Annotated in this window: 62 protein-coding genes (2 of these 62 only partly in view); 12 read left to right on the top strand and 50 right to left on the bottom strand. The window is 43.3% G+C overall.

Features of this window, described 5'->3' with window-relative positions; all coding sequences use genetic code 11:
* The 19 genes from ftsZ to SC79_RS03275 form a co-directional block, all read right to left on the bottom strand.
* A protein-coding gene (gene ftsZ, locus SC79_RS03365; protein WP_039073880.1) for a cell division protein FtsZ crosses the window boundary here: on the bottom strand, positions 1 to 727 show its 5' portion. The gene continues 422 nt to the left of window position 1, outside the view; 727 of the gene's 1149 nt are visible here — the first part of the coding sequence; it begins with the start codon at positions 725 to 727; its stop codon lies off the left edge, out of view.
* 35 nt (positions 728 to 762) lie between these two features.
* A complete protein-coding gene (gene ftsA / locus SC79_RS03360; protein WP_039073879.1) occupies positions 763 to 2085 on the bottom strand; it encodes a cell division protein FtsA in 1323 nt (440 codons plus the stop codon).
* Positions 2086 to 2259: 174 nt separating this feature from the next.
* Entirely contained in the window at positions 2260 to 2625 is a 366-nt protein-coding gene (locus tag SC79_RS03355; protein ID WP_039073878.1) for a small basic family protein, read from the bottom strand.
* A gap of 17 nt (positions 2626 to 2642) precedes the next feature.
* Entirely contained in the window at positions 2643 to 3350 is a 708-nt protein-coding gene (locus SC79_RS03350; protein ID WP_039073877.1) for a DUF881 domain-containing protein, read from the bottom strand.
* 23 nt (positions 3351 to 3373) lie between these two features.
* A complete protein-coding gene (locus SC79_RS03345) occupies positions 3374 to 4069 on the bottom strand; it encodes a DUF881 domain-containing protein (protein WP_039073876.1) in 696 nt (231 codons plus the stop codon).
* Complete coding sequence (gene divIB / locus SC79_RS03340; protein ID WP_039073875.1) at positions 4066 to 4857, bottom strand: cell division protein DivIB; 792 nt, start codon at positions 4855 to 4857, stop codon at positions 4066 to 4068. The genes SC79_RS03345 and divIB overlap by 4 nt, the downstream gene beginning before the upstream one ends.
* Positions 4858 to 4985: 128 nt before the next feature.
* On the bottom strand, positions 4986 to 5897 hold the full coding sequence (gene murB / locus SC79_RS03335; RefSeq protein ID WP_039073874.1) for a UDP-N-acetylmuramate dehydrogenase: 912 nt from the start codon (positions 5895 to 5897) through the stop codon (positions 4986 to 4988).
* A gap of 30 nt (positions 5898 to 5927) precedes the next feature.
* Complete coding sequence (gene murG / locus SC79_RS03330; protein WP_039073873.1) at positions 5928 to 7019, bottom strand: undecaprenyldiphospho-muramoylpentapeptide beta-N-acetylglucosaminyltransferase; 1092 nt, start codon at positions 7017 to 7019, stop codon at positions 5928 to 5930.
* A gap of 120 nt (positions 7020 to 7139) precedes the next feature.
* Complete coding sequence (gene spoVE, locus SC79_RS03325; RefSeq protein ID WP_039073872.1) at positions 7140 to 8240, bottom strand: stage V sporulation protein E; 1101 nt, start codon at positions 8238 to 8240, stop codon at positions 7140 to 7142.
* 60 nt (positions 8241 to 8300) lie between these two features.
* Complete coding sequence (gene murD / locus SC79_RS03320) at positions 8301 to 9656, bottom strand: UDP-N-acetylmuramoyl-L-alanine--D-glutamate ligase (RefSeq protein ID WP_039073871.1); 1356 nt, start codon at positions 9654 to 9656, stop codon at positions 8301 to 8303.
* Complete coding sequence (gene mraY / locus SC79_RS03315) at positions 9657 to 10631, bottom strand: phospho-N-acetylmuramoyl-pentapeptide-transferase (protein ID WP_010328060.1); 975 nt, start codon at positions 10629 to 10631, stop codon at positions 9657 to 9659.
* A 111-nt stretch (positions 10632 to 10742) separates the two neighbouring features.
* Entirely contained in the window at positions 10743 to 12227 is a 1485-nt protein-coding gene (locus SC79_RS03310) for a UDP-N-acetylmuramoyl-L-alanyl-D-glutamate--2,6-diaminopimelate ligase (RefSeq protein WP_039073870.1), read from the bottom strand.
* A 174-nt stretch (positions 12228 to 12401) separates the two neighbouring features.
* A complete protein-coding gene (locus tag SC79_RS03305) occupies positions 12402 to 14342 on the bottom strand; it encodes a stage V sporulation protein D (RefSeq protein WP_039073869.1) in 1941 nt (646 codons plus the stop codon).
* Positions 14343 to 14475: 133 nt separating this feature from the next.
* On the bottom strand, positions 14476 to 16617 hold the full coding sequence (gene pbpB, locus SC79_RS03300) for a penicillin-binding protein 2B (RefSeq protein ID WP_039073868.1): 2142 nt from the start codon (positions 16615 to 16617) through the stop codon (positions 14476 to 14478).
* Between the two features lie 5 nt (positions 16618 to 16622).
* On the bottom strand, positions 16623 to 16976 hold the full coding sequence (ftsL, locus tag SC79_RS03295) for a cell division protein FtsL (RefSeq protein ID WP_039073867.1): 354 nt from the start codon (positions 16974 to 16976) through the stop codon (positions 16623 to 16625).
* 39 nt (positions 16977 to 17015) lie between these two features.
* Entirely contained in the window at positions 17016 to 17951 is a 936-nt protein-coding gene (gene rsmH, locus SC79_RS03290) for a 16S rRNA (cytosine(1402)-N(4))-methyltransferase RsmH (protein ID WP_039073866.1), read from the bottom strand.
* A 69-nt stretch (positions 17952 to 18020) separates the two neighbouring features.
* Positions 18021 to 18452, bottom strand: coding sequence for a division/cell wall cluster transcriptional repressor MraZ (gene mraZ / locus SC79_RS03285; RefSeq protein ID WP_010328053.1), 432 nt, complete (start codon positions 18450 to 18452; stop codon positions 18021 to 18023).
* Between the two features lie 124 nt (positions 18453 to 18576).
* On the bottom strand, positions 18577 to 20196 hold the full coding sequence (gene bshC / locus SC79_RS03280; RefSeq protein ID WP_039073865.1) for a bacillithiol biosynthesis cysteine-adding enzyme BshC: 1620 nt from the start codon (positions 20194 to 20196) through the stop codon (positions 18577 to 18579).
* A 70-nt stretch (positions 20197 to 20266) separates the two neighbouring features.
* Complete coding sequence (locus tag SC79_RS03275; RefSeq protein ID WP_039073864.1) at positions 20267 to 21163, bottom strand: 2-dehydropantoate 2-reductase; 897 nt, start codon at positions 21161 to 21163, stop codon at positions 20267 to 20269.
* A gap of 159 nt (positions 21164 to 21322) precedes the next feature.
* On the opposite strand from SC79_RS03275, the gene SC79_RS03270 reads away from it, so the two are divergent.
* Complete coding sequence (locus SC79_RS03270; protein ID WP_010328050.1) at positions 21323 to 21805, top strand: N-acetyltransferase; 483 nt, start codon at positions 21323 to 21325, stop codon at positions 21803 to 21805.
* A 53-nt stretch (positions 21806 to 21858) separates the two neighbouring features.
* On the opposite strand, the gene gerR is transcribed toward SC79_RS03270, so the two are convergent.
* From gerR to SC79_RS03260, 3 genes are all read right to left on the bottom strand, one after another.
* Positions 21859 to 22443, bottom strand: a complete 585-nt coding sequence (gene gerR, locus SC79_RS03265) for a sporulation specific transcriptional regulator GerR (RefSeq protein ID WP_039073863.1) — start codon at positions 22441 to 22443, stop codon at positions 21859 to 21861.
* Between the two features lie 145 nt (positions 22444 to 22588).
* Positions 22589 to 22768, bottom strand: coding sequence for a 50S ribosomal protein L32 (gene rpmF, locus SC79_RS19785; RefSeq protein WP_003154457.1), 180 nt, complete (start codon positions 22766 to 22768; stop codon positions 22589 to 22591).
* A gap of 21 nt (positions 22769 to 22789) precedes the next feature.
* On the bottom strand, positions 22790 to 23308 hold the full coding sequence (locus SC79_RS03260) for a YceD family protein (protein WP_039073862.1): 519 nt from the start codon (positions 23306 to 23308) through the stop codon (positions 22790 to 22792).
* A gap of 27 nt (positions 23309 to 23335) precedes the next feature.
* On the opposite strand from SC79_RS03260, the gene SC79_RS19780 reads away from it, so the two are divergent.
* Positions 23336 to 23491 (top strand): hypothetical protein, encoded by a 156-nt coding sequence (locus tag SC79_RS19780; protein WP_052245560.1) that lies wholly within the window; start codon positions 23336 to 23338, stop codon positions 23489 to 23491.
* A gap of 26 nt (positions 23492 to 23517) precedes the next feature.
* Positions 23518 to 24765, top strand: coding sequence for a nucleotidyltransferase (locus SC79_RS03255; protein ID WP_039073861.1), 1248 nt, complete (start codon positions 23518 to 23520; stop codon positions 24763 to 24765).
* 17 nt (positions 24766 to 24782) lie between these two features.
* Here SC79_RS03255 and ddcP read toward each other — a convergent pair whose 3' ends face one another.
* Entirely contained in the window at positions 24783 to 25808 is a 1026-nt protein-coding gene (gene ddcP / locus SC79_RS03250; protein WP_039073860.1) for a protease DdcP, read from the bottom strand.
* Between the two features lies 1 nt (position 25809).
* Positions 25810 to 26592, bottom strand: a complete 783-nt coding sequence (locus tag SC79_RS03245) for a patatin-like phospholipase family protein (RefSeq protein WP_039073859.1) — start codon at positions 26590 to 26592, stop codon at positions 25810 to 25812.
* Positions 26593 to 26771: 179 nt separating this feature from the next.
* On the opposite strand from SC79_RS03245, the gene spoVV reads away from it, so the two are divergent.
* On the top strand, positions 26772 to 27998 hold the full coding sequence (spoVV, locus tag SC79_RS03240; RefSeq protein WP_039073858.1) for a dipicolinic acid transporter SpoVV: 1227 nt from the start codon (positions 26772 to 26774) through the stop codon (positions 27996 to 27998).
* Positions 27999 to 28009: 11 nt separating this feature from the next.
* Here spoVV and coaD read toward each other — a convergent pair whose 3' ends face one another.
* The 8 genes from coaD to SC79_RS03200 all read right to left on the bottom strand — a co-directional run bounded on the left by coaD (position 28010) and on the right by SC79_RS03200 (position 32700).
* Positions 28010 to 28495 carry a pantetheine-phosphate adenylyltransferase gene (gene coaD / locus SC79_RS03235; RefSeq protein WP_039073857.1) on the bottom strand — a complete coding sequence of 162 codons (486 nt, stop codon included), beginning with the start codon at positions 28493 to 28495 and terminating at the stop codon, positions 28010 to 28012.
* Between the two features lie 5 nt (positions 28496 to 28500).
* Positions 28501 to 29055, bottom strand: a complete 555-nt coding sequence (gene rsmD / locus SC79_RS03230; protein ID WP_039073856.1) for a 16S rRNA (guanine(966)-N(2))-methyltransferase RsmD — start codon at positions 29053 to 29055, stop codon at positions 28501 to 28503.
* A gap of 323 nt (positions 29056 to 29378) precedes the next feature.
* Positions 29379 to 29651, bottom strand: a complete 273-nt coding sequence (locus SC79_RS03225) for a YlbG family protein (protein WP_010328041.1) — start codon at positions 29649 to 29651, stop codon at positions 29379 to 29381.
* Positions 29652 to 29704: 53 nt separating this feature from the next.
* On the bottom strand, positions 29705 to 30154 hold the full coding sequence (gene ricF, locus SC79_RS03220) for a regulatory iron-sulfur-containing complex subunit RicF (RefSeq protein WP_003221370.1): 450 nt from the start codon (positions 30152 to 30154) through the stop codon (positions 29705 to 29707).
* A gap of 124 nt (positions 30155 to 30278) precedes the next feature.
* Complete coding sequence (locus SC79_RS03215) at positions 30279 to 30518, bottom strand: YlbE-like family protein (RefSeq protein ID WP_039073855.1); 240 nt, start codon at positions 30516 to 30518, stop codon at positions 30279 to 30281.
* A 15-nt stretch (positions 30519 to 30533) separates the two neighbouring features.
* The gene (locus tag SC79_RS03210) at positions 30534 to 30932 is read right to left on the bottom strand and encodes a YlbD family protein (protein WP_039073854.1); all 399 of its coding nucleotides are present in this window, start codon (positions 30930 to 30932) and stop codon (positions 30534 to 30536) included.
* A 199-nt stretch (positions 30933 to 31131) separates the two neighbouring features.
* Complete coding sequence (locus SC79_RS03205) at positions 31132 to 32172, bottom strand: CAP domain-containing protein (protein WP_039073853.1); 1041 nt, start codon at positions 32170 to 32172, stop codon at positions 31132 to 31134.
* 81 nt (positions 32173 to 32253) lie between these two features.
* Complete coding sequence (locus SC79_RS03200) at positions 32254 to 32700, bottom strand: CBS domain-containing protein (protein WP_039073852.1); 447 nt, start codon at positions 32698 to 32700, stop codon at positions 32254 to 32256.
* Between the two features lie 139 nt (positions 32701 to 32839).
* On the opposite strand from SC79_RS03200, the gene SC79_RS03195 reads away from it, so the two are divergent.
* Complete coding sequence (locus SC79_RS03195) at positions 32840 to 33202, top strand: YugN family protein (RefSeq protein WP_082022516.1); 363 nt, start codon at positions 32840 to 32842, stop codon at positions 33200 to 33202.
* A 31-nt stretch (positions 33203 to 33233) separates the two neighbouring features.
* On the opposite strand, the gene ctaG is transcribed toward SC79_RS03195, so the two are convergent.
* From ctaG to cyoE, 6 genes are all read right to left on the bottom strand, one after another.
* Positions 33234 to 34127: a cytochrome c oxidase assembly factor CtaG gene (ctaG, locus tag SC79_RS03190; RefSeq protein ID WP_039073851.1), complete on the bottom strand. Its 894-nt coding sequence runs from the start codon at positions 34125 to 34127 to the stop codon at positions 33234 to 33236.
* A 26-nt stretch (positions 34128 to 34153) separates the two neighbouring features.
* A complete protein-coding gene (ctaF, locus tag SC79_RS03185; protein ID WP_010328415.1) occupies positions 34154 to 34486 on the bottom strand; it encodes a cytochrome c oxidase subunit IVB in 333 nt (110 codons plus the stop codon).
* A 2-nt stretch (positions 34487 to 34488) separates the two neighbouring features.
* Positions 34489 to 35112, bottom strand: coding sequence for a cytochrome c oxidase subunit III (gene ctaE / locus SC79_RS03180; protein ID WP_039073850.1), 624 nt, complete (start codon positions 35110 to 35112; stop codon positions 34489 to 34491).
* Positions 35112 to 36980: a cytochrome c oxidase subunit I gene (gene ctaD, locus SC79_RS03175; RefSeq protein ID WP_039073849.1), complete on the bottom strand. Its 1869-nt coding sequence runs from the start codon at positions 36978 to 36980 to the stop codon at positions 35112 to 35114. Before ctaD ends, ctaE begins: the two co-directional genes overlap by 1 nt.
* 32 nt (positions 36981 to 37012) lie before the next feature.
* Positions 37013 to 38083, bottom strand: coding sequence for a cytochrome c oxidase subunit II (gene coxB, locus SC79_RS03170; protein WP_010328418.1), 1071 nt, complete (start codon positions 38081 to 38083; stop codon positions 37013 to 37015).
* A gap of 231 nt (positions 38084 to 38314) precedes the next feature.
* Positions 38315 to 39232, bottom strand: a complete 918-nt coding sequence (gene cyoE, locus SC79_RS03165; RefSeq protein WP_039073848.1) for a heme o synthase — start codon at positions 39230 to 39232, stop codon at positions 38315 to 38317.
* Between the two features lie 351 nt (positions 39233 to 39583).
* Here cyoE and ctaA point away from each other — a divergent pair, with 351 nt between their 5' ends.
* Positions 39584 to 40501, top strand: coding sequence for a heme A synthase CtaA (gene ctaA / locus SC79_RS03160; RefSeq protein WP_039073847.1), 918 nt, complete (start codon positions 39584 to 39586; stop codon positions 40499 to 40501).
* A 40-nt stretch (positions 40502 to 40541) separates the two neighbouring features.
* Here ctaA and SC79_RS20375 read toward each other — a convergent pair whose 3' ends face one another.
* From SC79_RS20375 to glsA, 5 genes are all read right to left on the bottom strand, one after another.
* A complete protein-coding gene (locus tag SC79_RS20375) occupies positions 40542 to 40841 on the bottom strand; it encodes an FAD-binding domain-containing protein (RefSeq protein ID WP_082022515.1) in 300 nt (99 codons plus the stop codon).
* A 78-nt stretch (positions 40842 to 40919) separates the two neighbouring features.
* On the bottom strand, positions 40920 to 44366 hold the full coding sequence (gene pyc, locus SC79_RS03150; RefSeq protein WP_039073845.1) for a pyruvate carboxylase: 3447 nt from the start codon (positions 44364 to 44366) through the stop codon (positions 40920 to 40922).
* Positions 44367 to 44440: 74 nt separating this feature from the next.
* Positions 44441 to 45652, bottom strand: coding sequence for an FtsW/RodA/SpoVE family cell cycle protein (locus SC79_RS03145; RefSeq protein ID WP_039073844.1), 1212 nt, complete (start codon positions 45650 to 45652; stop codon positions 44441 to 44443).
* A gap of 203 nt (positions 45653 to 45855) precedes the next feature.
* Positions 45856 to 46137 carry a YlaN family protein gene (locus SC79_RS03140; protein WP_003221339.1) on the bottom strand — a complete coding sequence of 94 codons (282 nt, stop codon included), beginning with the start codon at positions 46135 to 46137 and terminating at the stop codon, positions 45856 to 45858.
* Positions 46138 to 46234: 97 nt separating this feature from the next.
* Complete coding sequence (gene glsA / locus SC79_RS03135; RefSeq protein WP_039073843.1) at positions 46235 to 47164, bottom strand: glutaminase A; 930 nt, start codon at positions 47162 to 47164, stop codon at positions 46235 to 46237.
* A 102-nt stretch (positions 47165 to 47266) separates the two neighbouring features.
* Here glsA and SC79_RS03130 point away from each other — a divergent pair, with 102 nt between their 5' ends.
* Positions 47267 to 47752, top strand: a complete 486-nt coding sequence (locus SC79_RS03130; RefSeq protein ID WP_039073842.1) for a hypothetical protein — start codon at positions 47267 to 47269, stop codon at positions 47750 to 47752.
* Positions 47753 to 47754: 2 nt separating this feature from the next.
* Here SC79_RS03130 and SC79_RS03125 read toward each other — a convergent pair whose 3' ends face one another.
* Complete coding sequence (locus SC79_RS03125; protein WP_039073841.1) at positions 47755 to 49083, bottom strand: PhoH family protein; 1329 nt, start codon at positions 49081 to 49083, stop codon at positions 47755 to 47757.
* A 154-nt stretch (positions 49084 to 49237) separates the two neighbouring features.
* Here SC79_RS03125 and SC79_RS03120 point away from each other — a divergent pair, with 154 nt between their 5' ends.
* Positions 49238 to 49855 (top strand): YhcN/YlaJ family sporulation lipoprotein, encoded by a 618-nt coding sequence (locus SC79_RS03120; RefSeq protein ID WP_039073840.1) that lies wholly within the window; start codon positions 49238 to 49240, stop codon positions 49853 to 49855.
* A 92-nt stretch (positions 49856 to 49947) separates the two neighbouring features.
* Positions 49948 to 50157 carry a YlaI family protein gene (locus SC79_RS03115; RefSeq protein ID WP_082022514.1) on the top strand — a complete coding sequence of 70 codons (210 nt, stop codon included), beginning with the start codon at positions 49948 to 49950 and terminating at the stop codon, positions 50155 to 50157.
* 54 nt (positions 50158 to 50211) lie between these two features.
* Here SC79_RS03115 and SC79_RS03110 read toward each other — a convergent pair whose 3' ends face one another.
* Positions 50212 to 50529 carry a YlaH-like family protein gene (locus SC79_RS03110; RefSeq protein WP_039073838.1) on the bottom strand — a complete coding sequence of 106 codons (318 nt, stop codon included), beginning with the start codon at positions 50527 to 50529 and terminating at the stop codon, positions 50212 to 50214.
* A gap of 56 nt (positions 50530 to 50585) precedes the next feature.
* Positions 50586 to 52424 carry a translational GTPase TypA gene (typA, locus tag SC79_RS03105; RefSeq protein WP_039073837.1) on the bottom strand — a complete coding sequence of 613 codons (1839 nt, stop codon included), beginning with the start codon at positions 52422 to 52424 and terminating at the stop codon, positions 50586 to 50588.
* Positions 52425 to 52536: 112 nt separating this feature from the next.
* Here typA and SC79_RS03100 point away from each other — a divergent pair, with 112 nt between their 5' ends.
* Positions 52537 to 52725 carry a YlaF family protein gene (locus SC79_RS03100; RefSeq protein WP_039073836.1) on the top strand — a complete coding sequence of 63 codons (189 nt, stop codon included), beginning with the start codon at positions 52537 to 52539 and terminating at the stop codon, positions 52723 to 52725.
* Positions 52726 to 53258: 533 nt separating this feature from the next.
* Positions 53259 to 53870 carry a hypothetical protein gene (locus SC79_RS03095; protein ID WP_039073835.1) on the top strand — a complete coding sequence of 204 codons (612 nt, stop codon included), beginning with the start codon at positions 53259 to 53261 and terminating at the stop codon, positions 53868 to 53870.
* A 76-nt stretch (positions 53871 to 53946) separates the two neighbouring features.
* On the opposite strand, the gene SC79_RS03090 is transcribed toward SC79_RS03095, so the two are convergent.
* Genes SC79_RS03090 through SC79_RS03075 form a run of 4 tightly spaced genes read right to left on the bottom strand, consistent with a single transcriptional unit; the run spans position 53947 to position 56951 of the window.
* The gene (locus SC79_RS03090) at positions 53947 to 54240 is read right to left on the bottom strand and encodes an anti-sigma factor family protein (RefSeq protein ID WP_039073834.1); all 294 of its coding nucleotides are present in this window, start codon (positions 54238 to 54240) and stop codon (positions 53947 to 53949) included.
* A complete protein-coding gene (locus tag SC79_RS03085) occupies positions 54237 to 54758 on the bottom strand; it encodes a sigma-70 family RNA polymerase sigma factor (RefSeq protein ID WP_039073894.1) in 522 nt (173 codons plus the stop codon). Before SC79_RS03085 ends, SC79_RS03090 begins: the two co-directional genes overlap by 4 nt.
* Positions 54758 to 55027 carry a hypothetical protein gene (locus SC79_RS03080; RefSeq protein ID WP_039073833.1) on the bottom strand — a complete coding sequence of 90 codons (270 nt, stop codon included), beginning with the start codon at positions 55025 to 55027 and terminating at the stop codon, positions 54758 to 54760. The genes SC79_RS03085 and SC79_RS03080 overlap by 1 nt, the downstream gene beginning before the upstream one ends.
* On the bottom strand, positions 55017 to 56951 hold the full coding sequence (locus SC79_RS03075; RefSeq protein ID WP_082022513.1) for a hypothetical protein: 1935 nt from the start codon (positions 56949 to 56951) through the stop codon (positions 55017 to 55019). Before SC79_RS03075 ends, SC79_RS03080 begins: the two co-directional genes overlap by 11 nt.
* 287 nt (positions 56952 to 57238) lie before the next feature.
* Between SC79_RS03075 and nprE the strand changes: the two genes are divergently transcribed.
* Positions 57239 to 57671: the beginning of a neutral metalloprotease NprE gene (nprE, locus tag SC79_RS03070; RefSeq protein WP_039073832.1), read on the top strand. 1133 nt of this gene lie beyond the right edge of the window; the window shows 433 of its 1566 coding nt (coding positions 1–433); it begins with the start codon at positions 57239 to 57241; its stop codon lies off the right edge, out of view.

Raw genomic sequence — 57671 nt, 5'->3', positions numbered from 1 at the left:
TCTTCGCTGCCTCTGCCGCGCGGTTTTCTCCAGTCGCAATCCCGATACCCATCAAAGCAGATCCTTTGTTTGACATGATTGTTTTCACGTCAGCAAAATCAAGGTTGATGAGACCAGGTGTAGCAATCAAGTCTGAAATACCTTGAACCCCTTGACGGAGGACGTTATCCGCTTCACGGAATGCTTCAAGCATCGGCGTGTTTTTATCAACAATTTCAAGAATTCGGTCGTTCGGGATCACGATTAGTGTATCCACCGCTTCTTTCATTGCTGTAATTCCGCCTGCAGCTTGAAGCTGTCTTTTGCGTCCTTCAAATGTGAACGGTCTTGTGACGACTCCGACTGTTAAAGCGCCTAAATCTTTCGCGATTTGTGCGATTACCGGTGCGGCACCTGTTCCTGTTCCGCCCCCCATACCAGCTGTCACGAATACCATGTCAGCGCCTTTTAACGCTTCTTCAATCTGCTCTTTGCTTTCTTCAGCAGCTTTTTTTCCGACTTCCGGATTCGCACCTGCTCCTAATCCTCTAGTCAGCTTTGCGCCGATTTGCATTTTCACTTCTGCTTTTGACAGGTTAAGAGCTTGAGCATCGGTATTCACCGCGATATACTCTACTCCTTGCACTTCATTTTCAATCATTCGGTTAACGGCGTTGTTACCGCCGCCTCCTACTCCGATTACTTTAATTGATGCTAAGCCGTCTATGTTTGTTTCGAACTCCAACATGCTAAATCCTCCTAATCTGCCGAATGACTATCTATCTATTCCCAAAACATGCTTAATAGTTTTTTCATTTTGCTCTGTTTATTATGTTCGGCTTGTGTTTTTTGTTTTCCTTTTGGCCGCTGCTGCATCTCACTCTGGTGATGATGCTGCTCTTGTTCCTCAATTGAAGAGACTGCGATTTCCTGTATCGCTTCTTCAGGCATCTTGAAGCCTATTTTTCTGCCTTGGATTCTTGCATTTCGGCAGGCGAATTGAATCAGGCCCACTCCCGTCATGTATTGAGGGTCTCTTACACCGATATAATTCGGGCTTGCCACCCTGACATTGTTTTGCAAAACATCCTGTGCCAATGACATGACACCCGGCATTGCTGCTTGTCCCCCTGTCAGCACGAAGCCTCCCGGCAGATCGGTAATTCCCATACTGCGAAGCTCTTCTGAAACAATTTCAAGAATTTCTTCAACTCTTGCTTCAATGATATTCGCTGCTTCCTGCTGTGTAAATGTTTGTTTTTGATTGGTGCCGATAACGGTTACCTCAAATACTTCATCTTCCGAGGCTTCGTCATAGTAGGCATGTCCAAATTGCTTTTTCACGCGTTCTGCTTCTTCTGTTGACGTCCTCAGTCCGATGGAGATATCTTTGGTGATATTTTCGCCTCCGAGTGGAATGACACGGGTAGAAGTGAGATGTCCATTCTCGAATACGGCAATGGTTGTTGACCCTCCCCCTATATCAATGAGAGCCACACCAAGATTTTTCTCGTCCTTTGACAATGCAGCAGAACCGGCTGCCAGCGGCTGAAGGCAAATATCAGTGATTTCAACACCGGCTCTTTCAACACAGCGTAGCAAGTTATGTAAAATTGTTTTTGAACCGGTGATCAAGGTGCCCTCTACTTCTAAACGCACACCCAGCATTTTTTTCGGGTCGGTGATTTCATCTCTTCCATCTACAATAAACTGTTTAGGAATGACGTCCACAATCAGCTGTTCGTGCGGTACTGAAACAACCTGTGCCGCCTCCATCACTCGGCGCACATCTTCAACCTGAATTTCTTTATTTTCACTGGAAACTGCTACAACACCGTTTGTATCTTGAATATTGATATAATTTCCATTAACGCCGACAATAGCTTTTCTAAGCGGAAAACCTACCATTCTTTCAGCTTGGTCAAACGCTTTTCTAATAGAATGAACGGTTTCATCTATATCAACGATTGAGCCTTTTTTCAACCCTTCAGACGGCACATTTCCCACACCGATAATATTTAGGGAATCATCTGTCATTTCTCCGACGATCACTTTTGTATTGGACGTACCGATGTCAAGACTGACGTAAAGTTCATTGTTGTTCATTCTATGGCACCTCCTCACATTTCGATCATTTCTATTCTATTATTTGCGGAACAACAATACAATGAATGTGGCTTTACAAGTGTGTAACAAAAAATAACAACGGAATATTCCTTATGTGCTTTTCACATTTTATGTTTATTGAAAATATTCGTTATATCCTATGTATATCCTCTTTTATATCACATTTTTTTTATTTTTTTTAGAAAGAGTCCACTTTGTTAGTAGATTTCTTCTGATCACGGCAATATTCTGAAATAATCTGACACCAAATGCGAATATACCTGCTAAATACAAGTCTACACCAAGATGGACTCCCAGAAAAGCTAAACTTATTGCCAATATAATATTAAAAAAGAAACCGGAAACAAATACCATTTCATGATATGTACCTTGTAAATGCGCCCTGATTCCGCCGATTAATGTATCAAGTGCGGCAAGCACCGCAAGCGATAAATAGTTTGAGTATTCACTCGGGATCGTTAAGTTTGTCATCAGTCCAATCGCAATTCCGAGCACCAGCCCCAGCACGGGCAGCCACATGACGGTTCTCCTCCTTTTCAGTCTTTAAGCGGTGTTAGCTGTTGTACATCCAGTGGTCTGTCATATGCTTTTAATGTCAATTCGCTTTCAGATTTGCCGGCTTTTAATGCTAAATTTTCAGATGCAAAGAGATCCTCAAGACCTGATCCCTTCACTCTGCTGTACAGCATGTCCGGATCTTCGGCAAGCACATTTACTGTTAAAGGATAATCGTCAAGGCCGTATCCGTCTATTTTCGTTGTGCCGTTTATATCCCTAATGACCGTATGATTCACAACTCTTCGCTCATTAATCGAGATATGCTCTGCACCAAAGGAGTTAAGTTCATTGATCAGCTTTTTCAGCAAATCCGGAGGCGGATTTTCGATCGGCTCTCCTGTTAAGCTTTCAGAAAAAAGCGGGGATATGGTGATGACAATTCCGCTACCTGTTATATCGGTCATGCCGGCTGTTTTTTTTAAGGTTTGCAGTGTATTATTAAGCGCGGTTTCTTTTGCCATTTCTTTCGTTTGCGAATAGCTATTCAGTAATTTATCATATTTGTTTATTTCATCCAGCAGCTTTTCCTGCTTCTTCTGCTCTGATGTCAGTTCTTCCCTTATATCCCACATATCTCTCGTATCACGGACTTGAGGGCGTTTTAACGAGTTAAACTGAACAGATATCATGAGCCCGAAGATGACCATAAGCACACTGATGCTCATGAAGGAACGCTTTATTTTCAATCTGTTTCACCCGCTTTTTACAGTCATTCCTTCGTTTTCAGAATCGGTTTCATTTGTACGTTTTTCTTTTTTTCTGCGGAAACAGAAATATGATCCATTGACAGCTGATTGATCAAGCCGCCTGCTATATTTAATGAAGGCAACAGGACATCAGGATCTCCAATAGCGGATATCGTAAAGGGAGCGGGATGCTGCACTCCGTCTACCGTTACAACAGGACCGTTGCACTTGATATAGGAATCATGTGTCAAACGCTGGCCATTAACAGCAACGGCCGCCGCACCCGAAATATAGAGTTCGTTTACCACTTGAAAGATATGGCTTTCGTGAACGATGTAACTGTTCACATTCTCCCCTTCCGGTATGTAGGACGCATCTTCCAAGGTCACCTGAACACCCTCTCCCTGCACACCGACTTCGCCAATATACATTCTGTATTTTTCTGTATCTTCCAGGACGTTATAGTATTCCGTCTTTTCTTTCTTCAGCTTTTTCTCTTCCTCACGGACTTTGTTTTGCTTTTGATACAATTCTTTTTCAAGACTTTTATTTTCTTTCTCCTGTTTCAACAGTTCATCTCTAAGCGCATATTCTCTTTTCCACTCTTCCGGCCTAGCCGCGCCTGTCTCGTTTTCTTTGGTCGTTTGAAAAGAAAACGAAATCAAAAAGCCTGCGATCAGCATGATTAATGAAAGAAGGACTGCTGATTTGCCCCTCAATTTTCATCTTCCTTTTTAGCAGCTTTATCATTTTTTCCAAACTCTTCAAAATAGGTGGCAACTTCTAGATGAATAATTCCCTTTTTACTGCTGCTAAGCTGTGAAATGATAGAAGGGTACGTTTTCATTCGGTCTGCGAAGGTTTTTATAGACGCAGTGACAACATAACCGTCGTTCATGTACAATTTAATACGGTTTTCATCCATTTTTACAGGTGTATAGTAAATTTCTGAAATTGACTGACTTAAAGAATCTGACAAGGCATTAAGCTGCTTGGCCATTTGAGACCGTTTTTTCGCGTTAGTCCAATTCACCAAAATCGGCCCGGCATCATCCGGTGTTACTTCGGTTGGCAGAACAGAACCATTTTCAAGCACTTCATAGTACACATTGTTTTTTTGTAAATAAGCAATCGCCTTATATTCTTTGATTTCAATGTTAATTTTATTAGGAAGCGATTTGCTGATCACCGCTTTTTTCACTAATTTATTTTGCTGAATCTTCTCTTCTGTTTTTTTCTTGTCCAAACTCCAAAACTCAGTATCTCCGCTGTTAATATCGGAAAGGTCGATAATTTCCTTTTTGGATACATTCTCATTCCCTGTAACAGAGATTGTTGATACTTTACTGATTGGCGTCTGCAGGTACACGATGATCAACACCATCATAAAAAAGAGCATAATAAAAGAAATGAGACGGCGGTTTGCCTTCTGTTTCCGCTGCTCTTTAATTTTGGGAATCCGTTCTTCAATGTTTACAATTTTTTCTCGGTCATGCCCCGGGTTCATTCCCTGTTCACCTCATTCAAATGAAACAGCTGTTAAAGTCTGTCTATTCCAAAACAAACGGCATACTATGATGCCGTTTGTCGTTTGCTTACAGTATATCATATGAACAGCTTCAGTCAGAACTTGAATCAGCGATTTTCGCCGATGATTTCAACCTCTGTGTGCATATCAATCTCGTATTTTTCACGGATTGTCTTTTTCACATGGTCAATGAGATCAAGCACATCTTTTGCTGATGCGCCGCCCGCATTGACGATGAAGTTTCCGTGCATCTCCGATATCTTTGCACCGCCGATTTGATATCCTTTTAAGCCTGCTTTTTCTACAAGGTTTCCGGCATGATTCGGAAGCGGGTTTCTGAATATGCTTCCCGCACAAGGGCTTGAATACGGCTGTGTATTTTTTCTGTAGTCTTTATTGCTTTGCATTTGCTGAACGATTGATTCCTTATCCTTCTGCTCCAGCTGCAGAACAGCTTCTAGGCAAACGCCTGGGCGTTTCTTTTGCAATACAGAAGTTCTGTAGCTGAAATCCATCTGCTCATTGGTCAGCCACTCAATCGTACCGTCTTCAAATAAAATATGCGCTTTAACGAGGATTTCGCTCATATCAGAACCATGAGCGCCGGCATTCATATAAACCGCTCCGCCGACTGATCCTGGAATACCCGCAGCAAATTCCAAACCGGACAGGCCTTTTTTGCTCAATGATGTGGCAAGACGGACCACGGAATAACCGCCTCCGACCGTCACTCGTTCCCCTTCAAGCTCCAGATGGTCAAGACCGGCACCCAGTTTAATCACTACGCCTCTGATTCCCTCATCTAAAACAAGAAGATTCGATCCGCGGCCGATGACTGTCCACTTCACATCATATTTTTTAATAACGTCCATGATATCTTTGACAGCATCTACACTGCTTGGAATCACCAATACATCCGCAGGGCCGCCGATTTTCATCGTTGTATGATTCGCGAGCGGTTCATTTGCAAGAACCTTGCCGACTTCGCGTTCTTTTAATTCCTGTATCACTTTCTCCATCGTAAACCTCCGCATTCCATTGCTTTTCTATTATTTTTTCAATTCTTCGAGTACGTTGTATAAACGGGCAGCCGCGTCAGGAACGCCGAGTGACTTTGTCCGTTCGCTCATTTCCTTTAACGTTTGCTCATTCAGCACAATCCGGTCAAGCGCACCAATCAGCTTTTCCCCGGTAAGCTCTGTTTCTTTCAGAACAATCGCCGCATCTTGCTGGCCGAGAGACCTCGCATTGACCTCCTGGTGATTCGCTGTTACGTATGGGCTTGGAATCAGCACACTCGGGATTCCAAGCGCAGTAATTTCAGCAATCGTCGTCGCACCGGCTCTGGCCACAATGACATCAATGGCCTTTAAATACTCCGGCATTTGATGAAGAAACGGCTTTGTGACCATATGATCAGCGGCACCTTTGGTTTTCAGCTCACTCATCACTTTTTCATAGTGAACCTCACCGGTGATATACAGCACTTGATAGTTTCTTGTTTTCAGCGCGTCCTGCATATCAATGACAGCACGGTTAATCGGTGCGGCGCCTCGGCTTCCGCCGAAAATTAAGACCGTTTTTTTCTCTTCAGAAAGCCCAAATTCAGCCATTGAACGGCCCGTCTCTATTGAGACGACTTCAGAGGCTCTCGGGTTTCCCGTAAATACAACTTTCTCGTTAGGAAAATGTGATTTTGCTTCTTCAAAACAGATCGCTACTTTATTAACATATTTTGCAAGAAACTTATTCGTGATGCCTGGCAGGCTGTTTTGTTCATGGACAATAGTCGGAATTCCCATTTTCGCTGCAGCGTAGACAACCGGCCCGCATACGTAACCGCCCGTTCCAATGACAGCATCGGGCTTAAATTCTGCTAAATACGATTTGCTCTTTTTTACACCCTTCAAAAAACGCATCACAGTTTTGACGTTTTCAAATGACAGCTTTCTTTTAAAGCCTGTAATTTCAATTGAACGGAACGGTATATTCTCCCGCTCAACTATTTTTTTCTCCAGCCCGTTTTCTGTTCCGATATATAAAAATTCCACTTCAGGATGGCGGCGTTGCACTTCTTTAATAAAAGCAAGTGCAGGATAAATGTGTCCTCCTGTACCGCCTCCGCTTATTGCTATTCGCATATCTCTTCCCCCAGTCTATGTTCTCTATAACATAGCGATAACCCTGTTTTATTCGACAGGGTTATCGCATCAATTGTTTCCCAGCTTCCTGTTTCATAGGACGCTTAGCAATACATTCCACTAATACCTCGAGTATCGGCTCACGTTCAGCAGAACGCCGACAGCCATCAGCATCAAGGTCAATGAAGAACCTCCATAGCTCAAAAACGGCAGCGTGATGCCTGTTACCGGAATAAGGCCTGTTACTACACCTATATTAATCATGACTTGAATGGCAATCATTGAAATAATGCCGACTGCGACAAAACTTCCGTACAAATCAGGCGCACCGAGCGCAATTCTGATCCCTCTCCACAGCAGAACGCTGAAGAGAAGCAAAATAAGGGTCCCCCCGATAAACCCAAGTTCCTCTGACAGTATGGCGAAAATAAAGTCTGTTTGCGGCTCAGGCAAATAAAAGAACTTCTGTCGGCTTTGCCCAAGCCCCATTCCGAACAATCCGCCGGGCCCCACTGCATAAAGCGACTGAATGATTTGGAAACCGCTGCCGAGCGGATCTTCCCATGGATTTAAGTAGGAGGTAATCCGCTTTATTCGATATGGAGCTGATAGGACGAGCCCAACAAATCCACTGAGTCCGATGAGCCCGAGAAAGACGAAATGGGCGATGCGCGCGCCGGCCACAAAAATCATGACAATACAAGTTCCGACCATGACTGTCCCCGTTCCAAGGTCAGGCTGGCACATGATAATCAAAAACGCTGAAAACACGATGCCAAGTGCCGGGATAAACCCCCGTTTGAATGATGTTATGTTTTTTTGCTTTTCAGAGAGAAATTTAGCAAGGAATGCAATCATCGCAAGCTTCATAAACTCTGAAGGCTGTATGCTGAATGCCCCGACTCCGATCCAGCTTCTGGAGCCGTTCCGCACCATGCCGACGCCTGGTATCAAAACAAGCACCAGGAGGAAAAAGCAGATAACCATCAGTAATTTGGACCATGTCCTCCAAGTCCAATAATCAACATTCATGATAAAAAACATGGCAATGACGCCGATCCCCGCAAACAGCAGCTGCCGTTTCGCGAAAAAGAAAGAGTCGTCAAATTTATAATCCGCCCATACAGCACTCGCACTGTACACCATAATTAATCCGATTGTTAATAATAATAACGTAATGATGACCAATAACAAATCAGGCGATGTTTTTTTAGTAGTCAAAGCAACCGACACCCCAAGCTTAAAGTCATTAGGGCTGCCGATTTACTTCAAGACAAGCCCTTACTTAAGCATATGCACGGCATCTATAAACATGTCACCGCGTTCTTCAAATGTTTTGAATTGATCCCAGCTCGCACACGCAGGTGACAGCAGGATGACATCGCCTTCATTTGAGAGCGCAAACGCCGCAGATACTGCTTGTTCAACATTATCGACACGTTTGACATGTTGTATTCCCATCTCATTGCCGAGCTCCTCGAGTTTCGGTGCTGTCTGGCCAAATGTAAGCACCGCTTTGACATGCTTCATATACGGTTTTAAATCATCAAAACCATTTCCGCGATCCAGTCCGCCCGCAAGCAGAATGACCGGTTTGTCAAATGCTGAAAGCGCCTTGGTTGTCGCCAAAATGTTTGTTGCTTTACTGTCATTATAAAACTTGCGGTCTTTCACTGTTGTGACATATTGGAGACGGTGCTTCACGCCAGTAAAGCTTGTCAGCACCTTTTTGACAGCTTCGTTTGACACTCCTGCCGTTTTCACAACTGCGATGGCAGCTAGAATGTTCTCCATGTTATGAGCGCCGGGCAGCACAACCTCTTCAAGAGGAAGAATAGCTTCTCCGTTGAACATCAACATACCGTCTTTTGCGTAAGCGCCCTTTTCAAGCCTTTTGCTGACTGAAAAAGGAATGATGGCGGCTTTTCCGGCCTCAGCCAGTCGCACGACGGTTTCATCATCTTGGTTGACAACGGCTTTATCTGAAGCAGTCTGATGAAGGTACACTTTCTGTTTCGCTTTTTCATAGTTTTTTCGCGTATGGTGATAATCCAAATGAGCGTCAAATATGTTTAAAATCAAGCTGATTTCCGGTCTGAAAGCGTGTGTTCCCATCAGCTGAAACGATGACAGTTCAGTAACGATCCATTCATCCCCATCAGCATGATAGGCAACCTCACTTGCGACTGTGCCGATGTTTCCGGCAATCAGTACTTTTTTCGAGTCAGCTTTGAGCATTTCATAAATCAGCGTTGTCGTGGTCGTTTTTCCGTTTGATCCGGTAATCCCGATAAACTTGGCGTTTGTCAGGTAGTAAGCGAGCTCTATTTCCGTCCAAACCGGAATGCCTCTTTTTTCCGCTTCCTGTACCATAATATTTTCATAAGGAATGCCAGGATTTTTGATCAGAACCGTGATTTGATGCTGATCGAACAGAGAAACAGGATGCTCTCCGCAAACAACCTCAATTCCTTTTTCAGAAAGCTTTTGCGCTGGTTCGTTTTCTTCAAAAGGCTTTTGGTCATTGACTGCAACATAAATGCCTTTGTCATGAAGAATAGATGCCGCCGCATACCCGCTTTTCGCAAGTCCCAGGATTAAAAAATGCTGATTCTGTAAAAATTGATCGTTTTCCACTTATAACCACACCTCGATGTAAATTCCTAAAACGGCAAGCAAAAGTCCCGCAGCCCAAAACGTTACGACCACTCTCCATTCAGACCAGCCGACAAGCTCATAATGGTGATGTAATGGACTCATTTTAAAGATTCGTTTACCAGTCGTTTTAAAGCTGATGACCTGCAGAATAACCGATAATGTCTCGATAACGAATACACCGCCGATGATAACCAGCAGGATCTCTAATTTCGTTAAAATAGCAATGGTAACAATGGCTCCTCCCAATGCCAGCGATCCCGTATCTCCCATAAAAACTTTGGCTGGATGAGCATTAAATACGAGGAAGCCCAGCACCGCTCCGACGACGGCAACTGAGAAAATTGCTACGTCATATTGAGACTGATTCCATGCCAGGATGGCAAAGGCGCCAAAAGCAATCGCAGCTGTGCCGGATAATAAACCGTCAAGACCGTCAGTCAGGTTAACTGCATTTGATCCGCCGACAAGCATAAATAGCACCAGGATAAAGTAAGCCCAGCCAAGATCAAATGATAAGTCAGTTCCAGGCACGCGAATGTCCGTCGCAAAATTGTAGTAATGGTACACGGCATAAAATACAATCGCAATGATAATTTGTCCGATCAGTTTTTGCTTTGACGTCAATCCAAGGTTACGCTTCATGACGACCTTGATGTAATCATCTAAAAAGCCAAGCAAACCGTAGCCGAGTGTTACAAATAGAAGCAGCACCATTTCCGGGCTTATTTCTGAAAACTTCTGTGTCATCACAATTGTTGTGACAATAATAGAAAGTATGATCATGACCCCGCCCATTGTCGGCGTCCCTGATTTTTTCTGATGTGATTTCGGTCCTTCTTCTCTAATACTCTGGCCGAATTTTAATCTTCTTAAAAACGGAATAAGAATCGGAGAGAGCAGAACACTAATTAAAAACCCCATTAAAATTGTAAACAGAATGACTTGCTCAAGCATTGTCCTTTTCTCCTCCTGTTTCTTTCAAACGACATACGTAGTTATCATATTCATGTTTTTTTTCCATATGAGAAATCTTTTCAAGCTCCATTATTCAATAACATCTCTTTCCTATGAATTTGTCTTATTCTTATTGAGTTCGACAATCGCTCTCGCCGCCACTTCAGCATCGTCAAAATCGAAAGTTTTGTTTCCGATCTGCTGATAGGTTTCATGTCCTTTTCCTGCAATGAGGACTACGTCGCCTTTTTTGGCATTGGCAATCGCGAAAAAGATCGCCTGTTCGCGGTTTGCAATGCTATGGTAGTATGCGTTCTCTACTCCGGCTTCCATATCTCTTAAAATCGCGCGAGGATCTTCACTTCTCGGGTTATCTGAAGTGAAAATCGGCTCGTCAGACAGCTCCACAGCGATTTTAGCCATTTTCGGGCGTTTCGACTTATCTCTGTCTCCCCCGCAGCCGACAACGACAAAGAGCTTTCCTTCTGTCATGTCTTTGCATGTTTTCAGGACATTTTCAAGGCTGTCCGGCGTGTGCGCGTAATCAACAATAACCGGAAACTCCTGCTGCTGATCCACCAATTCAAATCGGCCTCTTACACCATGCAATTCTTGAACCGCTTCAGTGATCGTTTCAAACGGTATGCCTGCTGCAATACATGTTGTAACAGCTGCCAGCACGTTATACACGTTAAACTGTCCAACGAGCGACATGGTGATATGTGTAGTGCCTTTGTTGGTCACAAGATCAAAGCTTGTGCCCTGTGCCGTGATCGTGATGTTTTTCGCCATTACATCAGCGTCGTTTTTTATTCCGTATGTAGAAATATGCGCTGCGGTCACCTTTTCAAAATAAGCGCTCGCCTCATCGTCAGCGTTCAGTACGGCACACTTTGGACGTTCATGGTTGAAAGCCCCGCCCAGCTGAGAAAAGAGCAGGCTTTTTGCCTGTCGGTACTCATCCATCGTTTTATGATAGTCCAGATGGTCCTGCGTTAAATTCGTAAACACAGCAATGTCATAATCACAGCCATGAACACGTCCTAAAGACAATGCGTGAGAAGAAACTTCCATGATGGCAGTGTCAACTTGCTTGTCATTCATTTTCTTAAACGTTTTCTGCAGCGTGACGCTTTCAGGTGTCGTGTTTTTAACGGGAAGTGTTTCATCGCCGATTTTCATGTACATGGTGCCGATCAAGCCTGTGCGTTTTCCCGCTTTTTTCAGAATCTCATCAACCATGTGGGTCGTTGATGTTTTTCCGTTTGTGCCTGTTATCCCGATCAGCTGAAGCTTCTTCGTCGGCTGTCCGTAAAACGCATCAGACAGAACGCTGAGCGCCCGCAGTGACTGCCGGACAATAATGACAGGCACATCCACATCAAGCTCTCTTTCTGCCACAATAGCCGCTGCGCCGCTTTCTACTGCTTTTTGGGCAAAATCATGTCCATCCACCGTATACCCTTTTACACATACAAAAAGACTCCCTTTCTTTACTTCCCTGGAGTCCATCTCAATTGAAGTTATTTCAGGGTCTTGTGAGTCGTTTACAGAAGGTTCGGTTGTTAAGTATCGTAGCAGCTTTGTTAGTTTCATCGTATCAAACCTCTCAACATTCTAATTCGTTCTTTTTATCATTGAAGTCACGTCAAATGATGTGATAATGATTTTAAGCATACAGTTCATATTTTAGCGTAAATAAAAGGATACATCCAGCTAATCTTGAAAGATATCAGCATTTTTCTGCAATAAAATAATAGGCAGCCCGAATCAATCGGCTGCCTCCTTTTCATCCTCTTCAGTCAAATAAACACGTATCTTTGAGCCCTCTTTTACTTTCGTTCCGGCAGCCGGCGATTGTTTCACAATTTTGCTTCCTTTCCCGGAAGCATCCACATTGAGATTCACCAAAATCGACTCAAGATCTGAGACAGACATCCCTACAACATTCGGAACTTCTACTGTTTTTGTGTCGTTCCATTGGTACTTTTTCTCGATTTGATTTTTACGAGGCTTCACACCAAGCCCCGGCAGGCTGTCTCTCATCATATTCCCGACAATAGGCGCTGCAACCGTTCCGCCAAATTGAATCGTGCCTTTCGGGTTATCCACCGCGACATAGACGACAAGACTCGGATCATCAGCCGGAGCGAAACCGATAAATGATACAATGTGGTTGTTTTCAAGGTATTTTCCATCTTTAACCTTTTGTGCCGTTCCCGTTTTACCGCCAACACGATATCCTTCTACAAATGCGTTGCGGCCGGTGCCTTCTGCGACAACACTTTCTAAAGCATAGCGGATTTGTTTGGACGTTCCCTCAGAAATGACTTGTTTCTTTGAGATTGGCGATTGTTTTTTGACCGTTTTTTTCGTTACAGGGTCAATCCATTCCTTTGCAATATAAGGTGTATAAAGCGTTCCTCCGTTTACAGCGGCGGATACGGCTGCAACCTGTTGAATAGGCGTGACGGATACCCCCTGTCCGAAAGCTGTAGTCGCTTGCTCGACCGGGCCAACTCTGTCAAGCGGGAATAAGATTCCTGTTCCTTCACCTTGCAGGTCAATTCCTGTTTTTTGGCCGAAACCAAAGTCTTTAATATATTTAAAAAGCGTATCCTTGCCTAGGCGCTCGCCCAATTCAACAAACCCCGGGTTACAGGAATTCTGTACAACTTCTAGAAACGTCTGCAGTCCGTGCCCGCCTTTTTTCCAGCACCGCAGTCTCGCTCCGTCCACTTCCACATGCCCTTTATCATAAAATTGATCACGTTTCAAATTTACCTTTTGCTCTTCAAGAGCTGCTGCAAGTGTAATAATTTTAAAGGTAGATCCCGGTTCATACGTGCTCCATACCGGCAAATTCCGATTGTAGACGGACGGATCGACTGATTGATAAGCGGCCGGGTCAAAGTCAGGCCTGCTGGACATTCCCAATATTTCTCCGTTTTTCGGATTCATGGCCACTGCAATCATACCGTCTGGGTGATATTTAGCTTCAGCGTTATCAAGCTCTCTTTCCAGTATCGTCTGAACCTTTGAATCAACCGTCAGCTTCAGATCAAGCCCGTCCTTAGGCGGTGTATAATCGTCCGCTTCATCAGGCATTTTCTTCCCCTTGGCGTCTGTATAAAACTTAACAGAGCCCTTTTCCCCTTTTAAATCATCATCGTAATAAGCTTCCAGACCTAGGAGACCTTGATTGTCAATTCCAGCAAATCCGAGCACATGAGATAAAAAGCTGCCGAACGGGTAATGGCGGATACTGTCCTCCGCAACATACACTCCTTTTAAATCGAGCGCTTTGATTTCTTTCGCCTTTTCATTTGAAATCTTTCTCCCTTCAGGAGTTATCTTTTCGATTGATGCTTTTTTTGTCACATGCTTATATACTTTTTCTTCTGACATGTTTAAAACTGCCGCAAGCTGCTTGCTCGTTTTCATCGGGTTTTGGACTTGGCGCGGCACGACGAATACGGTCGGCGCACTTTTGTTTGTTGCGAGCTTCACACCGTTCCGATCCAGGATTTCGCCTCTCTCCGGCTCAAACGGCAAGTTCCTGCTCCAGGAATCTTTTGCTAGTGAAGTCAGTTTCTCCCCCATCACAAACTGAACATACCCCAGCCTTGTATCAATGATCAGAAACACGATCACGCCAAAAAGCAAAACAAATAATAAACGTTTTCTAACCGTTACATTCGAGACGCGCAAGAGACCGTTCACTCCTTATTTAAGCTTGTTTCATTTTATGCCTGAACTTGGACAGGTAGAACGATGCTCCTCTGAAGGTATAAAAAAAAGAAAGCCTGCATATAGGGAAATCCCCAGCAAGCTTTCTTTCTATTTAATCAGGGTTTTTAAACGTCACCTTGATGACGGTTTTGTCTTTTATTTCTTTGTCCTTCTTAACGCTTTGGCTGACAGCGTAGCCTTGTCCGCTTACTTCCATATGAATACCCGCCAGTTCGCCGTACTGAAGAACCTCTCTTCTCGACCAGCCAGTCATATCAGGCATTTTGATTTTGCCGCCCGTTTTCAGGAAGACCTTCTGATTGGTCAGAACCTCCTCATCCTCTTTCGGATACTGTTCTTTTACAGCGACATCACTGCCGATAACAACCGGTGTGAGATTCTCTTCCTTTGCTTTCTTTTGAGCACCAGCTACCGTTTGGTCTGTCAAATCAGGCATCGTTTGCGCTTTTGTTTCTTCTTTATCCGAGTCAGATTTTTCAGTTGGTTCGATGTTCAGGTAGTGCAGGCTGTTTTTCATTGTTGGGTTGAAGATTTCAGAAACAGGGTCTGAGCTGCTTTGTCCCGCTTTTAACTGCGGCTGCTGCACAGCAACATAAATTAAAAGCTCAGGATCATCTTTCGGAGCCATCCCCATAAACGAAAAGATATAGTTACCTGTTCCGTTCAGATATCCGCCTTTCCCTGCTATTTGGGCAGTACCTGTTTTTCCGGCAACATCAAATCCTTCGATTTTATAGGGCTTCCCTGTTCCAATTTTCGATGTTACAACTTCTCCCAAAATATCTCGCACTTCTTTCGCAGTGCTTGCAGAAATTGGAGTTCCAGCTGATTCCGGCTTATTTTGATAGACGGTTTTATCTGAATCTGGATCAATAATATGGTCAATGACATAAGGTTTCATCATTTTGCCATCATTTGCAATTGCTGTTGCGGCCTGAAGCTGCTGAATCGGTGTAACAGCAGATGCTTGGCCATATGCGGTTGATGCTTTATCGAATTCATACTTAAAGTTGATTTTACTTGAGACCTCATTCGGCAAATCTATACCTGTTTTTTGATCCAAATTGAATTTGTGTAAATACTGATTGAGGCGATCGTACCCCAGCTTTTCTTTCGCCAGTTTCGCAAATGCAACATTTGACGATCTTAGTACGCCGTCATGATACGTTGTCGGCCCCCAGCCTACACCCTGATTATGATCCTTCACAGGTTCCCCGCCAACTTCAAACGTACCGGATTTGTATTTTTCATTCGGATTAAACACATTTTCCTGCATCGCAGCAGCAAGTGTAAAAATCTTCATTGTTGAACCAGGCTCATACGCATATGAAATCAAATCATTATAGTAGTTTGTCACATCACGCGTGTTCGGATCAAAGCTTGGTCGCTGTCCCATGGCAAGCACTTTTCCTGTTTTCGGATCGACGACCGCGGCCATGATTTTTTTCGGTTTATACTTTTTCGCCACTTTTGTCATGCTGTCTTCCAAAAAAGTTTGAATTTTCTGGTCAATGGTTAAATAAACATTGTCTCCATTTTTTGGCGCTGTAATTTTATTTTTGCTGTTCGGGAGCTCCCAGCCGGATTTGTCGCTTTCATAAGTCACATATCCGTCCTGCTCTTTCAAATACTTATCCAGTACCTTTTCTAGTCCCATCGCGCCGGAAATTTCATTTGTATCTCGATCAACCTCGGCATAGCCGATTAAATTAGATGCAAAAACACCGTTTGGATAGAAACGTTTTGTATCTCGCAAAAATGAAATGCCGGGAAGTTTTAGCTTTTCAATTTTTTTCTTTTGAGAATACGTGATATCCCGACCCGCTGAACCGAACTCCACTTGTTTCGCATCCTTGTTTAAGATATCAAGGAGGTCAGCTTTGTCCATCTTTATCTCTTTAGACAGCGCTTCTGCCGTTTTTTCTTTGTTTTGAACATGCTGAGGGTGCTTTTTATCAGTGGTCATTTTTTTATCGAGAATAGCGATCAGCTTATACGTCGCTGTGTCCTCTGCAATCACTTTTCCAGTTCGGTCTAAAATCGAGCCGCGGCTTGCTTCGATGGTCCGTTTCTTTTCATGCTGTTCTGTCGCTTTTGTCGCAAGCACTTCACCGTTTGCTTTTCCGGTTATTTGAATGTATGCCATTCTCCCCAGGATGACAAAGAAAAAGAGAGCGAAACAAATACTTAGAATCGCCGCTCCTCTATTCATAAATTTATTCTTTTTTGGCATTTGGATCATTCCTGTATGTTTTTCACTTTTTTATCTTTTAAGTTCAAGCCGTTTTTTTTCGCAATGTCCATGATGCGCTGCGGTTTGCTTAAATCAGCAACGGTTTTTTCGAGGTCACCAATTTGCTTGTTTTCGGAGGAAATTTGCTCCTCAAGTTTTTGTACCTCAATATTGGTTTGATATGCTGCATACGCCTTCGATACGATCAAAAGCGATACGCAGAGCACCACCGAAGCAAAGAGGACAAGAAGCACTTTCTCTCCGAGAGTAATGGAAGCCCTTTTCTTGACAATCACTTTTTTCTCAGGTCTGATCGCATGCCGCTGCTGTTTCTCTTGTTGGTAAGCTAAATTGCTCATAGGCTGATGACCTCCTTTTCAATTTGCCTTCGCGTTTCGTTATTTTCTTTTTTCGGCAATCCGAAGCTTCGCAGAACGGGCCCGGTTGTTTTCTTCAAGCTCTTCTTGGGATGCCGTAATCGGTTTACGTGTGATGAGCTTCAACTCTGGTTCAAACTCTTCCGGTATGACAGGAAGACCCGGAGGAAGATCTGGAAGCGACGACTTTTCTTTAAAAGTGGTTTTGCAGATTCTATCTTCAAGCGAGTGGAAGGTAATGACTGATACCCTTCCCCCTGGTTTCAGAACCTCAATCGCCTGCTCCAATGCCTCTTCAAACACTTTCAGTTCATCGTTCACGGCAATTCTGATTGCCTGGAACACGCGTTTCGCGGGATGTCCTCCGCTCCTTCTCGCTGGAGCGGGAATCGCGTCTTTTATTAGATCGACCAGTTGGCCCGTAGTTTGAATAGGAGATTTGATTCTTGCCTCCTCAATTTTTCTGGCGATCTGTTTGCTGAACTTCTCTTCGCCGTATTTAAAGAAAATACGGACGAGATCCTCATAGCGCCACTCATTAACGACTTCTTTCGCCGTAAGCGTGGCCGACTGGTCCATCCTCATGTCCAACGGTGCGTCATGATGGTAACTGAATCCGCGTTCCGGTGTATCCAGCTGCGGCGAGGACACCCCTAAATCAAATAAAATACCGTCTACTTCTGTAATGCCTTGTTCATTCAAACATTCTTTTAAATACCTGAAATTGCTTTTGATCAGAATGAGCTGCCCTTTATAATCGGACAACGTTTCTTTCGCATGCTGTAACGCCGTATCGTCTTGGTCAAAAGCGATTAAACGCCCCTTCTCGGATAACTGCTGCAATAAGTATGTACTGTGCCCAGCTCCGCCGAGTGTGCAGTCTACATATGTACCGTCCGGTTGAATATTGAGCCCGTCTACGGTTTCACGAAGAAGTACTGTCTTGTGTTGAAACATATTGTGTTGGTCCCACCTTTTATCAGGATGAATTGAAATTATTTGTAGAGTGTTATACACGAAGAATCATTATATATCAAACCCAATCATGTTTTCAGCAATTTCAGCAAATGAATCTTCTTGCTCTTCTGTGTATTGTTCCCAAATTACTTTACTCCACAATTCAATTCGATTAGAAACCCCGATAACAACACATTCTTTTTCCAGTTTGGCGTAATTCAATAGAGATGATGCGATATTTACCCTGCCTTGCTTGTCCAGTTCGCATTCGGTCGCCCCTGAAAAGAAGAAACGGGTAAACGCGCGGGCATCTTTCTTAGTGAGAGGAAGAGCTTTTAGTTTTTCTTCAATTTGTTTCCATTCGTGCATAGGGTAGCCAAAGAGACATTGGTCAAGCCCTCTGGTCAGCACAAACTGCTCACCAAGGCCATCTCTGAATTTAGCGGGTACGATCATGCGGCCCTTCGCATCGATAGTATGCTGATATTCACCCATAAACATGATCTCTTGCCCCACTTTCTCTCCTTAACTCACCACTATCCACCACTTCTCTCCACTACTTCATTTTACACTGTTTACCCATAAAAAAAACCCTGAACTAGTCAAGGTTCTTTAAAACTTTATTTCAAAGTTTGACAACTTGATGTTGATTTTGAAAAGAAAATGGCAGATTCTTGAATGAAATGAAGAATTTTGGGCCGTACCTGTTTAAATAATACATGATATTCCAAATTCGCTCTTGCGGCGCAAGCATCGGCTTAATGCTATTTTGGATTCTCTCATAATCCTTTAGGACGCAGCCTTCTTTTTCTTCAATTCGCTTTGTCACTGTCCGCTCTATGAACTGTAGCTGATCCTGAATAAAAGCGGCATTCTTCAGGAGTAAAGGCTCCATGCTTTGGTCAACCTTTAACGCCTCCTGCCGGACTGTTTTGTGAATCGCTTCAATTTGGTTTTTTGCCTGATCTATGACCGCGGTAAACTCTTCTGGAACCTGGCGCTCAAAGTATGTCTCTCTTTGATCCTCCGTTCCGCGTTCAATCGCGTCTTGTAATGAGATATTCCGTTCAAGCAGTTTTTTCTCAATATGCCGTTCAAGTATCGTGATGTTCAGCCTCGGCACAACAGGAGGCATGTTGAAGCCCATCACCCGAAAGGCCTGTTTGAGCTCGCCCCAATAGTTGATTTCTCCGGGTCCTGCAATAAAGGCTAAAGTCGGAATGAGGTATTCCTGCATTAACGGTCTCGTTACAACATTATTGCTGAAGCGCTCAGGATGTTCTTCTATGTGTGTATAAAGTTCATCCATCGTCCATGCGAGATCAAGCTCATTGATGACAAAACGGCCGTTGTCTTTTTCAATTAAAAAACGCTCTTCTTCATATTCATAAAACAGATTCGCCTGCTCTTTTCCGGACTCAATAATGGGTTTGTAGCCAGCTTCACGCATGAAGGCCTGCTGATCTGAAACGGCAAGGGCTAGTTTATCATTTTCCTGAAGAATTTTTTGGAACATGGCCGTCTCCAGCTTTTTAATCCCCGGATCTCCAGAATTTAACAAAACCAATCCCTCCTCTTGGAACAGATCCGCGATCAGCAGTTCAAAGAAATCAGTGAATGTAACAGATTCCCTTAAACATCGTTTCACGTTGTCGAGAAGTGCATTCGTATGATCTGTTTCTTCAAAAGCGGCAAATACATCATCTATCCACGCGGCGCATTTTTCCTGATCAAGCGATGTGCTCGCTGCCGAAGATTTCTTCCAAAAAGACTGGGCCAGCTTTGTCTTCGCAGGACCATTCTCTTCAGATGTATGGACAAAATTAATCTCATCCAAATCGTGGTCTTCTCCGGCCACCCAAAAAATCGGTATGACAGGCACTTGCAGCTGCTTTTCTTGTTCCTTTGCTAACACAATGATTGAAATGATTTTATGTATCGTATAAAGCGGCCCTGTTAAAAGTCCGGCCTGCTGCCCGCCGACAACAGCGGCACTTGACGGATCCTTCAGCTTCTCAATAGCAGACTGCATGGCACTCGAACCGAATTTATGATGGTAGGAGGATAAGTACGCCGCCAATTCCTCTCTTGCGAAAAACCGGGAAGATAAGTCTTTCAGTCTGTCGCGCCACAAGTCCTTATGATGAATGCTGTAATCAAAAAAAGAAGACATTTCTTCTTTGCCATCTATATAGTGCTGTACAAACACGTTCTGATTTTTGATGGAAAGTTCAGTTAGCTGCATCTTCTAGAACTTCCTTTCTCCAATAAATAGTTAGTTATCCGAAATGAGTATAGCATGTTACCAAAAAAGCTCAAAAGACTTTGTTTGTATTTCGCTCCAAAGCTTTAATGCTCATATATAAAAACTCAAGGTGAACAGCATCAAGGCCTTGAAGGCTTGCTTCCTTCAATAAATATCCGATAATGGCGTCAGCTTCCGTCTGCCGGCCTTCGATAATATCAACCAGCATAGAAGAGCGATTTTCTTTTGTTTGCCCGCAAACGGCCAGAACCCGCTCCCAAGCCTCTTCTTCGTTTTCAAGCCTTAAAATGCGGGATGCCTCCTGAAAAACCAGCTTCATAAAAGCAAGATAAGCGGGCGTTGTCAGCAGCTCTCCATTTTTCACCTGCAGTAACGCGGTTAATGGATTGATACAAGCATTTACAATCAGCTTGCCCGTCAGCAAGCGGCACCAATCCGTCTCATAACGAATTGGAAAATCCGAATGGTTATGCTGAAACAAAGTGTTGAGTCGATCTGGTTCAGCGTCGTCGAACGTGCTCCATTTTATCGCACCCATGCCAGTATGTTCAACAACTGTATCTGATTTTCTTACAGCTCCGTGCTCAACGATTCCAACATAAATGGAATGGCCGACGCCCCAGTCTTTCAAATCGTGGATATGCCCCATGCCATTTTGCAAAAACAATATATTCGTTTTCCCGACCCGTTCAAGCAACGAAAAAACAGACTGAAGCTGATGCTGCTTCACTGTCACGACAAGAAGATCGAAATCCGAATTCAGACTCGTGTCCGCATTGCAATCAGTGCTGAATTCTTCTCCGCCTTTATTAAGCCGAACCCCTTCCGACTGAATAGCCGCAGCCTGCTCTTCCCGCCTCGTCACAACAGTCACCTCGTGATGAAGTGACAAATAATAGGCGCATAAAAGACCGACGGAGCCTCCGCCGATAATCCCAATTTTCATGTTGTCACACCCAATTTAACATTTACGTATTATCATAGCAGAAGTACGAAAAAATTACTTCTCAAAGATTCCGTGTGCTCAAAATCAAAATTTTAATATTTGGATTTTTTAAATAAAGCGTTTACAATATATGTAGGAACAACAAAGGGGGATATGGGAATGGTAAAGGTAGAACGTCTGCTCGTCAACTATAAAACGCTTGAAGAATTCAAAAGGTTCAAAGAATACGGCATTCAGGAGCTGTCCATGCTTGAAGATCTTCAGGATAATATTATTGAAAATGACAGCACCTCGCCTTTTTACGGGATTTATTTTGGGGATAAACTTGTAGCGCGAATGAGCCTATATCAAGTTAACGGCAAATCGAATCCTTATTTCGACAACCGCCAGGATTATTTGGAGCTGTGGAAGCTTGAGGTTCTTCCGGGCTACCAAAAGAGGGGATATGGGAAAGCGCTGGTTGAATTCGCAAAATCATTCAACATGCCGATTCGGACAAATCCGCGAATGAAATCAGCGGAATTTTGGAATAAAATGAATTTTGAAGCTGTTAAATATGATATGGCGCGGGATAAAGGGGAAAACCCGCTCATCTGGCATCCTGATATGGACCAAGAAATGACACCGGGAGAGTCTGCATAGAAATAAAAACAACCGGCCTATACACACTCTATGGCCGGTTCATTTCTGGCTCCTTACGTTTCTTGAGCCGCTTTTTTCATTCTTCCGTCTTCTTTTGAAACAACCATTTTTCTGGCCCGATCCATAATATCAATCAGTGCCTTGTAATCCTCTTCTGTCATCTCTAGCTGGTTCCTCAATGTTTGGTTTTCACTCCGTACATCCTCAAGCTCTTTTTGCAGCGATTGGATTTGCTCCTGCAATTTCTCCTTTTCAAGCTGAAATTCATGCACAGACGGCGTTTCTTTGAATTGTTCAAGAAATTGAATGACATCCTGAATGGACAAATCTCGTTTTCCTTCTGATGACGGTGCCGCGGCAGTCTGCTTGACGGAATTCGGCATATTGACCGCATGAACGCCGATTTGTTTTCTCAGTTCTTTCCTCTGCTTTTTCGCAAGCTCTATGCCTGATTGGTATTGCTTTCTCACATATGAGTTCCATCTGAACCCGCATGCTGCCGCGGTTCTGGTCAGCGCTCTTCCAACCTCCTCAAAGGCTGATAGCTGTGTTCCTCCCTCTCGAATATGGCGAAGCACCACTTCTGCCAGCAGCAAATCCTCATCCTGAGTCCAAGCATCTTGTCTTGTAATGGTCAAATTCAATCTCCCTCCATGTCAGCTTATTTATCTCATACATATGCCGGTAATAGATTAGATAGACTATTTGCACTCACAAATTTTCCGCAAGCTGACAAGGAGAGAAAAAGAAAAAGCGCAGGGCTTTCACCCTGCGCTTTTCTGATTAGTTACTTTTTACATTTATGTCTTTGCCGTTGTATGATCCGCATGCTTTGCATACACGGTGAGACAATTTCATCTCTCCGCATGACGGACATTCTGTCATACCAGGTACATTAAGTTTGAAATGTGTACGGCGCAATCTTTTCTTCATTTTAGAAGTTCTTCTAAAAGGTACAGCCATTATTCCCACCTCCTTAAAGAGTTAAGATTCATCATCTTGTTTTAAGAGCTTTTCTAGGGCTGCAAGTCTTGGATCAACTTGATTCTTCTTGTCTTCCTCCGAAATGACTTGCCAGTCCTTTCCTTCTTGAGGAGCAGCTCCTTTTTCTTGTTCAGATTCACAAAAGATTTGCATAGGGATTTCTAAAAGAATTTCTTCTTTCACGATCGGAGTTAAGTCGATAGTATCGTCCTCAACAATGTGAACGTCATCATCTTCTATATCATCCGTCTGATGAAATATAAACAGTTCTTTTGTTGAAATTTCAAATGGATACGGAACATCAACGAGTGTTCTTGAGCATGGCAAAATCATTTCGCCTGAAATTGTAAAATCAAACGAAACCTGTTTGGATTTGATATCCGCTCTGCCCTTCACCCGAACGGGAGAAATGCGGCGAATGTCAGAATTCACCTTTGTCAGCTCATGTAACTCAACTGTTTCATCAAACTCAAAACTTTGGTTCGGCATTTGATGCAGCTGATAAATCGTCCATTTCATTTGTATCACCTCATAAAAGCAACAAACATGATTATAGCTTTTAAGATTGTTTTTGTCAATATTTTTTCTTTACAGCATAATGCTGCCATTGACGTATCGTTGACAGCGGTATATGCGATGCATACACTTAAAATAAAGATAAGGCGTAAGAGTTTTCATCTGCAAATGTACCATACGTTTTGAAACATAGCAAGAAAGGCGGAAAAAATATGAAAGCTGTCGGATTGGTGGTTGAATATAATCCCTTCCATAACGGTCACCTTTATCATGCCCAAACAGCAAAGCGGCAAACCGGATGTGACACGGCTGTCGCTGTCATGAGCGGACATTTTTTACAGCGCGGCGAGCCGGCGATTGTGTCAAAGTGGGTTCGTACAAAAATGGCTCTGCAAAGCGGAGTCGACCTGGTCATTGAGCTGCCCTATCTTTATGCGGTGCAAAAAGCGGAGATTTTTGCGCGCGGCAGTGTTTCCACCCTGAATAAACTTGGGTGCGAGGCGCTTTTTTTCGGAAGTGAAAATGGTGATATTGCGCCGTTTTTAGAAACAGCAAAGCTTATTGATGAGCATAAAGATACGTTTGATCAATGTGTCAAGGAAGAGCTTAAAAAAGGGGCCAGTTACCCAGCCGCGGCAGCTATCGCCTTCAGATCCGTTTTACATACTGAAAACGCACTTGATTTGTCAAAACCAAACAACATTCTGGGATATCATTATGTCACGTCCATTCTTTCCGGGGGATACTCAATGAAACCTTCTACCACAGCGCGTATTGCCTCGGGCTATCATGATGCTGACCTTCCTGGAGGCGAAAACCATATCGCAAGCGCCACAAGCATCAGAAAAGCCATGTTTGAACAGAGTCTTGAAGCCTGCCTTCGTTTTCTTCCTGATACATCTGTAAGTGAATTAGCACATTACCGAAATTCTTTCGGACTGTGGCATACACCTGAAAGCTATTTTTCTTACTTAAAATACAGCCTGTCGATCGTAACAGCACAGGAATTACAGCAAGTATACGAGGTGGAGGAAGGCTTAGAGCACAGAATTCTTCGTTCGATCAGAAAAGCCAGCTCCTACAAGGAATTTATGCAGCTGCTGAAAACGAAACGTTATACGTGGACAAGGCTCCAGCGGATGAACACACATATTTTAAACAGGGCAAACAAACAGGAGATGCATAATCTGCTTGCCGATAAAGAGGTGCCGTATATTAGGCTTCTCGGCATGACGAAAAAAGGACAGGCTTATTTAGCGGAAAAGAAAAAAGCGCTGTCTATTCCGCTTGTCAGCAAACTGTCCTCATTCTCCCATCCCGCACTCGATCTGGACATAAAAGCAAGCAGAATCTACAGCCTGGCGATAGAAGAACCGCTGAGAACTGAATTTGACCTGCAGGAATACGGGCATGCACCGATTCGATATGACGAGGATGAACAACGTTTTTTTAATATATAGAAAAGCACCTGAGAATATCAGGTGCTTTTCGCTTTCAGCTTATTCAAATAATCAATCGCGTCCTGCATCTTATCAACAGGCACAATCTTCATATCTGAATCAATATCTTTTGCTGTTTTTACTGCGTTTTTATAATCGGAATTGCTGGCGCCGTTTTGATTTGGCGCGAAGAAAATGTCTTTTCCGGCTTTGTCTGCGGCGACGACTTTTTGATCTATGCCGCCGATCGGGCCTACTGTTCCGTCAACATCAATCGTACCTGTTCCCGCAATTTCATAGCCTTTTGTCTCGTCTGGTTTTGTGAGCTGATTATAGATTTCAAGAGACATCATTAACCCTGCTGACGGGCCGCCGATATTTTCGATTTCAAAATCAATATCAGGCTTCACTTTGACGTTTCTGTCCGTATAGAGCGAAACGCCGATTCCTGCGCGATCCGGCTCATCAGGAAATTGTTTTAACGTAAGGGTGACACGCTTTTCTTTTTCTTCTCTTTCGATTTTCAACCGTACTTTATCTCCCGCGTTTTTGCTGCTGATATAATCAATCAGCTTTTCAGCAGACTGATAGTTTTTGCCGTCTGCACTGATGATTTTATCACCGACTTCTATTTTCCCTTTTGCAGGCATGTTTTCTACAACTGAGCTGGCGTATATGCCGTTAAACGAATAGCTGACTTTTTTTCCTGCCTTTTGATAGGCGGCTATAACCGCGTTTTCTTGCGAGCTCTGCATCATTTGGAGCTGCCTTTTCATATACTCCTTATCTGATTCCCCTTCTTCCTTGATGCTTTCATCAGGAACAATTTCATAATAAGGGTGCATCTTTGCCCACACATATGTAAACGGATTAGCCGGCCCCACTTTGACAGTCATTAACGACAGACTCCCCGTTTCCGGATAGCCTCCCTCCACTTTTATCAGTGAAGCAAGCTCTGTCGCTTCTCCCGGTTTTGTAATATAGTATGGAAGTTTTATAAATGATAAAACGGCAATCAGAATGAGGATGACAAGCATCCAGCTAAAATGTTTTTTACGAAGCAAATTATGAGCCCTCCCAATTCTCTATTTCTTTTCTTATCTTGCTGATCATTCGATTTGTCGCCTCCTCGCCCGCCGCTATCATTGCTTCAATATTGGCAAACGAGCTTGAGCTGTATGTTTCAAGAGAAGGGCGAATCATGATATCCGCGGCGATCGTCTGATGCCGCACCAATTCATTTTGCAGTATATCCATACTTTGCATAATCACATCAAAAATATGCCCCGCCGTTTCGGTTTTTCGAACTCTGGAGACATCTGAAGCGATGATAACATCAGCCCCCATGTCTTTGACAACCGAAACCGGAATTCGGTCGACGACCGCGCCGTCCACAAGCAGCCGCCCGTCCAGCTTCTGCGGAATAAAGATACCCGGTATGCTGATGCTGGCCCGCACCGCATCTGACACCGAACCCTTTTGGAACACAATCTTTTCTCCTGTCTGTAAATCACACGCAACAATGCCCAGCGGGATTTGAAGCTCTTCGATCGGCTTTCCGAATGTATAAGCATGGACAAGCTGCCTGACGCGATCGCCTTTTAAAAAACCGAGTCTTGGAACCGTATAATCAGCATAAAGCCGACGTTTAAAGGCTTTAGCGACTTTTTTCATCGTGGCTACGTCATGGCCGGCTGCATAGAAACTGCCTACTAAAGCGCCCATGCTGCTCCCCGCAATCATGTCCACTTGAATGTGATGCTTATGTAAACTGGAGAGCACACCGAGATGAGCGAGCCCTCTGGCCCCTCCCGATCCTAACGCCAAGCCGATTTTAGGTTTAGCCAACGCGTTAACCTCCTGCCTGAATTCCCTGTATACCGAATTCTATGGTCTAAACTGAACCCCTATGCTCGTATATTAGTACAAAGATTCAAAAGGACAGGTACTGCTTGGCCGTTTCGTGTCATACCTATTTTATCATGATATACATGTGATTGGGCATTTTTAGCATCGGGGAGGTAAGAATGAACTTGTCGAAGATTCATACACTTTTAATTGCTTCGTTTTTTCTATTTTTAACAGCGACTGTCATCTCACATCCGCAGGCTTCATTCGAAGCCTCTAAAACCGGGCTTTCTATGTGGTGGGAGGTTGTGTTTCCGTCATTGCTGCCATTTTTCATTCTGTCTGAACTCTTAATTGGTTTTGGCATTGTGCGGTTTGTCGGGGTTTTGCTTGAGCCTTTTATGCGGCCGATCTTTCGCGTGCCGGGTGTCGGCGGCTTCGTTCTTGCTATGGGAATGGCATCAGGAAATCCGGCGGGAGCAAAACTCACTGCCCGTCTTCGTCAGGAAAGACAGATTTCAAGAGTAGAAGCAGAACGGCTTGCGTCGTTTACCAACTCTTCAAATCCGCTCTTTATTTTTGGCGCTGTTGCCGTCGGTTTCTTTCAAAACGCGTCACTGGGCATTTTATTAGCCGCTGCACACTATTTGGGGAATCTGGCTGTCGGTTTAACGATGCGTTCCTATGGACGAAAGGAAGAGCAGCATCTCAGAGGAAAAAATACAATACCTTTTCCTTCGATCAAAGATGCCTTACACGCTCTGCATACCGCCAGACTTGCGGAAAAACGGCCCCTGGGCAAAATTTTAGGCGATGCCGTGACCTCTTCTGTTCAAACCCTTCTTATGGTGGGCGGATTTATTATTTTGTTTTCTGTCTTTAACAGGCTGTTATCCGTGGTGCAGCTGACTGATATTCTGTCTGTATTCACAAAAGGCGCGCTGACCTTGTTTCAGCTTCCGGCTCAACTGGACATCCCTCTATTATCAGGAATGTTTGAAATCACATTAGGAAGCAAACTTGTCAGCGAGACAGACGTTACCCTTCTGCAAAAAGCCATTATCGTCAGCTTTATTCTCGGGTTTAGCGGCTTTTCCGTTCAAGCTCAGGTGGCAGGTATTTTATCGGAAACCGATATCAGATTTAAACCATTTTTTATCGCGCGTTTGCTGCAGGGCGTGTATGCCGCCGTCTTCGTCATGCTTTTATGGGAGCCTCTATACACGGCATGGAATGATCCGTATCAGAATGTGTTCAAATCTCTTCATAGCGGCGAAATGCCAACAGCACTGATAAACGGCTGGAATCTGCTTGTACAAATTGGACCTGCTGTCACATTATGCGCGCTGTTTACGTACATTATCATTTTTTCTTACAGACTGACAAACGGCACAAAAAAAGGATGAGTCCAACTTCCTCATCCTTGCCTGAATTTTTGCTGAAGCGCCAGCTCTACTTCCGGCGGCACAAATTCTGATACAGAGCCATTGTATTTTGCCACTTCTTTGACGATGCTTGAACTTAAAAACGAATATTGATTGTTTGTCATCATAAAAAACGTCTCAATGGATTCATCAAGCACACGGTTAACAGATGTCCCCTGCATCTCGTATTCAAAATCAGACACTGCTCTCAAGCCTCTTAGAATCGCTTTCGCATTTTTTCGTTTGGCATAATCAATTAACAGTCCTTGCGACGTTTCAATTGTTATATTCGGAATGTCCTTTGTCACTTCTCTCAGAAGCTCACACCGCTCTTCAACACTAAACAAAGGTTTTTTTGAAGAGTTATTCAATACACACACATACACTTGTTCAAAAATATGCGCCCCGCGTCTGATGATGTCCAGATGCCCGTAGGTCACCGGATCAAAACTGCCGGGACAGACAGCTATACTCGCCACTCCATTTACCCCCTCTTTTTATAAATCGCTACACCTGTTAGTCCATAGATTTCTTTTCTTGTCATGACAAGATTCCCTACGGTTTCGGGAAGCTCGACCTCTCTGTCATGTTCAGCAACGATAAAGCCGCCGTCTTCCAGCATTTGATATTCATCAATCATCGTTAAAAGCGCTTTCAGCCTTTGTTCCTTATATGGCGGATCAAGAAAAATTCCCCGAAAGCCGGTTTCTCTTTTTGCAGCAGCTTGCAAAGCCCGTTCCGCATCATTGCGGTATACCTGTGCGTGTTTTGTAAGCTCTAGCGTTTTTACATTTGATTTAACCGTTTGAATTGCTTTAAAATCACGGTCAACGAATATGCAATGCTCAAACCCGCGTGAAAGCGCTTCGATTCCAAGACCTCCACTCCCCGCGAATAAGTCCAGTCCCCTTCCCCCGTCAAAATAAGGGCCGATCATATTGAAAATGGATTCCTTCACTTTATCGGTTGTCGGTCTTGTTGACGTTCCCGGGACAGCCTTTAGTGAACGGCCTTTTTTCGATCCAGAAATTACTCTCATGTTCCACACCACTTTTTCTAAAAGCTATTTTGTATTCTTATCCGGCCGGACGCCGCTATGTACATAGAAAAAAATCAACCCTATCTTAACATAAAGCATTCTTTCAAACAATGAACGCTAATCTTGATCAAACATATGTATAGGCAGGTTGATCCTTGTCCATACTATAAGCAACAGCATCTAGAGGATGTTGTTGCCAACCGCGGAGAAGACTTACGTTTCCCCATAAGTTCTTCCTCCGGTTTCTCCTCTCCCTTTGCCTTCTCCTTAACTTGTTAAGGAATAGAAGGACCCCGCAGAAGTCTGCGGGGATTTTTTTATAGCTATATGCCGATTTTATAATCGTATTCCTTCGCTTTATCAAGCTTTGACTCGAATTCCAATTTTAAAAACGGTTTATAAGAAGGCTCCACTTTCTTTACAAATGAGTAAGATGCGATCTTTTCCATTGTTTTTTCAATTTGGTTCATATCGCAATATAGCACGACATATTTTAAGCGTTTTGATACATAGTGCACATTTCCGAACTTCCTCAGCATTTTGCTTTGTTTTAGGGAATGCAGATACACAATCATGCCCTGGCGCCTATTCTCCAATACAATCACCTGCCTGATTTCTCTTATATGTAAAGACGAGACGGCCAGTCTCGTCAGGACACTTTGCATCCGCAGCTTCCGCCTGAACCGCAGCCGCCTCCGCATGAAGACAAACCGTCAAAATAAGGGTTCCCAGTCGGCACTTTCACATGCTCTGAAACAGCTGTTCCAATCTCGACGCTGACCTCATCAAGAATAGACTGGAGTTCATTTTCAGCTCTCTTAAAGTCAGCCACCTTATCGTTCAGGTCCAGCTCCCGCTTGATCTCCCTCATTTTCCGGGATATTTCTCTATAGTCAGGATGATATTTGCCAAAACGCTGTACATCCTCATACTGCTCTTTTATTTTGATAAAAGAACGAATAATCCGCCCTGCCTCTTCATCTTCTTGGAGACGCTTGTAACAATTGCGGTAGTTCTCAGCCGTCTCCGACTGCAGAATCATCTCGGCAAGCTGCTGAGCTTCACTTTGAAGCCGCACGGATTCCATCGTCGCATACATAGCACGCACCTCCAGTTGTTAGTTTACCACGAAACCAGCCAATTGGAAAATGCTTAATCCGCAGCCCGAAAACAATCTGTCTCTCTGCATTTACAGCATGAAAAAAGACCCTATTTCGGGCCTTTTAATCTTTTGTCCGCATCGCTTGAAACATTTGCATCATCATTTGCGCCATTTGAATCCCGTTTGTAAATTGATTCACCCTGTGCGGTATGGTTTTTTCATAAAAGTTCATCATCTCAAGCTGAAAGGAGGACAGATCATCCGGTTTCCTCGAAAGCCTGCGGTACCATATCGGCTGTTCTCTGATGAATCGTTTCCGTTGTTCGTTGGCTTGAATAAATTCCTGAACCTCTTTGCGCATACGAGTTCCCCTTTTTTAATCCTTTCGAAACGAAAAAGGATGCTGTCCAGATCCTGGCTGAGATTGCTTCTGGCCGCTCCCGGAAAATGTATGGAGAAGACTTTGCAGTGATGAAATTGACTGGCTCATTTTATCGATTTGTTCGTTCATTTGATTGACATCCATTTTTTTCACCGCTGTCACCATTTTAGAGACAAAATCATTTTTTTCCGATGCTTCCGGCACAGCTTTAGCAGCTTCTTCCGGTTCCCGATATGGATCCCAGATCGGGTCGCCCTCCCCGAAAAGAACCCAATTTTCATAGACGTCCTGCCAGCTTCTTTGTTCTTTACGCACTTCTTTTATCAGCTTGGGATGCTTTTTGACGAATTGTTTAAAGTCGTTGATTGAATGATTGGCATGTTGATTCGCCACAATCCTCACCCCCTCCGAAAATCGATACCTACTACAATGTATCGTTTTGCGAAGCATTGTGTTCGCCTATATTCATTCACAAAATAAATTTTTAGATTTTCTCGATACACTCGTGAAAAAGCCTTATTGAAGGATGCATTCAGATCAACATGCCTTTGTAATTAGAAAAGCCGCGGAACCATTTGGCCGCGGCTTTTCATTACCATCGCTTTATAAAATTTTGAGTGTAATATTTCCGGTCTACTCCGACACCTAGATGCGTATAATCTGCATTTAAAAGCGCTTTTCGATGACCTTCACTATTGAGCCAGCCTTCTACAGCGGCCGGACCGTCCACATAATTGTATGCGATATTTTCCCCCGCTTGCTGAAAGTCAACATTCCCTTTTTCTAAGCGGTCTTTCAATGTCCCGTATTTTTTAGAAACATGGGAGAAATAGTTATTGTCCTTCATATCCTCGCTATGCCCAAAAGCCACTTCTGCCGTCGGCTGGTCCCACTCAAGTTTCGCAAGCCCATGCTTGACACGTATCACATTCGTCAGATCAAATATTTGCTTTTCACTCGTCGTTTGGATCTTTTTCCACTTATCATCTGAAACAGCTTCTGGTTTCATTAATTCACCGCGGTATACAACCTCATAAGGCCTTTGCTTGACAAAGGTTTGCGCATCAAACGCCCTGATGCTGGATAGCTTCCCCTCAAATTTGTCCATATACAGCTGGACATACATTTTTCCTATCTTTACAGTCGGCCTTGTATTGATATCCTCTTCCGAAAACTCAAAACGATAGGAATTTCCTTTATACTCTACATTCACAAACGGTGCAACCTGAGTCGTCTTGAATACTTCTCCGGTTGATTCGCCAATTTTGAATGGCTTTGCGTTAATATCATTCCCAGCTGCAAATAATGTGACTACTTTATGATTTAATACTCCGATTTGGACATACTGGTCCTTTCCTTGACTGTAAATCCACCAATTGTAGTCATAAGCGGAAGGGTCAATGCGTTCAGGTTCCCCAAGCTTTTTCGTTACTTCTTCGGCGGACTTGCCCATAAAGGATAATAACCCTGATGTTGGCATATGTATTCGTTTGCCGCTTTGCGCTTCCTCATTAGACACCTGAGGTTCGCTGTCATTTGATTTTTTTTCAGGAGAAGCTCCATATTGAATAAACAGAACATAAGTTCCGCAGATAATCAAGAGGATAACCATTGCTCTCAATATATTTTTCAATCTATCACCCCCGTGCCATCACATGTCTTGCCTTACATCTCATTACAATACAGCCTATTTAACATGTCAAAGATTTATGTGTTAATGAAAAAAGCCTTCTCTTCTGTCATCACCCTCGGAGATATCCGATAGGGCGGTGCCTGCACGTTCATTCGTTTGCTCAGATAAAGATAGATCACCAAGCGTGACGATTCCAGTCAGCTTTTTGTTTTTTGTAACAGGTATCCTTCTGAGCTGATGTGATGCCATCAAATGAAGAACCTCATCAACTGAAGCATCTTCCTCCACACTGACAGGTTTTTCGGTCATCGCGTCAGTGATTTTTTGCGAATTCGGTTTTTTTATCGCGATCCCTCTTAACACGAGATCACGGTCGGTCACGATGCCAACAAGTGTTTCTCCATCCTTATCAACTACCGGAACCACACCTATATTCGCGTCCTTCATCTTTACTGCAGCTTCATATACATTATCTAATACCGTGCAATATTGCAAGTCGGCTGTCATCAGATCTTTTATTTTTGTCATCCGTATAACCTCCTTTAGTCTAGTGCTATTGTCGTCAAAATTTATTTTTTGCATACTTTCAAAGGAAGAAGATCCATTGAAAGTTTAACGCTTTCATACTATGATTGTCAGGAAAGGTAAATTTTATAAGGAGGGGTCAGTGTTGAAGTTTACTGAAAGCGGGCTTGAAGGGGTAAAGGCTGAGCTCAGCTGGCTAGACGACTTGATGGAAAGCAAAGGTCTCATCAGAGCGGGTCAATGGGATTATGAAAGAGTCACCTATGACAGAAAGTTTTCGACGATTGAGGGTACGTTTTACCTGCGGATACCGGGCATTGCGGCTGAGGGCGATGTAGGGAGCGGCCGCGCCGTGATTCAATTAATGTCCCCTCTCTTAGGCAAGCATTACTACCCGCACGGCGTAGAATATGGAGAAACGGAATTGTTCCCCGTACAGGTTGTAACAAAGAGCAAGGCACTGATTCAGGACATAACCGACACGCTAAAAACAGTTCAAATGTAACGAAAAGGTACAGCATCTTCTGCTGTACCTTTTATAATATGGTCTGCTGAATATACGGCGGTTCTTCCTGCCCGTCCTTTTCTCTTTCTTTCTTCACCCATTGGAAAAAAACAATCGCCAAAAAAGTGCCGTATACAATTTCCTGAATGATTTTCATCATGACTGCTCCGAGCTGCTGATCCTCCAACAAAGGGAGTGTATTGAACATCTCTGGTCCTGTTAATGGGATCTGCCCCATCATATCCGCAGGCACACAAAGCTTCATTGCTTCAGCCCACGCAGATGGATCTGTATAGGTGGCATATAACGGCGCACCGCTGAACATGATCAGCGCGCAAGCTGGCGTAAGCAGCATACCGTCCGCCATAATATATCCCAGTTTCATTAAGCCGCTGAGCTGCCGAAGGCGCTCTACCTTATGAACAAGCGGCCACCACATGAAAAACGCCAGCACAAAGATAAGCCAAGTCATTACTGTATGATAAAACGGGTCCGTTTTGACAGTATCAAAAATAAGCGGAACATGATATAAAGAAAAAATGCCGTTAAACAAAAGCAAAGCAATTAAAGGCGTCGTAAAAAATGAAAAAACCGGTTTAATGGCAGGCCTGAAAATGATTTTTTCCCAGAGCCATGCGGGAATTCCCGCAATCAATAATGGCGGGACGACCAAATACAGGACAGCCATTTGCACCATATGAGCGCTGAACATAATGTGTCCGAGCAGATCTACCGGACTCCCTTCCGCTGCATATAAAAACAGCATCGCCGATAGAAAGCACACCATCTCTTTACCTGTTATCCGTTCTGGCTTAGAAAACATTCGCCAGTAAAAATAGAGATAAAGCACCGTAATACTCAACAGGATACAAAAAAGATAAGGGCTCCACATCGCGCGAAACCCAAACACGTCTAACTGATCCATTATTTCACCTCCGGCGGCTGTTCACATTACCACCATATAATTGTGACAAACGCAAGCACAGTGATGAACGCGACAAACATGCCTGAATACAAAAACAGTGCCGGCGCTTCATGCCCTTTTTGATTCATATGCATGAAATAATAAAGCTGGAAGATGACTTGAATCGCAGCTAGCAGAATAATGAAAGGAATCGTAAACCAGCTGCCGATGCCATCCGTTGCCACAGTCAGAAAGGCCACAATCGTAAGGCCGATCATTAAGCCAAAAGACAGAACCTGATATTTCATCTCCTGAGCGTGCTTCTTTTTCTTAAATTCAAGGCCGCTGTTGATATGCCTTCTGCTTTTTTTACCGACCATGTTTATCCCACCATCCCCATTAAATATACAACGGTAAAGATGAAGACCCACACGACATCAATAAAGTGCCAATAAAGACTTGCAACATAAAACTTAGGCGCCGTATACAGGTTTAGTCCCCTTTTGGCATTGCGGATCATCAGCGTGCTGATCCACATAAGCCCAAATGCCACGTGGGCGCCGTGTGTGCCGACAAGCGTGTAAAACGCGGAACCGAGCGCAGAGCTTGTGATCGTAAAGCCAAACTCATGGATGTAATGCTTAAATTCATAGATTTCAAGTCCTAAAAATCCCGCCCCCAATAAGAGCGTAATTCCCAGCCAAAGCTGCATTTTTCCGAATGAAAAGTTCTTCATGTGGTACATCGCGTACACACTCGTTAAACTGCTCGTTAATAAGAGCATTGTGGCGATAAACACAAGCGTCACATCAAACATTTCCGTCGTAGGCGGGTCACCGGCGTTTGAATTCCGGAGTGCGAGAAACGTGGCGAAGAGAGACGCGAACAAAACTGTCTCTCCCCCAAGAAAAAGCCAAAATCCTAAAAATTTATTTTTCCCTTCCATTGTTACTTTTTCGGGAGAAGCTGGAAAGGTTTCCGCAGTGAATTTTTCTTCAATTTGCATTATGCCTTCACCCCTTTATCATCGTTCGGCAGTTCCTCTTTATGAATATGATAGCCGTGATCATCAATGACTGAGCGAAGCAGCATCGTGATAAATGTGATGCCGAGCCCGATAAAGATCACCGGCAGCCCCCAAGCGTGATCGGTTCTGTACAGCAGCCCGAACGCTGCGACAAAGAGGCCAAAGGAAATGATGAACGGCAGGATTGAGCCGTTTGGCATATGAATATCATCAACCGGTTCAGCCGGTGTCATTGATTTGTGTCCTGCCTGCTTCTCGATCCAAAACGGATCAAGCCCTCTGACAAAAGGAAGCTGTTTAAAATTATACTCAGGCGGCGGTGAAGAAACGGTCCATTCAAGGGTACGTCCGTCCTGCCATGGATCAGCTCCGACATATTGGCCTTTTACCGATGTCCAAATGACATTGACCAGCAGAAGAATAACTGCTGCCGCCATAAAAAACGCCCCGATTGTACTGATCAAGTTGCCTGTTTCAAGACCCTGGTCCGGTAAAAATGTATAAACCCGGCGCGGCATCCCCATTAATCCGACAAAATGCTGAATGAAAAACGTGAGGTGGAAGCCGATAAAAAACAATACAAATGAAATTTTACCCATGGTCTCATGCAGAATTTTACCGAACATTTTCGGCCACCAAAAATGAACACCGGCTAAAAGGCCGAATACCACTCCGCCAATAATGACATAGTGGAAATGCGCCACCACAAAATACGTATCATGGAACTGATAGTCAGCAGCAGCGGCTGCCAGCATGACTCCCGTCACGCCGCCGAGCACGAAGGACGGTATAAATGAGACGGCATACAGCATCGCGGTCGTATACTTTACATTTCCTCCCCAAATCGTCAATAGCCAGTTGAAAATTTTAATCCCGGTCGGTATCGCGATAGCCATTGTGGCAACTGCAAAAATCGCATTTGCAATCGGTCCGAGACCTGTCGTAAACATATGGTGCACCCAAACCATAAAACCCAGAAAGCCAATGAGCACGATGGCAAAAACCATTGATGAATACCCAAACAAACGCTTTCTGGCGAACACAGGGATGACCTCTGAAAAAATACCGAATGCAGGCAAAATCAAGATATAAACCTCCGGGTGGCCAAAGATCCAAAATAAATGCTCCCAAATGACCGTATTCCCGCCAAGCTCTGGATTAAAGAAATTGGTGCCGAACAGCCGATCCAGCATCATCAGAGCCAATCCGGCCGTAAGCGGCGGAAAGGCAAACAAAATCAATGCAGAAGCCACAAATGTCGTCCAAGTAAACAAAGGCAGCCTCATGTACGTCATGCCAGGAGCCCTCATGTTAATAATCGTAGCCAAAAAGTTAATCCCTGCTATCAGCGTCCCGAGCCCCGATATTTGTAGTCCGAGGACGAAAAAGTCTATGCCGTGCCCTTCCGAATGAAGCGAAAGTGAAGCGTATGATGTCCAGCCCGCGTCTGGCGCTCCGCCCAAAAACCAGCTTAGATTTAAGAAAATGCCTCCGAAAAAGAAGAGCCAAAAACCAAGCGAGTTTAAAAATGGAAACGAAACGTCCCGAGCCCCAATCTGCAAAGGCACGACCGCATTCATCAAGGCAAATAAAAGCGGCATCGCAGCCAGAAAGATCATCGTCGTCCCATGCATTGTCATAACTTCATTGTACGCTTGAGCACTGAGAAAAGCATTTTCCGGCTTTGCAAGCTGGATTCTGATAAACATCGCTTCTATTCCCCCGACAAGAAAGAAGAATCCCCCGGCGATTAAGTAAAGAATCGCGATTTTTTTATGGTCCACCGTCGTCAAATAATCCCAAAGTATAGATCCGCGCGTCCGCTTTTCTGTAAGCGCATTCAACATATGTGACCTCCCCCAATATCTCCCTTTCTTCCCTACTTGCTTTCCGTTTTTAAGCCTTTTAAGTATTCATAAAGCGCATCTGTTTCACTGTCTGAGAGCTTCGGATAAGTTCCTGTCATTTTGTTCCCCGGTTTTATGCTCTCAGGATCCTTGAGCCAAGCTTTCACATTTTCTTCGTTGGCGTCTTTCACCCCTGCCACTTTTGCCCTTTCACCGAAGGTCGCTAAGTTGGGAGCCGTTCTTGCTGCTTCTGCCCGCTTATCATTCGGCTCGACGGCATGGCAGCTCAGGCAGTTCTTCTCTTTAAACAGTTCTTCGCCCTGCTTAGCCAAATCACTCTCTGCTGTAGACTTATAGTTTTTCATTTCTTTTGTCCAACCCTGAAATTCTTTTGCAGACATCGTTTTCACCTTAAAATCCATCAGCGCGTGTGAAGGGCCGCAAAGCTCTGCACACTTCCCAAAAAACATATCTCCTGCCTCTTTGCTTCTTTTTGAATCAAATGTCAGGAAAAACTTATTTTCGTTATCCGTATTCGTATCAAGTTTTCCTCCAACTGAAGGAATCCAGAAGGAATGTTTGACATCTGAGGCTTTTAAATTAAAATATACACGCTGGTCTGTCGGCACAATCAGCTCCTGGCTTGTGATAATGCCGTAATCAGGGTATTCAAACTCCCACCAGTATAAATTTGCCCGGACATTGACTACAAGCGCATCCTCAGCTTTGCGGCTTTTCTTATCCATTGGTGATGTATCCGCAAGCTCTAGCGTATATAGTACGACAGGGATCACAAGAATAATGAGCAGCAAAATCGGGATCACAGTCCATGTGATTTCTAAAAATTTGTTCCCCTCTACCTGTTTCGGTATCGTGTTCTCACCGACCCGTGATCTTCTGAATCTCACAATCACATAAAAGAAGATAACAGATACTACTGCAACAACAACCACCATAATCAATGTACTGAGCACCGTCAGGTCATACTGTTTATCAGCCACCTCGCCAGCAGGCTTGAGCGTGGATAAAAAAGGTTTTCCACATCCGCTTAATAGAAGCGGCACTAAGGCTAATAATGAAATAAGACGCCAATGCTTTACCATTTCACCCAACCCCTTTTCTGGTCAATACAAAGGCGGAGAGCAGACTCGCAATCCAGCCTATCACCAATAAAGCACTTACATTTCCTCTTCTCTTAAATTATGAGTTTTTTTACTCAAAATGCCATCTATGTATAAAAGTAAAGCCGCCTGATGAAGGAAAAGGTCAAGGCGGCATTTACTAGTTGTCATCGATTATTTTGAAGCGATAAAACAAACAATGTATCTATTTTTTTAGAAAAGAGTCAAGACAACCATGGCAACGAAATAGATTGTCATGTAATTAAGCGAGTAAATGAACATCTGCGTTGCCCACTTCATGATATTTTTGGTGCGGAGGCCCATCAAGCCTAGAATCAGCCAGCCGATATTTAACAGCAAGCCGAGGATGACAATCGGAAGGCCCAGACTTCCAAGGAAAAACGGAAGCGGCATCAGGCACGCAACCCACACAATTATTTGTCTTTTTGTCACTTCAAATCCGTATACGACAGGAAGCATCGGAATATTTGCAGCTCTGTAATCCTCAGTTTTCTTAATAGCCAATGCTAAGAAATGAGGAATCTGCCAAATAAATAAAATCATGAATAATACCCATGCTACGACACCGATATGCCCTTCCACTGCCGTCCATCCAATAAGCGGCGGGACTGCACCGGAAACGCTTCCTACTACTGTGTTAATGGTATAGCGGCGTTTCGTCCACATTGTATATAATACAACATACGTAAAGACTCCGATAAAACCGATAACAGCAGCCATGACAGTTGTCATCAGCAGCATGATCAATCCTAAAGCAACCAGCAAAATTCCAGACCATAACGCCTGATTCGGCTGAATTTTACCCGTAACCGTCGGTCTTACTTTCGTGCGCTCCATAAGATGATCAATATCCCGGTCATACCAGTTATTGATCGCGCAGGAGCCCGCAATAATCAAAGATGACCCGATTAATGTAAGAAGAACGGTGTTTATATTGCCTAAAAAACTCAAACCGGAGATATGCAGCGCAAGCCACATTCCAGTAAAAGTCGTGATGAGATTGGAATTGACGATCCCTATTTTAATAAGGGAAAGAAAATCTTTCCATGCCGTTGTTTCTTCAATTTGTCCGTCTATAGCCGTATCATTTATGATTCTGGAGTTAGCCATAACGTAAACCTCCCTTACAAACCTAGCGCAGGACAATAAAAAAACCTGCAACTCTATCATACAAGATAACCTCTTGTAAAAAAACATCCTATTAAATATTAAACGACAAACAGGAATTTATTTGTGAACTTTTTATGAATTTTACCGAAGATAAAGGCAATCGCCAAATCCGCGGTGCGTTTACCTTATTTCTATCAGACCCGGCATGAATAATCAAGTGTACATTTTCCGGAAGCCGCCATTCTATTATATTTTTGTGAACAAAAGGCTCTAAGAATTGCCTCGAAACACATATTCGCTTACACTTGGAACGTATATAAAATTGCAGCATGTTAAGAAGGTGAATATTGTATGAATAAAGCATTAAAAGCTCTCGGTGTTCTGACAACATTTGTCATGCTCATTGTTTTAATCGGAGGAGCTCTTGTTACAAAAACAGGTTCCGGCCAAGGCTGCGGCAGAGAGTGGCCTCTGTGTCACGGCCGTTTTTTCCCTGAAATGAATCCGGCTTCAATTATTGAATGGAGCCACAGATTCGCAAGCGGGATCTCTATTATCCTTGTGTTAAGCCTTGCGTTTTGGTCATGGAGAAAAATCACGCCGATTTTCCGTGAAACAACGTTTCTCGCGATCATGTCTATTATCTTTTTATTTTTACAGGCATTGCTTGGCGCATTGGCTGTCGTATTCGGTTCAAACGCGCTGATTATGGCGCTTCACTTTGGCATCTCATTGATATCTTTCGCTTCAGTGCTTATTTTGACGTTGCTTATATTTGAAGCTGACAAATCGGTCAGAAAGCTGGTCAAACCGCTTAAAATCGGCAAAAGAATGCAATTTCACATGATAGGAATATTAGTATATTCCTATATCGTTGTGTATACAGGCGCATATGTAAGACATACAGAATCAAGTTTGGCATGCCCGGATGTGCCGTTGTGCAGTCCGCTAAACAATGGGCTCCCGACTCAATTTCATGAATGGGTGCAAATGGGCCACAGAGCAGCAGCCTTGCTGTTGGTTGTATGGATTATTGTGGCCGCTGTTCATGCCATTACTTCCTATAAAGATCAAAAACAGATCTTTTGGGGCTGGATCTCATGTCTTATTTTTATTACATTACAGGCGCTGTCCGGCATTATGATCGTATACTCTGAAATGGCTCTGGGCTTTGCACTTGCCCACTCATTCTTTATTGCCTGCCTGTTTGGAGTTCTATGCTACTTCTTATTATTGATTGCACGGTTCCGTTACGAATCCAGACAGTGATAAAGATGTCAGGCCAAAGCTTCCAATGCTTTGGTCTTTTTTATGCCATGTTTTTTGCCGTTTCATATGGCTCAATGGCAAGCCTCCGCTGAACTTGATGATCAATGAGCGGCTTGGGGTAATCCTCGCCGATGATGCAGGATGAACTCGCTTGAATTAGAGGCGTCATTTTCAATGGCTTTTGAAGAAATTCATCCGGAATATGTTTCAATTCAGGAATGTACCTTCTAATAAACAGCCCATCCGGATCAAACCTCTTCGATTGGGTGACAGGATTAAATATCCTGAAGTACGGAACAGCATCAGTCCCGACAGAAGCTGGCCGCTGCCATCCGCCAATGTTAGATGCAGATTTGTTTCACTCCGCTTTTCATCTAAAAAACAAGAGTGTATATCAAATGATATACACTCTTGTTTTTTATGCTTTTTCAATCTCGAGAAGAAGATCTCCCGTTTGGATCGGCTCGCCATTTTTCACATGAACCTGCTTGATTGTTCCTGAGAAAGGCGCCTGAACCGTTGTTTCCATTTTCATCGCTTCATTGATCATCAAATGATCACCTTTATTGACTTTTGTACCTGCCTCAGCCAACACCTTAATAACCGTTCCAGGCATGGAGGCTGCGATGTGGCTTGGATTTGTCCGGTCCGCTTTCAGCTTTTCCTGAACGGAAGACTTAATGCTTTCATCTTTAATCACAACTTCACGCGGCTGCCCGTTCAGTTCAAAATAAACGACACGAGTGGCATCAGGCTGGGGCTCGCCGATTGAAATCAGCTTAACAATCAATGTTTTCCCGCGCTCAATTTCCACTTCTATTTCTTCACCCAATGTCATGCCATAGAAAAATGTCGGGGTATCTAATACCGAAATGTCTCCATAGTTTTCTGCTGTTTTCACATAATCAGAGAAGACTTTAGGATAAAGGGCATACGCAACGGCATCTTGATCTGAAATCTCCAAGTGATGCTGCTCTTTAAATTCTTGTTTGATTGCTTCAAAGGATACCGGCTCAAGCAATTCTCCTGGTCTGACCGTAATTGGCTCCTGTCCCTTTAAGATCAGCTTTTGGAGTTTTTCAGGGAATCCGCCATGAGGCTGGCCGATATTTCCTTTGAATAACTCAACAACTGAATCAGGGAAATCCAATGATTCGCCTTTTTCGTAGACGTCCTTTTCAGTCAAGTTGTTTTGTACCATGTATAGCGCCATATCTCCGACTACTTTTGAGGAAGGCGTGACCTTCACGATATCGCCGAACATATCGTTGACGCGTCTGTACATTGCTTTGACTTCATTCCATCGGTCGCCTAGGCCTACTCCCTTCGCTTGCTGCTGCAGGTTGCTGTATTGGCCTCCAGGCATTTCGTGCTCATAAATTTCAGTATGCGGCGACTTCATTCCGCTTTCAAATTCGCTATAGTATTTACGTACTGATTCCCAATATTGGGATAGCGTTTCAACGTTTTGGACATCCATTTCCGGACGGCGGGCGTTTCCTTCCATCGCATGATAAAAACCGCTTGCGCTAGGCTGCGACGTTAAACCCGCCATTGAGCTGACCGCCACGTCTATGATGTCAACGCCTGCTTCAACGGCTTTCGCATACATATAAACACCGTTTCCACTCGTATCATGCGTATGCAGGTGAACCGGAATGTCGATCGTCTCTTTCAATGCGGAAACGAGTTCATATGCAGCCTGCGGTTTTAACAGCCCCGCCATATCTTTAATTCCGAGAATATGAGCTCCGGCAGTTTCAAGCTCCTTCGCCATTGACGTATAATAAGCAAGATCATATTTCGTACGGTTCTTATCAAGGATATCTCCCGTGTAACAAATCGCGGCTTCTGCCACTTTACCCGTATCACGAACCGCATCAATGGCTAATGTCATCCCTTTTACCCAATTTAAGCTATCGAATATACGGAACACATCAATACCGGATTGAGCGGATTGCTTCACAAATTCTTTAATCACATTGTCCGGGTAATTTGTATAGCCGACTGCGTTTGATGAACGAAGCAGCATCTGGAATAAGGTATTCGGCACTTCCTTTCGAAGGTCCTCCAGACGCTTCCACGGATCTTCTTTCAGGAATCTGTAGGCTACATCGAAGGTCGCGCCTCCCCACATTTCCATGCTGAATAGCTCAGGCCATAAAGCAGCCGTCGGATTCGCGATTTTTTTCAAATCATGTGATCTGAATCTCGTCGCCAACAAAGATTGGTGTGCATCCCTGAATGTTGTATCAGTTAAAAGGACAGATTTTTGTTCCTTCACCCATTTTGCAAGACCTTCTGCACCTTTTTCATCAAGGATTTGCTTTGTTCCTCTTGCAGGCTCCAGTTCAGCGTCCGCTTTTACGTGTATTGGCTTGTCAAACGCCGGTTTTTCTTTTTTACCGATTCCGGGGAACCCATTCACTGTCACATTGCCGATATACGTGAGCATTTTCGTGCCGCGGTCTTTCTGTTTAGGGAAATTAAATAATTCAGGTGTTGTATCAATGAAGGACGTATCATATTGCCCTGTCAGGAATTTATCATGCTTTGCAACGTTCTCAAGGAACGGAATGTTTGTTTTAATGCCCCTGATTCTAAACTCCTGAAGGTTTCGGACCATTTTGGCCGCCGCCTGTTCAAATGTTAAAGCCCAAGTTGAAAGCTTAACGAGAAGTGAATCGTAATACGGCGTAATCACGGCGCCTTGGAAGCTGTTTCCGGTGTCAAGCCGGACACCAAAGCCGCCGCCAGAGCGGTAAGCCATAATTTTTCCTGTATCAGGCATGAAATCATTCTGCGGATCTTCAGTCGTTACCCGCGACTGAATTGCATAACCGATTGTGGAAATGTCCTTTTGCTGCGGGATATTTACTTTTTTGCTGTGAAGACTGTGCCCTTGGGCAACAAGAATCTGTGATTGTACAATATCGACACCGGTAATCATTTCCGTAATTGTATGTTCAACTTGTACGCGCGGATTTACTTCAATAAAATAGAACTCGTTGTTCGCGACAAGGAACTCAACCGTACCTGCGTTTATGTAATCCACATTTTTAGCAAGCGCAACTGCCGCTTCACAAATTTGAACTCTCAATTCAGATGACAGCGAGACACTCGGCGCTACTTCGATTACTTTTTGGTGGCGTCTTTGAACGGAACAATCCCTTTCAAAAAGATGAACCACGTTGCCCTGCTTGTCTCCAATGACTTGAACTTCAATATGTTTAGGATTTTCAATTAGTTTCTCCACATATACTTCGTCATTGCCAAAGGCTGCTTTTGCCTCTGATTTTGCACGATTATATGCTTCTTTTACTTCACTTTCATTTCTGACAATTCTCATGCCGCGCCCGCCGCCGCCAAGAGAAGCTTTAATAATCATCGGATAACCGTGAGTTTGTCCGAATTGTTCGACGGCTTCAAGCGTTTCTGCAGGGCCATCGCTTCCCGGGATTACAGGAATTCCGGCTTTTTCTGCCTGTTCACGCGCCTTCACCTTGTCACCAAACATATTTAAATGTTCAGAAGTAGGGCCGATGAACACGATGCCTTCTTCTTCACAGCGTTTGGCGAATTGTATATTCTCAGATAAGAAACCGTATCCCGGATGGATTGCATCCACTTTGTTTCTTTTCGCAATATCAATGATACCCTCAATATCCAGGTAAGCATCAATCGGTTTTTTCCCTTCCCCAACCAGGTACGCTTCATCTGCTTTATAACGATGATAGGAACCGGAATCTTCTTTTGAATAGACCGCAACTGTACGAATATTTAATTCTGTACAAGCCCGGAATATACGGATTGCAATTTCTCCCCTGTTTGCTACTAACACTTTTTGTATAGATTGCTGTGACAAACTTTTTTCCCCCTTACCCGAATGGAATATAATCTATCATAAAGGAATATCCTTCCCATGTACACAGTTGTTTTTTACAGATAAACAGTTTTTTCGAGCTGCTTTTTCTTCATTCCCTTTGATGCCACAGGCTCTTTCTTTCTCTTATTATCTGAATATTTGATAAACATGCTGATGTTGGCTAATATCCCCATACTTGCCAGCAGCAGCACTAAAGAAGACCCCCCGTAGCTGATAAACGGCAGCGTAACTCCTGTAATGGGAATTAATCCGCTGACACCGCCAAGGTTAATAAACGATTGGATGGCGATCATGCTTGAAATACCGATTGCCAGAAGACTTCCAAACGGGTCCTCGCATTTTCTGGCTATATAAAAACCTTTTATGACGATAAACCCCAGCAGAATAATCACAAACAATACCCCAAAAATACCAAGTTCTTCGGCAATGACAGCCATGATAAAGTCAGTATGCGACTCAGGAAGATACCCGTATTTTTGAATGCTTTCACCAAGTCCCATACCGAAAATACCGCCTGATCCGATTGCATAATAGGAATTAATCACTTGCAGACCTGATGAATCCGCATATTTAAACGGATCTTCAAGGCTCTCAAAACGATCTAAACGCTTTTCTGTCAGGATCTTGTCCTTATTTAGATAAATAATCGGGCTGACTAGGAGCAAAACAATCCCGCCCAGCAAAACGAGCCTTGCCAGAGTCTTTCCGCTGAAACCGGAACACAAAATCATGCATGCCGCAATTAATCCGATAATCGCCGCTGTACCTAAATCAGGCTGCATCGCGATCAATCCGCATAGAATGATTGTCATCACGACCGGAGGCGCAACCCCCGTTAGCAAATGATCAATATAGCTTTGTTTTTTGGCGTATACAGCAGCAAGGTATAATATGACCACTAGCTTGACAAATTCGCCCGGCTGCAAACTCAACCCGCCAATTTTAAACCAGCTTTGCGCGTTTCCGGCAACATGCCCGAATACGAACAGCGAGATGAGCGCAAAAACAGAAACAAGCAGCATTCCTTTCTGAAACTTTTGGTGAGCCAATGCCTTGTAAGGAAACAAAGCCATGAATATAAAAAGTGCGCCACCCGCAAATAAAGCAAACAGCTGCCGCATGAAGAAAAAATTACTGCTGACTCCATACCGAGAAACAGCCGTAATCATGCTAGAACTGTATACCATCACTAAACCGAATCCGCACAGTAAAACAATCGCGAATATCAGTGAGTAATCATAAGATTTGAGCATTTTTTTTAACATAACATCCTCTTCCCTGCTTCCAACTTCCATTATCTATGGTTTTTATGTATTTATCTTTTTTATTTTACTACAATTTATCAAACGAGATGAAGAATCTCTATAGGATTCGGAAGAAATGTGTAAAAAGGCCTTCTCCGAGAAAATGAGTGATAATAAGCGGTTATAAAAAAACCCAAACCGTTAATAAGTTTGAGTTTTATCATTTATTTACCTGTAAACGCGTCATGCAATGCAGACAATTCGCGCTCCAATGTGTATAAAAGGTCTTTACCGTCTTTTTCATCAACCAATCCTAGGCGGACAGCAAAATCGATTTCCCTCGAAAGTCCGAACATTTGAGTATCTAATACCTCTTCATATAAAGGACATTGAGGCATCGTTAAGTTATCCATTTGTACTCGGATCAGCTTCAAAATCTTCTCAGCGTCAACTTTTAAGAGTTCAAAAGCTTTTTGCCGATGGTCAACTATCATCTCTGAAGCCAAAAGTATCCCTCCGTTCCCCAGGCGAGTACCTAATTCTTCTATTTATCATAAAGGGTATCAGCAGAAAATGCAAGAGGATTTAAGCAGATGACATAAATTAAAAAATACTCAGTCTGTACATTTCAGACATGATTTCCAAAAGCTTCACACCCGCAATGCTGTTCCCTTTTTCGTCCAACGCCGGGCCAAAAATACCAATCCCGAAATCGTAAGGTGAAATACCCATAATCCCGCCGGATACGCCGCTTTTTGCAGGAATTCCGACCTTGATTGCAAATTCCCCGCTAGCATTATACATTCCGCACGTGACCATAAACGTTTTGCAAATTCTCGCAACATCTTTTGAGATAACCTGCTCTCCAGTCTCAGGATGTCTGCCGTTCAGGGCAAATACAGATCCGATTTTCGCCAAGTCCAAACTGTTCATTTCAATCGCACATTGCTTCGTATATAAATCCATTACCGCTTCTACATCATCTTCAAAAATACCGTACTGTTTCATATAATAACACATTGCCCGATTAATCATCGACGTGCTGTATTCGGATTCAGCCACTTCCCGGCAGTATGTAATCTGTTGGTTGTTTGTCAGCCTTCTGATAAACGCAAGTAAATAATCAAGTCTCTCTTTTACCGTTTTCCCTTTTATCAAGCTGGTCACTACCAATGCCCCGGCATTGATCATAGGGTTTAACGGCTTGCTCGGATTCACTGTTTCCAGCTTGATAATTGAATTAAACGGATCGCCGGTCGGCTCCTGTCCGACATAACTGAAAACCTTATCCTTGCCGTATTCCATTAACACCAAAGCAAGCGAGAGCACCTTCGATATACTTTGAAGCGTAAATGTTTTTTCCACGTCACCCGCTGACAGACAAGTATGATTGGAATAATAAATCGCCACTGACAGATCGTGTTGATCAGCTTTTGCCAAGGCAGGAATATAACTTGCCACCTCTCCCTTGTCCGTCACCTTTTTTGCCTCTTTCACTAAGGTTTCAAGCTCATCATTATGCCGGCATACCATGCAATCACCCTCGCTCCCTGAGCATGTCAATACACATAATTTGTACACAAAGTGACAATTCATGCGAAAACTTTTATAATTTTGGGAGAAGGGGGTTATATCATGAGTGTTATACAAGTAAAAGGCAATGTTACATATCCGATCACCATTGATCCGAGCGTGTGGATTTTTGATGATCGCAAATTTTTGTTTGACAGCAAAGGGGACAACCAAGACATACATTTACAATCAGCCGGGGATGAATCAGATCTTGATCCTGAACGCGTCATCAGAGAGGGCCGGATTACGCCGCCTACATTGCAGACGGAAAAACAATACGAGAAGCAAAAACTAATGAACGGCAGTTTTGCCATGAAACTTGGGACTGTGCTGAAAAATGCTGAGCCTCTCAGCTCCGCGACAGAATGCGTATTTTTCACAAGTTCTGGAAAGACCGCCGTCCCTCTGGAAACCGCACTGAACAGCATTGTCCATTTCAGTGAGGCAGGCAAACCGATTCAAGAAGGCGGCCCAGTTCATATTTATTTTGAAGATCCAGTTGATCACGATCAGCCGATTACCGATATAAAAGAAATTGAAATCATGTAAGCTTACAGCAAGTCGGCGGCAAGCTGGGCGAGACCTGATCTCTCGCCTTTCAACAGCTTCACGCTGCCAGAGATGGGTTGTCCTTTAAAACGTTCAACTACATAGGCTAAACCATTGTTCAGACTGTCTAAATATGGGTGATCAATTTGTTCTGGATCGCCCATTAAGACAATTTTGCTCCCCTCACCGACTCTCGTCAGCAGCGTTTTCACCTCATGCCTGGTCAAATTTTGCGCCTCATCAATAATAATAAATTGGTCTGGAATGCTTCTCCCTCTGATATAAGTCAGCGCCTCCACCTGTATTGAGCCAATACCCGCCAAAATAGCCTCGAGCTCTCCCGGTTTTTTCGCATTAAACAGAAACTCCAAGTTGTCAAAAATCGGCTGCATCCAAGGCTTTAGCTTTTCCTCTTTTTCGCCGGGCAAGTAGCCAATATCCTTGCCAACAGGAACAATCGGCCTCGCGACGACCAGCTTTTTATATATTCCCAAGTCTTCTGTCTGTAACAGTCCCGCAGCCAATGCTAAAAGCGTTTTGCCGGTGCCTGCTTTTCCGATTAAGGTGACAAGCGGAATATCTTCACGCAGCAAAAGCTCTAGTGCCATTGTCTGCTGTACATTTTTCGGCCTGATCCCCCATACATGTTCATCATCAAAAACAAGCCTTTTTAAGACCGTCCCTGTTTTATCCGCCATCCCTACAGCTGAAGAAGATCCTCCCAGCTCATCTTTCATTAATGCGAATTGATTCGGGTAAAATGTGTGCTGTTTCATTTCGTTTACTGAAATTTGATTTTTCCCATAAAAAGAGCCGAACAGCTGCTGGCTAATATATAAATCCTTGTAGCCGCTGTACATTTCGTCATTGTCCACAACCCTGTCATTTAAGAAATCTTCAGCATGCAGCCCGATTGCGTCCGCTTTCACTCTGACCAATACATCCTTGCTGACGAGGATAACCGGCCTTCCAGCTTCTTTCGTCTCTTCCTCGAGGTTTAAGTTTTTCGCTACAGCCAATATACGATTATCATTCGTTTTTTCAATAAAGATTTCTTGCAGCTGGTGAAACGAACGATGATTCAGTTCAATTCTCAGTGTGCCGCCGGTGTCGAGCGGAACGTGCTCATGCAGCCTTCCCTTTTGCCTTAAAGCATCGATCAGCTTAGATACGTGCCTTGCATTCCTCCCAACTTCGTCCATATACCGTTTTTTTGAATCAACCTCTTCTAACACAACAGCAGGGATGACAACCTCATTTTCTTCAAAAGAAAATATCGCGTTAGGATCCTGTAATAACACATTCGTATCTAACACATAAATTTTACTCAAGTCTCAGCCTCCTGATATAAGGGTCAAAGTTCTTCCTGCTCCTCTTACGATGAAAAAGGTGATTGCCTGCTAAAATATATGTTTTTGTGAATAAAGATAGAAGGTTAATTCAACAATAAAATTAATGAATGCATTTCAAGGAGGGAACCCGCAAGTGCGAATTCTTTTCATTATGATACAGCTGACGCTTATCCTGTCCGCATGTGCCTATCAACAAGGAAACCAGGATCAAAATGTTGAAAAAGAATCAACAAAGCAGCAGGAAACCAAACCGATTCACGTAAAGGACACAACTCAGGAGACAAAAGACAATGGGACAAGAACGGACATTGCCAAACATCTTGTCAGCGTTGCTGAAAAAATCCCCGATGTTAAGGATGCAACAGCCGTTGTGCTGGGGGGCTATGCCGTTGTAGGCATTGATGTCGATGATAATTTGGACAGAAGCAAAGTGGAAACCATTAAATACTCTGTGGCACAAGCTCTAAAAAATGATCGACATGGTGCCAACGCAGTGGTTATTGCTGACCCGGATACGGTCAGCCGCCTAAATGAAATGAGCAGAGAAATCAGTGAAGGCCGGCCGGTGACAGGCATATTAGATGAATTGGCTGCAATAGTCGGCCGAGTGCTTCCGGAAGTGCCAAACGATGTGATTGACGATGAAGATGAGCCGCAAACAAAGCAGCAAAATGACCAATTAAACAGAAAGCAACAGCAGGAATTGGAACAGGAGCAAAATGATCAATCTGATCACCATATGAAAAAATAATGATGATTAAGCTATAGCCTTGCGCTTTAGCTTTTTCTTATTTTGGACAGCTTCTGATCCATGCTATAATACATGTTAGTGAAAGAGGTGATATGATGAGGGTCAAATGTTCTATTTGCGATAAAATTGAAACAATTGATGATGATACCCTGATCGCGAAACGGCTTCGAAACCGCCCAATCCATACATATATGTGCCAGGAATGCCACGATCGGATTACCCAAAAAACAGAAGAACGGCTGAAAACGGGAAAATTCACTTTTCACCCGGGACAGCAGAAGAAAGAAAAAATCAAAAAATAAAGCGGCAGCTTTAGCATACAGAACAAAAAAGACTCAGCTGAGAAGCTGAGTCTTTTATGATTTTGCAGACTGTCCCTTTTTTGACTGATATAGCCGAATTTTGTAAATGATTAAAATCAGCGCAGCGACGACCAATCCCTCTGCCACGGGTAAAAACACGCCTAAAAAGGTCAAAACAGTGCAGCCTAAAGCTAGAAAGACATACACCATTGCTGATTTTAATACCGGAAGCCGTTTAGCAAATCCAAGCTTAAATACAATAACAGCCAACACAAAAATCGTGCCGTATAAAAGCCACATGCCTGCCGCAGGCTGCCGGTCTACTTGATATAGAGCAGCAAAGAACGACAGGCGTTCACTTACGTCATTCAAAAAGATTCCCTCCCCTGTATACGTACGGGTTCTATCTTTTCAAATTCTGCAAGAGATTAAGACAATCCTGCTGTTTTTTTCTTTTTAGCCGATTTTTCACGTTCGTTTTTATTGAGGATTTTCTTTCTTAAACGGATGGATTCAGGTGTTACTTCACAGTATTCATCTTCGTTTAAGTACTCTAGAGATTCCTCAAGAGACATGATGCGCGCTTTTTTAATTGTTGTTGTCTGATCCTTTGTCGCGGAGCGGACGTTCGTCTGCTGCTTCATTTTGCTGACGTTAACGACAAGGTCGTTGTCACGGTTATGCTCTCCAACAATCATTCCTTCGTATACTTCAGTACCCGGTTCAACGAAGATGACACCGCGGTCTTCAATCCCTTGAATACCATAAGATGTCGCTTTTCCGTTTTCCATTGATACAAGTACACCTTGACGGCGGCCGCCGACTTGGCCCGCCTGCATCGGCTGATAGCTGTCAAACGTATGGTTGAGAATACCAAAGCCGCGTGTTAATGATAAGAACTCTGTGGAGTATCCGATCAGTCCGCGAGAAGGAACCGTAAAAATAAGACGGACTTGGCCGTTACCATTGTTGATCATGTCAATCATTTCGCCTTTGCGGGCACCCATTGACTCCATGACAGAGCCTGTATGCTCTTCAGGAACATCAATTTGCACACGCTCAACAGGCTCACAGCGTACGCCGTCGATTTCTTTGATGATAACTTCAGGTTTTGAAACTTGAAGCTCATAACCTTCACGGCGCATATTCTCAATTAAAATTGACAAGTGAAGCTCACCGCGTCCGGAAACAACCCAAGCATCTGGAGAAGCTGTCGGCTCAACACGCAAACTCACATCCGTCTGAAGCTGAGAATGAAGACGTTCTTCAATTTTGCGGGCTGTTACATATTTACCTTCACGGCCTGCGAACGGGCTGTTATTCACGACAAATGTCATTTGAAGTGTCGGTTCATCAATGCGAAGCACTGGAAGCGGATCTTGATGGTCTACAGGGCAGACCGTTTCACCTACGTTAATATCTTCCATACCGGAAACCGCAACGAGGTCTCCCGCTTTTGCTTCTTCAATTTCCACCCGCTTTAAGCCTTGGAAACCGAAAATCTTTGTTACACGGAATGATTTAGCCGTTCCGTCAAGCTTCATAAGAGAAACCTGCTGACCGACTTTCATTGTACCGCGGAATACGCGTCCGATTCCGATACGGCCTACATAGTCGTTGTAGTCAAGAAGGGCAACTTGGAATTGAAGCGGCTCCTCTGCATTTTCAACAGGTGCCGGAACATGCTTAATAATGGTTTCATATAAAGATTCCATATTTTCATCCTGCTGTTTCGGATCAAGACTCGCTGTACCATTAATCGCTGAAGCATATACCACTGGGAATTCAAGCTGCTCTTCATTGGCATCAAGCTCAATGAACAAATCAAGAACCTCATCGATCACTTCCTCAGGACGAGCAAAGTCACGGTCAATTTTGTTGACAACAACAACCGGGTTCAGGTTTTGTTCAAGGGCTTTTTTCAGAACAAAACGAGTTTGAGGCATACAGCCTTCATAAGCGTCAACGACAAGAAGTACGCCGTCAACCATTTTCATAATCCGTTCTACCTCTCCCCCAAAGTCTGCGTGTCCAGGGGTATCCAAAATATTGATGCGTGTATCTTTATAGTTAATCGCCGTATTTTTCGCCAAAATTGTAATGCCGCGTTCGCGTTCAAGATCATTAGAGTCCATTGCGCGTTCAGCAACCTGTTCGTTGGCACGGAACGTACCAGCTTGATGTAAAAGCTGATCGACTAGAGTCGTTTTTCCATGGTCAACGTGGGCAATAATCGCGATGTTGCGAAGATCGTTTCGAAGTTTCACTTTTTCATCTCCTAAAAAAATTAGATAACTTTCATATTATACCACACTTCCTCTTTAAAAGCGTCACGTTTTTCAGTAAACTTACTATAAGTCGTAAAAGGGGATGGAAAATATGAAAAAAACGAATTGGCTTTTCCTATTATTTGCATTTGCAGCGGTTTTCAGCATAATGCTGATCGGCGTCTTTATCGCTGAAAAAAGCGCCATAGGCATTGCAGGGAGCATTGTACTCGTTTGCGCCGTTATGGGCGGCGGATTTACAGTAAAAAAGAAAATGCGCGAGCAGGGCTTGCTTGATTAAAAGCATTGCCTGGCCGGAAACATTATAATCAAAAAACACCGCAAAGATAGCGGTGTTTCAGATTGTTGACAAAGTCCTAAAACAGTTTTTGTTTTAGGACTTTGTCATCTTTTCAGCGTAATTGAAAACCCTTGAAGAAGTCTAGGAAGGACGAGTATTGGATAGACTTTCACAGGATGTGATGACGGCGGTGTTTAGGCAGGACGCCTAAGCATTTAGCCGTCGTTCCTTTCGTAACCCGTGAGCACCAACGCGCAGGACTGACAACGAATGCGAGGGTTTGTCGACACGCTGAAACACCTCAAAGATAGCGGTGTTTTTCATTTCACCAAGACTTATCTCCCCTGTTTCTTAGTCAGGAAGATGCAAAACGGCATTTCATACATCGCCAATCGTCTTAAAATGACATATGTCACCAGCAAAAAGTAGTTCGGCAATGATATACATAACATATCTTAAAGCCTATTTTTAATAAACCAGTATATCCCTATAATGGAATTTGTATCACAATTCATAAAAGGGAGAGAAAAAACATGAAGAAACTATTTGTAAAAAAAGCGATGCTAACGACTGCCGCACTATCCTCAGCTGCTCTATTCACGTTCGGCCCTGATGCAGCCAGCGCAAAAACTCTGGCTGATAACACGACTGTCCATGTTCAGCATGAGACAATCACAAACGAAGATCTCAATGCATTCATCGATATATTAAATCAAAGTATATACGAACAAGATGGTGTGTATTTTTTTGACAGCGAAAAAGCTGTTGAGTTAGGAATGACAAATGAAGAGGCTCAAATAATCGCAACATTATGGGAGTCGACATCAGAATTTTTCAGCGTCGTTGCAAAATGTCTGTATATCGAGGACGGAAATTACAAATTTGATACAGAAAAAGCAGTTGAACTTGGCTTCACAGAAAACGAAGCACTCGCTCTTGAACAATTGTTCTCCGCTGCTTCCCTAAAGATTCACATTCTTCAAGCAGCCATTGTATTACAAGACGGTGTATACAGCTATGATAAAGAGGCAGCGGTACAAGCAGGGGCGACACCTTTGCAAGCTGATGCTTATGGAAAACTCTTCAGTGCTCTGTCACAAGAACAGCTTGCCGGAATCTATGATATGATTCATCCTCAAGCTTAATCTAAATAAGCGCTTGCCGGTATTGAAGTGCACCCCTAATTTTAGACACAGTCTAAAATTTGGAGGTGCTTTTTCTTTATATCAGCAGTTTGATGATCAGCATCACGGCAACCGCCGCTCCAAACCAGCAAGCAGCTTTAACGATCAGCAAACCGTAGTACCTCTGTTTAAACCGCAATTCTTCTTCCGGCAGAAAAGCCTCCTCAACGGCTTGTCCACCTTCCCATTCAAAAGGCTCAGCCATCATCTCATACATTTCTCTGCATTTGCTGCATGTCTTTAAATGTTCTTCAATGACGTGTTCCGTTTCACTTTTACAATCACCTTCAAGATACAGAGGGAGCAGGTCTCTTACTAGAAAGCAGGTCATATCCGCTCCTCCTCTCTTCTTTTCGTTATGTTTTTCTTTAGCTCTAATCTTGCCCGGTGCAGTGTGGTTTTCACCTTTGAAAGGCTCCATCCCAATATCTCAGCGATTTCTTCATAAGAAAGCTCTTGAAATTCTCTTAAAATCAGAACGGATTGATACTGATCTTTTAACTGCAGAAGCTCCTGCCTTAGGGTCTCACTTTCTACAGTCCGTGACAGATATTGTTCAGGCTGCTCATAAGTGGCTTGCGTTAATCCTTCATTTTTGCTGATATCAGTAAATTGGTATTTGACATCCCTGCGATACCAATTGACAAAAGTGTGATGGGCAATGGTGTAAAGCCACGTTCTAAAGGAAGAATGCCCCCTAAACGAAGACAAGCCGTTAAGAGCTCTCACAAACGTGTCCTGCGCTAAGTCCTTGGCTGTTTCAAGGTGATGAGTCCTTCTGAATAAGTAATTTAAAATTTCTTGGTAATACTGTCGATACAAGTCCTCAATAGAATCCCTGTGCTTCATTAAAAATAAAACCACACCGTCATCCAAATGGCTAATAAAATGAAACAGATATACATGGAAGACAGGTATACTTTCATATGTCTGATTTGGCTCTCTTCTTCAGCACCCGGGCTTCTCTTTGAACAAGATTCACTTATTAAGCTTTCCGCTTTCTTTTGAAATAACGGCTTATGCTGTTTCATCCATTCCATTGATTCATCCTCTAGCTCTCCTTCTTTATATAGATCATATAAATCTAAAAATACAGACGCTTTTTCTTTATGATTCATAAAGACTTTTCACCTCTTGTGTGTCTCCATCCACCACATAAGCATCATGGCGGTTTGAGCCAAACGGCTGAATAATGATCAGCCATGCATAATGGCGTTCATTTCCACTTCGAACGATGATCGGACGCATGCGTTTTTTGTAAATGACATCCGGATATGCAGAAGCTACTTTTTCATAAGCCAATTTGCCATTACGATACGTATACGGAAATGTCTTATCTGATGTATCACTGTAAGCATAAACGTGTAACAGTCCCTGATCTTCAAAAAACTCGTACATGTTAGATGAATCATGATACACTACCCCATCACTCTGCCTGCTTTTTTTCATTTCTGATACATCAGCATCGAAGACCGATAATATCTGCCGCTGCAGCTGGTTGTTTTTCAGTGAAATATTCTTTTTCATTGGAAGCGAAAGACTATGTAAGCAACCGGATTCACTCTCGAATTCCAAAACAATTCCATCCCTAGTTTCAACGCGCACCAAGTTACCAAGCATGCTGTCGATTTCAATATCTGCGATTTGATAAGTCTGTTTCGGTATTTTTAAATCTGTAAACATTTCATTCACTTTATCATGTATGTCCTGTTCTGTGATATGAACATGCTGAAGAGAATCAAGCTGATAAATCGAAGGGTCTTCGCTAAAGCCCATTAAGGTTTCCTTTTCCCAATAAAATACAGCTCCATCATCATGATCTTTTTTATGAAATTGATTTTTCAGGAATATACGAACGGCTGTCTGGCCGTCTTCCTTAGATACCGTTGTTTCGATATGATCCTTATTTAACACACGTCCGTGCTGCTCAAGGAAAGCGATGGACTTCCGTACGTACTCCTGATCAATCAGCGTTTTCCCATGCGGTTTTTTCAAATACTGATAATTACGTATCAGCTGGGATACTTCATCGACATCTGCCTCATAATTCATGCTTTTAAATGAGTAGAAATAATGCACATCCATGTTTGTACCTCGCAAATACAATGTCTCATCCGCAGGAAAAAACGACTTTAGAATCTGTTCCGCTTTTTCAGATGAAATGTGCTCTCCTACAAAATTGAATGAGTCATGAACATTTGCCGGCTTTGATACAGCGAAAGCAGCAGTTCCTACGTTATAGATCGGATTTAAAAGCAAAACAAAAAACACAATGACAGCCATCGTCAGCCACTTATTCACACGCACATAAACTTTGCCTGACTTTTGAAACAGATGATAGCTCATCAAAAATCCCGCCATTGTCAAATAAATCGAGTATGGCATCACTGCAGCATAATCAATGAAGGTATGCCCAGAAAATGGGACAAGCAGCAAGACAAGCAGTCCGATAATCAGCGTATAAAATAAACCTAGTAAAAACTTATTTGTTCTCCAATACAGCTTGAAAATCAATAGATTCAATACAATAGGAAGAATAATGATGAAAAACAGAAACCCGAATACAATCAGCTCGACCCCATCTGGGTATTCCTTCCAATACGAAAAGAAACTGAATATCATTTGTACGATCGGCAAACTGACAACGGCAAGATCGAACGTATAAAACATGCCTTTTCCACCATGATCACGAGGCATCAGCATATAGTGAAAAGCCGTCAGCAGCACATACCCGTATAACAAAAAATGCAGCATCGGCAGCAGTTCATTTCCGTCCTCTCTAATGTAAGCGCTGATGAAATTTGTTGCTTGCACCTGGTGAATGAGTTCAACAGACACCCCCGTCAGCAACACAATTCGCAAGATAACACCAGACAAGAACATTGTGCGGTACTGGTTTAATTTAGGATGACGCACCAATAGATATAAACCCGCCAAAACTACAATTGACCATTGGATCAGCAAGGTGCTTTGTCTGCTTAATATAAAATAACGTTCAAAATGCAATACATAATGACTGAATACATCCAACACGAACAACAATCCTTTACTTCTTATTAAGGCCTCACTCGGTTAGACAGCCGGCTTATCAAAAAGTTTCAAGAAGAAACAAAAATATCTCATCTTCCTCTTGATATGTAAAAAACATAACGCTAGCAATGAGCCATCACATGACACTCGACTCATCTTGATATTATTCAACAAAAATAAACACAGGACAATTCTATCAATTTTGTCTAGTTATGTTAGTTTTTGTTGAGTATTCCAGAATGCCAGTTTAATATAACAATATAAAGATTATTCTGTATTTTCTAAAAGGGGGATTTATTGTGGGTTTAGGTAAGAAATTGTCTGTTGTTGTCGCTGCATCGTTTATGAGTTTGTCAATCAGTCTTCCAGGTGTTCAGGCTGCTGAAAATCCTCAGCTAAAAGAGAATCAAACACATTTCCTCTCCAAAAACGCAATTGAACAATCAGGGCTATCTGCACCAAATGACAAGGCTGTCAAACAGTTTTTGAAAAAGAACAGCAACATTTTTAAAGGTGACCCTGCCAAAAGGCTGAAGCTTGTTGAAAGCACGACCGACGCCCTTGGATACAAGCACTTTCGTTATGCCCCTGTGGTTAATGGGGTGCCTATTAAAGATTCACAAGTGATCATTCACGTCGATAAATCCGATAATGTCTATGCGGTCAATGGTGAATTACACAATCAATCAGCCGCTAAAACAGAAAACAGACAAAAAGTCTCTTCTGACAAAG

Origin of the sequence: Bacillus sp. MSP13, assembly GCF_000815295.1 — a bacterium.
Taxonomy (GTDB): domain Bacteria; phylum Bacillota; class Bacilli; order Bacillales; family Bacillaceae; genus Bacillus; species Bacillus vallismortis.
This window is presented reverse-complemented; position numbering and strand designations above follow the sequence as displayed.

Bases quoted from the DNA above. Each gene is read 5' to 3' on its own strand.
- SC79_RS03085 (WP_039073894.1), bottom strand. From the start codon at position 54,758: ATGAAGCACAGGGATTCTATTGAGGACTTGTATCGACAGTATTACCAA.
- SC79_RS03270 (WP_010328050.1), top strand. From the start codon at position 21,323: ATGGTAAAGGTAGAACGTCTGCTCGTCAACTATAAAACGCTTGAAGAA.
- mraZ (WP_010328053.1), bottom strand. From the start codon at position 18,452: ATGTTTATGGGTGAATATCAGCATACTATCGATGCGAAGGGCCGCATG.
- SC79_RS03275 (WP_039073864.1), bottom strand. From the start codon at position 21,163: ATGAAAATTGGGATTATCGGCGGAGGCTCCGTCGGTCTTTTATGCGCC.
- coxB (WP_010328418.1), bottom strand. From the start codon at position 38,083: ATGGTAAAGCATTGGCGTCTTATTTCATTATTAGCCTTAGTGCCGCTT.
- ctaE (WP_039073850.1), bottom strand. From the start codon at position 35,112: ATGCAAATTGAAGAAAAATTCACTGCGGAAACCTTTCCAGCTTCTCCC.
- spoVV (WP_039073858.1), top strand. From the start codon at position 26,772: ATGAACTTGTCGAAGATTCATACACTTTTAATTGCTTCGTTTTTTCTA.
- SC79_RS03080 (WP_039073833.1), bottom strand. From the start codon at position 55,027: ATGAATCATAAAGAAAAAGCGTCTGTATTTTTAGATTTATATGATCTA.
- SC79_RS03095 (WP_039073835.1), top strand. From the start codon at position 53,259: ATGAAGAAACTATTTGTAAAAAAAGCGATGCTAACGACTGCCGCACTA.
- SC79_RS03115 (WP_082022514.1), top strand. From the start codon at position 49,948: ATGATGAGGGTCAAATGTTCTATTTGCGATAAAATTGAAACAATTGAT.
- SC79_RS03130 (WP_039073842.1), top strand. From the start codon at position 47,267: ATGAGTGTTATACAAGTAAAAGGCAATGTTACATATCCGATCACCATT.
- mraY (WP_010328060.1), bottom strand. From the start codon at position 10,631: ATGCTTGAGCAAGTCATTCTGTTTACAATTTTAATGGGGTTTTTAATT.
- SC79_RS03090 (WP_039073834.1), bottom strand. From the start codon at position 54,240: ATGACCTGCTTTCTAGTAAGAGACCTGCTCCCTCTGTATCTTGAAGGT.
- SC79_RS03200 (WP_039073852.1), bottom strand. From the start codon at position 32,700: ATGACAAAAATAAAAGATCTGATGACAGCCGACTTGCAATATTGCACG.
- SC79_RS03260 (WP_039073862.1), bottom strand. From the start codon at position 23,308: ATGAAATGGACGATTTATCAGCTGCATCAAATGCCGAACCAAAGTTTT.
- bshC (WP_039073865.1), bottom strand. From the start codon at position 20,196: ATGCAGCTAACTGAACTTTCCATCAAAAATCAGAACGTGTTTGTACAG.
- ctaD (WP_039073849.1), bottom strand. From the start codon at position 36,980: ATGTTGAATGCGCTTACAGAAAAGCGGACGCGCGGATCTATACTTTGG.
- SC79_RS03215 (WP_039073855.1), bottom strand. From the start codon at position 30,518: ATGCGCAAAGAGGTTCAGGAATTTATTCAAGCCAACGAACAACGGAAA.
- SC79_RS03355 (WP_039073878.1), bottom strand. From the start codon at position 2,625: ATGTGGCTGCCCGTGCTGGGGCTGGTGCTCGGAATTGCGATTGGACTG.
- glsA (WP_039073843.1), bottom strand. From the start codon at position 47,164: ATGGTATGCCGGCATAATGATGAGCTTGAAACCTTAGTGAAAGAGGCA.
- rpmF (WP_003154457.1), bottom strand. From the start codon at position 22,768: ATGGCTGTACCTTTTAGAAGAACTTCTAAAATGAAGAAAAGATTGCGC.
- ricF (WP_003221370.1), bottom strand. From the start codon at position 30,154: ATGTATGCGACGATGGAATCCGTGCGGCTTCAAAGTGAAGCTCAGCAG.
- rsmD (WP_039073856.1), bottom strand. From the start codon at position 29,055: ATGAGAGTAATTTCTGGATCGAAAAAAGGCCGTTCACTAAAGGCTGTC.
- murB (WP_039073874.1), bottom strand. From the start codon at position 5,897: ATGGAGAAAGTGATACAGGAATTAAAAGAACGCGAAGTCGGCAAGGTT.
- SC79_RS03255 (WP_039073861.1), top strand. From the start codon at position 23,518: ATGAAAGCTGTCGGATTGGTGGTTGAATATAATCCCTTCCATAACGGT.
- ftsL (WP_039073867.1), bottom strand. From the start codon at position 16,976: ATGAGCAATTTAGCTTACCAACAAGAGAAACAGCAGCGGCATGCGATC.
- SC79_RS03145 (WP_039073844.1), bottom strand. From the start codon at position 45,652: ATGTTAAAAAAAATGCTCAAATCTTATGATTACTCACTGATATTCGCG.
- SC79_RS03100 (WP_039073836.1), top strand. From the start codon at position 52,537: ATGAAAAAAACGAATTGGCTTTTCCTATTATTTGCATTTGCAGCGGTT.
- ctaF (WP_010328415.1), bottom strand. From the start codon at position 34,486: ATGGTCGGTAAAAAAAGCAGAAGGCATATCAACAGCGGCCTTGAATTT.
- cyoE (WP_039073848.1), bottom strand. From the start codon at position 39,232: ATGGCTAACTCCAGAATCATAAATGATACGGCTATAGACGGACAAATT.
- ftsA (WP_039073879.1), bottom strand. From the start codon at position 2,085: ATGAACAACAATGAACTTTACGTCAGTCTTGACATCGGTACGTCCAAT.
- SC79_RS19780 (WP_052245560.1), top strand. From the start codon at position 23,336: ATGATTATAGCTTTTAAGATTGTTTTTGTCAATATTTTTTCTTTACAG.
- murG (WP_039073873.1), bottom strand. From the start codon at position 7,019: ATGCGAATAGCAATAAGCGGAGGCGGTACAGGAGGACACATTTATCCT.
- ctaG (WP_039073851.1), bottom strand. From the start codon at position 34,127: ATGGATCAGTTAGACGTGTTTGGGTTTCGCGCGATGTGGAGCCCTTAT.
- divIB (WP_039073875.1), bottom strand. From the start codon at position 4,857: ATGAACCCGGGGCATGACCGAGAAAAAATTGTAAACATTGAAGAACGG.
- rsmH (WP_039073866.1), bottom strand. From the start codon at position 17,951: ATGTTTCAACACAAGACAGTACTTCTTCGTGAAACCGTAGACGGGCTC.
- pbpB (WP_039073868.1), bottom strand. From the start codon at position 16,617: ATGCCAAAAAAGAATAAATTTATGAATAGAGGAGCGGCGATTCTAAGT.
- ctaA (WP_039073847.1), top strand. From the start codon at position 39,584: ATGAATAAAGCATTAAAAGCTCTCGGTGTTCTGACAACATTTGTCATG.
- SC79_RS03310 (WP_039073870.1), bottom strand. From the start codon at position 12,227: ATGAAACTAACAAAGCTGCTACGATACTTAACAACCGAACCTTCTGTA.